General features: G+C 53.2%; 48 protein-coding genes and 2 pseudogenes (1 of these 50 running past the window's edge). 27 read left to right on the forward strand and 23 right to left on the reverse strand.

The genetic code is table 11. The features are described 5' to 3' along the window. On the reverse strand, nucleotides 1–289 hold the start of the coding sequence (locus ACMGEE_RS04020) for a YchO/YchP family invasin (RefSeq protein WP_253454485.1). 1,145 nt of this gene lie to the left of the window's left edge; the window shows 289 of its 1,434 coding nt (coding positions 1–289); its start codon is at nucleotides 287–289; the stop codon falls past the left edge of the window. Nucleotides 290–457: 168 nt separating this feature from the next. Between ACMGEE_RS04020 and ACMGEE_RS04025 the strand changes: the two genes are divergently transcribed. The 9 genes from ACMGEE_RS04025 (at nucleotide 458) to ACMGEE_RS04065 (ending at nucleotide 10,498) form a co-directional block, all read left to right on the forward strand. Further along, the gene (locus ACMGEE_RS04025; RefSeq protein ID WP_301251773.1) at nucleotides 458–1,003 is read left to right on the forward strand and encodes a YbhB/YbcL family Raf kinase inhibitor-like protein; all 546 of its coding nucleotides are present in this window, start codon (nucleotides 458–460) and stop codon (nucleotides 1,001–1,003) included. Nucleotides 1,004–1,488: 485 nt separating this feature from the next. Continuing rightward, nucleotides 1,489–1,977: an SH3 domain-containing protein gene (locus tag ACMGEE_RS04030; RefSeq protein WP_125289727.1), complete on the forward strand. Its 489-nt coding sequence runs from the start codon at nucleotides 1,489–1,491 to the stop codon at nucleotides 1,975–1,977. Between the two features lie 78 nt (nucleotides 1,978–2,055). Continuing rightward, complete coding sequence (icmH, locus tag ACMGEE_RS04035; protein ID WP_253454487.1) at nucleotides 2,056–3,273, forward strand: type IVB secretion system protein IcmH/DotU; 1,218 nt, start codon at nucleotides 2,056–2,058, stop codon at nucleotides 3,271–3,273. Further along, on the forward strand, nucleotides 3,273–5,378 hold the full coding sequence (gene tssM / locus ACMGEE_RS04040) for a type VI secretion system membrane subunit TssM (protein ID WP_301251771.1): 2,106 nt from the start codon (nucleotides 3,273–3,275) through the stop codon (nucleotides 5,376–5,378). The genes icmH and tssM overlap by 1 nt, the downstream gene beginning before the upstream one ends. A 17-nt stretch (nucleotides 5,379–5,395) precedes the next feature. Beyond that, nucleotides 5,396–6,094, forward strand: coding sequence for a type VI secretion system-associated protein TagF (gene tagF / locus ACMGEE_RS04045; protein ID WP_253454489.1), 699 nt, complete (start codon nucleotides 5,396–5,398; stop codon nucleotides 6,092–6,094). A gap of 34 nt (nucleotides 6,095–6,128) precedes the next feature. After that, nucleotides 6,129–7,286 carry a type VI secretion system-associated FHA domain protein TagH gene (gene tagH / locus ACMGEE_RS04050; RefSeq protein ID WP_253454490.1) on the forward strand — a complete coding sequence of 386 codons (1,158 nt, stop codon included), beginning with the start codon at nucleotides 6,129–6,131 and terminating at the stop codon, nucleotides 7,284–7,286. Beyond that, on the forward strand, nucleotides 7,283–8,056 hold the full coding sequence (locus ACMGEE_RS04055; RefSeq protein ID WP_253454491.1) for a PP2C family protein-serine/threonine phosphatase: 774 nt from the start codon (nucleotides 7,283–7,285) through the stop codon (nucleotides 8,054–8,056). Before tagH ends, ACMGEE_RS04055 begins: the two co-directional genes overlap by 4 nt. Before the next feature lie 12 nt (nucleotides 8,057–8,068). Further along, nucleotides 8,069–9,016, forward strand: a complete 948-nt coding sequence (locus tag ACMGEE_RS04060) for a hypothetical protein (protein WP_253454492.1) — start codon at nucleotides 8,069–8,071, stop codon at nucleotides 9,014–9,016. A gap of 51 nt (nucleotides 9,017–9,067) precedes the next feature. Further along, entirely contained in the window at nucleotides 9,068–10,498 is a 1,431-nt protein-coding gene (locus tag ACMGEE_RS04065) for a serine/threonine protein kinase (protein WP_253454493.1), read from the forward strand. 9 nt (nucleotides 10,499–10,507) lie between these two features. Here the strand turns inward: ACMGEE_RS04065 and ACMGEE_RS04070 are convergent, their stop codons facing one another. Together ACMGEE_RS04070 and chaB are read right to left on the reverse strand one after the other, a co-directional pair. Continuing rightward, nucleotides 10,508–11,185 carry a gamma-glutamylcyclotransferase gene (locus ACMGEE_RS04070; RefSeq protein WP_253454494.1) on the reverse strand — a complete coding sequence of 226 codons (678 nt, stop codon included), beginning with the start codon at nucleotides 11,183–11,185 and terminating at the stop codon, nucleotides 10,508–10,510. Nucleotides 11,186–11,429: 244 nt separating this feature from the next. Beyond that, nucleotides 11,430–11,660, reverse strand: a complete 231-nt coding sequence (chaB, locus tag ACMGEE_RS04075; RefSeq protein ID WP_253454495.1) for a putative cation transport regulator ChaB — start codon at nucleotides 11,658–11,660, stop codon at nucleotides 11,430–11,432. A 380-nt stretch (nucleotides 11,661–12,040) separates the two neighbouring features. On the opposite strand from chaB, the gene chaA reads away from it, so the two are divergent. After that, the gene (gene chaA, locus ACMGEE_RS04080) at nucleotides 12,041–13,132 is read left to right on the forward strand and encodes a sodium-potassium/proton antiporter ChaA (RefSeq protein WP_253454496.1); all 1,092 of its coding nucleotides are present in this window, start codon (nucleotides 12,041–12,043) and stop codon (nucleotides 13,130–13,132) included. A 170-nt stretch (nucleotides 13,133–13,302) separates the two neighbouring features. On the opposite strand, the gene kdsA is transcribed toward chaA, so the two are convergent. From kdsA to hemA, 6 genes are read right to left on the reverse strand one after another with little or no spacing between them, the layout of a single operon-like run. Then, the gene (gene kdsA, locus ACMGEE_RS04085) at nucleotides 13,303–14,157 is read right to left on the reverse strand and encodes a 3-deoxy-8-phosphooctulonate synthase (RefSeq protein WP_125289716.1); all 855 of its coding nucleotides are present in this window, start codon (nucleotides 14,155–14,157) and stop codon (nucleotides 13,303–13,305) included. A gap of 28 nt (nucleotides 14,158–14,185) precedes the next feature. Then, entirely contained in the window at nucleotides 14,186–14,995 is an 810-nt protein-coding gene (gene sirB1, locus ACMGEE_RS04090; protein WP_253454497.1) for an invasion regulator SirB1, read from the reverse strand. Continuing rightward, on the reverse strand, nucleotides 14,992–15,390 hold the full coding sequence (locus tag ACMGEE_RS04095; RefSeq protein ID WP_125289714.1) for a SirB2 family protein: 399 nt from the start codon (nucleotides 15,388–15,390) through the stop codon (nucleotides 14,992–14,994). The genes sirB1 and ACMGEE_RS04095 overlap by 4 nt, the downstream gene beginning before the upstream one ends. A gap of 14 nt (nucleotides 15,391–15,404) precedes the next feature. Next, nucleotides 15,405–16,235 carry a peptide chain release factor N(5)-glutamine methyltransferase gene (prmC, locus tag ACMGEE_RS04100; RefSeq protein ID WP_436829709.1) on the reverse strand — a complete coding sequence of 277 codons (831 nt, stop codon included), beginning with the start codon at nucleotides 16,233–16,235 and terminating at the stop codon, nucleotides 15,405–15,407. Continuing rightward, nucleotides 16,235–17,317, reverse strand: a complete 1,083-nt coding sequence (gene prfA, locus ACMGEE_RS04105; RefSeq protein WP_253454499.1) for a peptide chain release factor 1 — start codon at nucleotides 17,315–17,317, stop codon at nucleotides 16,235–16,237. Before prfA ends, prmC begins: the two co-directional genes overlap by 1 nt. A 32-nt stretch (nucleotides 17,318–17,349) precedes the next feature. Beyond that, nucleotides 17,350–18,603, reverse strand: a complete 1,254-nt coding sequence (gene hemA / locus ACMGEE_RS04110; protein WP_253454500.1) for a glutamyl-tRNA reductase — start codon at nucleotides 18,601–18,603, stop codon at nucleotides 17,350–17,352. Nucleotides 18,604–18,820: 217 nt separating this feature from the next. Between hemA and lolB the strand changes: the two genes are divergently transcribed. From lolB to prs, 3 genes are all read left to right on the forward strand, one after another. Continuing rightward, on the forward strand, nucleotides 18,821–19,444 hold the full coding sequence (gene lolB / locus ACMGEE_RS04115; protein ID WP_253454501.1) for a lipoprotein insertase outer membrane protein LolB: 624 nt from the start codon (nucleotides 18,821–18,823) through the stop codon (nucleotides 19,442–19,444). Beyond that, nucleotides 19,441–20,319 (forward strand): 4-(cytidine 5'-diphospho)-2-C-methyl-D-erythritol kinase, encoded by an 879-nt coding sequence (gene ispE, locus ACMGEE_RS04120; protein WP_436829710.1) that lies wholly within the window; start codon nucleotides 19,441–19,443, stop codon nucleotides 20,317–20,319. Before lolB ends, ispE begins: the two co-directional genes overlap by 4 nt. 139 nt (nucleotides 20,320–20,458) lie before the next feature. Next, on the forward strand, nucleotides 20,459–21,406 hold the full coding sequence (gene prs / locus ACMGEE_RS04125; protein ID WP_124232585.1) for a ribose-phosphate diphosphokinase: 948 nt from the start codon (nucleotides 20,459–20,461) through the stop codon (nucleotides 21,404–21,406). A gap of 71 nt (nucleotides 21,407–21,477) precedes the next feature. Here the strand turns inward: prs and ychH are convergent, their stop codons facing one another. Next, complete coding sequence (gene ychH, locus ACMGEE_RS04130; RefSeq protein WP_125289708.1) at nucleotides 21,478–21,759, reverse strand: stress-induced protein YchH; 282 nt, start codon at nucleotides 21,757–21,759, stop codon at nucleotides 21,478–21,480. A 260-nt stretch (nucleotides 21,760–22,019) separates the two neighbouring features. On the opposite strand from ychH, the gene pth reads away from it, so the two are divergent. From pth to ACMGEE_RS04150, 4 genes are all read left to right on the forward strand, one after another. Then, a complete protein-coding gene (gene pth / locus ACMGEE_RS04135) occupies nucleotides 22,020–22,604 on the forward strand; it encodes an aminoacyl-tRNA hydrolase (RefSeq protein ID WP_125289707.1) in 585 nt (194 codons plus the stop codon). Between the two features lie 369 nt (nucleotides 22,605–22,973). Then, nucleotides 22,974–23,339, forward strand: a complete 366-nt coding sequence (locus tag ACMGEE_RS04140) for a hypothetical protein (protein WP_370733941.1) — start codon at nucleotides 22,974–22,976, stop codon at nucleotides 23,337–23,339. A 188-nt stretch (nucleotides 23,340–23,527) separates the two neighbouring features. Continuing rightward, a complete protein-coding gene (locus tag ACMGEE_RS04145; protein ID WP_436829711.1) occupies nucleotides 23,528–25,849 on the forward strand; it encodes a colicin-like bacteriocin tRNase domain-containing protein in 2,322 nt (773 codons plus the stop codon). Between the two features lie 20 nt (nucleotides 25,850–25,869). Beyond that, nucleotides 25,870–26,127, forward strand: coding sequence for a colicin E3-like toxin immunity protein (locus ACMGEE_RS04150; RefSeq protein WP_436829712.1), 258 nt, complete (start codon nucleotides 25,870–25,872; stop codon nucleotides 26,125–26,127). A 297-nt stretch (nucleotides 26,128–26,424) separates the two neighbouring features. On the opposite strand, the gene ACMGEE_RS04155 is transcribed toward ACMGEE_RS04150, so the two are convergent. Together ACMGEE_RS04155 and ACMGEE_RS04160 are read right to left on the reverse strand one after the other, a co-directional pair. Beyond that, on the reverse strand, nucleotides 26,425–27,066 hold the full coding sequence (locus ACMGEE_RS04155) for an EAL domain-containing protein (protein WP_253454504.1): 642 nt from the start codon (nucleotides 27,064–27,066) through the stop codon (nucleotides 26,425–26,427). Nucleotides 27,067–27,202: 136 nt separating this feature from the next. Further along, complete coding sequence (locus ACMGEE_RS04160) at nucleotides 27,203–28,684, reverse strand: SulP family inorganic anion transporter (RefSeq protein WP_301729684.1); 1,482 nt, start codon at nucleotides 28,682–28,684, stop codon at nucleotides 27,203–27,205. 335 nt (nucleotides 28,685–29,019) lie between these two features. Between ACMGEE_RS04160 and ychF the strand changes: the two genes are divergently transcribed. Both ychF and ACMGEE_RS04170 read left to right on the forward strand, forming a co-directional pair. Continuing rightward, on the forward strand, nucleotides 29,020–30,111 hold the full coding sequence (gene ychF, locus ACMGEE_RS04165; RefSeq protein WP_253454506.1) for a redox-regulated ATPase YchF: 1,092 nt from the start codon (nucleotides 29,020–29,022) through the stop codon (nucleotides 30,109–30,111). A gap of 214 nt (nucleotides 30,112–30,325) precedes the next feature. Next, nucleotides 30,326–31,117, forward strand: a pseudogene (locus ACMGEE_RS04170) (tyrosine-type recombinase/integrase); the annotation flags it as partial. A 218-nt stretch (nucleotides 31,118–31,335) separates the two neighbouring features. Here ACMGEE_RS04170 and ACMGEE_RS04175 read toward each other — a convergent pair. Continuing rightward, nucleotides 31,336–31,965: a hypothetical protein gene (locus tag ACMGEE_RS04175; RefSeq protein WP_261423226.1), complete on the reverse strand. Its 630-nt coding sequence runs from the start codon at nucleotides 31,963–31,965 to the stop codon at nucleotides 31,336–31,338. 432 nt (nucleotides 31,966–32,397) lie between these two features. Here ACMGEE_RS04175 and ACMGEE_RS04180 point away from each other — a divergent pair, with 432 nt between their 5' ends. From ACMGEE_RS04180 to ACMGEE_RS04190, 3 genes are all read left to right on the forward strand, one after another. Continuing rightward, nucleotides 32,398–36,027: a DEAD/DEAH box helicase gene (locus ACMGEE_RS04180; protein ID WP_436829713.1), complete on the forward strand. Its 3,630-nt coding sequence runs from the start codon at nucleotides 32,398–32,400 to the stop codon at nucleotides 36,025–36,027. Nucleotides 36,028–36,570: 543 nt separating this feature from the next. Continuing rightward, on the forward strand, nucleotides 36,571–37,485 hold the full coding sequence (locus tag ACMGEE_RS04185) for a hypothetical protein (RefSeq protein WP_436829714.1): 915 nt from the start codon (nucleotides 36,571–36,573) through the stop codon (nucleotides 37,483–37,485). A 463-nt stretch (nucleotides 37,486–37,948) separates the two neighbouring features. Further along, complete coding sequence (locus ACMGEE_RS04190) at nucleotides 37,949–38,902, forward strand: DUF4365 domain-containing protein (RefSeq protein WP_436829715.1); 954 nt, start codon at nucleotides 37,949–37,951, stop codon at nucleotides 38,900–38,902. Between the two features lie 296 nt (nucleotides 38,903–39,198). On the opposite strand, the gene ACMGEE_RS04195 is transcribed toward ACMGEE_RS04190, so the two are convergent. The 8 genes and pseudogenes from ACMGEE_RS04195 to ACMGEE_RS04230 form a co-directional block, all read right to left on the reverse strand. Next, on the reverse strand, nucleotides 39,199–41,397 hold the full coding sequence (locus ACMGEE_RS04195; RefSeq protein WP_436829716.1) for a DEAD/DEAH box helicase: 2,199 nt from the start codon (nucleotides 41,395–41,397) through the stop codon (nucleotides 39,199–39,201). After that, nucleotides 41,394–42,710: an ATP-binding protein gene (locus ACMGEE_RS04200; RefSeq protein ID WP_436829717.1), complete on the reverse strand. Its 1,317-nt coding sequence runs from the start codon at nucleotides 42,708–42,710 to the stop codon at nucleotides 41,394–41,396. The genes ACMGEE_RS04195 and ACMGEE_RS04200 overlap by 4 nt, the downstream gene beginning before the upstream one ends. 3 nt (nucleotides 42,711–42,713) lie before the next feature. Next, a complete protein-coding gene (locus ACMGEE_RS04205; RefSeq protein ID WP_436829718.1) occupies nucleotides 42,714–45,023 on the reverse strand; it encodes a TerB N-terminal domain-containing protein in 2,310 nt (769 codons plus the stop codon). A 522-nt stretch (nucleotides 45,024–45,545) separates the two neighbouring features. After that, nucleotides 45,546–45,821: pseudogene (locus ACMGEE_RS04210) on the reverse strand (Arm DNA-binding domain-containing protein); the annotation flags it as partial. 738 nt (nucleotides 45,822–46,559) lie between these two features. Beyond that, nucleotides 46,560–47,870, reverse strand: a complete 1,311-nt coding sequence (locus ACMGEE_RS04215) for an MFS transporter (protein ID WP_253454507.1) — start codon at nucleotides 47,868–47,870, stop codon at nucleotides 46,560–46,562. Beyond that, nucleotides 47,863–48,498, reverse strand: coding sequence for a hypothetical protein (locus tag ACMGEE_RS04220; RefSeq protein WP_436829719.1), 636 nt, complete (start codon nucleotides 48,496–48,498; stop codon nucleotides 47,863–47,865). The genes ACMGEE_RS04215 and ACMGEE_RS04220 overlap by 8 nt, the downstream gene beginning before the upstream one ends. Nucleotides 48,499–48,500: 2 nt before the next feature. Beyond that, nucleotides 48,501–49,844, reverse strand: a complete 1,344-nt coding sequence (locus ACMGEE_RS04225; RefSeq protein WP_436829720.1) for an amidase — start codon at nucleotides 49,842–49,844, stop codon at nucleotides 48,501–48,503. A gap of 11 nt (nucleotides 49,845–49,855) precedes the next feature. Further along, a complete protein-coding gene (locus tag ACMGEE_RS04230; RefSeq protein WP_301251759.1) occupies nucleotides 49,856–50,536 on the reverse strand; it encodes a DUF2848 domain-containing protein in 681 nt (226 codons plus the stop codon). Between the two features lie 112 nt (nucleotides 50,537–50,648). Between ACMGEE_RS04230 and ACMGEE_RS04235 the strand changes: the two genes are divergently transcribed. Continuing rightward, a complete protein-coding gene (locus ACMGEE_RS04235) occupies nucleotides 50,649–51,323 on the forward strand; it encodes a GntR family transcriptional regulator (RefSeq protein ID WP_253454511.1) in 675 nt (224 codons plus the stop codon). A 213-nt stretch (nucleotides 51,324–51,536) separates the two neighbouring features. On the opposite strand, the gene ACMGEE_RS04240 is transcribed toward ACMGEE_RS04235, so the two are convergent. Beyond that, on the reverse strand, nucleotides 51,537–51,938 hold the full coding sequence (locus ACMGEE_RS04240) for an H-NS family histone-like protein (RefSeq protein WP_253454512.1): 402 nt from the start codon (nucleotides 51,936–51,938) through the stop codon (nucleotides 51,537–51,539). 544 nt (nucleotides 51,939–52,482) lie between these two features. Between ACMGEE_RS04240 and ACMGEE_RS04245 the strand changes: the two genes are divergently transcribed. Together ACMGEE_RS04245 and ACMGEE_RS04250 are read left to right on the forward strand one after the other, a co-directional pair. Next, nucleotides 52,483–53,079, forward strand: coding sequence for a hypothetical protein (locus ACMGEE_RS04245; RefSeq protein ID WP_436829721.1), 597 nt, complete (start codon nucleotides 52,483–52,485; stop codon nucleotides 53,077–53,079). A gap of 132 nt (nucleotides 53,080–53,211) precedes the next feature. Continuing rightward, nucleotides 53,212–53,577, forward strand: a complete 366-nt coding sequence (locus tag ACMGEE_RS04250) for a DUF6404 family protein (protein WP_436829722.1) — start codon at nucleotides 53,212–53,214, stop codon at nucleotides 53,575–53,577. Nucleotides 53,578–53,816: 239 nt separating this feature from the next. On the opposite strand, the gene ACMGEE_RS04255 is transcribed toward ACMGEE_RS04250, so the two are convergent. After that, complete coding sequence (locus ACMGEE_RS04255) at nucleotides 53,817–54,839, reverse strand: isopenicillin N synthase family dioxygenase (RefSeq protein WP_370733931.1); 1,023 nt, start codon at nucleotides 54,837–54,839, stop codon at nucleotides 53,817–53,819. 478 nt (nucleotides 54,840–55,317) lie between these two features. On the opposite strand from ACMGEE_RS04255, the gene ACMGEE_RS04260 reads away from it, so the two are divergent. Beyond that, nucleotides 55,318–56,412, forward strand: a complete 1,095-nt coding sequence (locus ACMGEE_RS04260) for a mechanosensitive ion channel family protein (protein WP_253454516.1) — start codon at nucleotides 55,318–55,320, stop codon at nucleotides 56,410–56,412. Between the two features lie 225 nt (nucleotides 56,413–56,637). Beyond that, complete coding sequence (locus tag ACMGEE_RS04265) at nucleotides 56,638–57,603, forward strand: LysR family transcriptional regulator (protein ID WP_253454518.1); 966 nt, start codon at nucleotides 56,638–56,640, stop codon at nucleotides 57,601–57,603. Nucleotides 57,604–57,671: the final 68 nt, after the last annotated feature.

Here is a 57,671-nt window from a genome sequence, read left to right on the forward strand (position 1 = left end):
AGGCCCAGGCGCCCGCCTCGCTGCTCAGCGATTTATCTTCATCGCTGTTCATACTGGCTTCGCCGATGCTTTTCATCGCCTGCGCGATACGCTTTTCTAGCGCCTGATCCGAACCGCTGCTGCTGCTACCGAGATCGGGCAGCTCACGGGCGAAGCGGGCAGGATCGGCAAAAGGCGCGTCGGCGACGCGGGTCTCCGTCATCAGCGCCTGAGCAAGCGGCGACAGGGCCAGCAGCCCGGCTGAAACCAGCGCTCTGGCGGGAATGGGAAAGGCAGTTATTTTTTTCATCACGTTATCAGCGGTCGTTAAGCCTTTTTCTGAATAAGAAACCTGGATGTAGATCACAAAAAACTAGCTTAACACTTTTATTTTGTCAGCGGCACCCGCCGTGCCTGCTGGCAGAGCGGCGAATTATCAACCAGACTTTGCGCTAACCTCTTAACCCGGAAACCTCTGATGAAAAAAAGTCTGCTCGCAGCGCTGCTGCTGACGGCCGCGTCCGCGTCTGCCGCCCCGGTTTTTACGCTCAGCTCCCCCGACTTTAACGATAACGCGCTGATGGCGAAAAAATTCGCCGGCGCCGCCAAAGGCAACGCCAGCTGTACGGGAGAAAACATTTCGCCGGCGCTGAGCTGGAATAACCCGCCTGAAGGCACCAAAAGCTTTGCGCTGGTGGTGACCGATCCTGTAGGCGCTAAGGGGCTGGGCGTCGATCATCTGGTGGCCTACAACATTCCTTTTCAGCGCACCAGCTTTGCCCAGGGCGAGCTGACCAGCGGCAAAGGCTATACGGGCGGGAAAAATTCGCCGGGCACTCTGCGCTATCACGGCCCGTGCCCGCCGGTCGGCAGCGGCGAGCATCATTATAACTTCACGCTGATCGCCACCGATTTACCGGCAAATGGACTGGAGCAGGGCTTAACGCGCGAGGCGCTGTTTGGCCGACTGAAGGGCCATACGCTGGGCGCCGCTGGCCTGATTGGACGTTTCGGCAACGGTTAACCGGGAGCGTTGAGCGCATACGCTCCGGTATGCTTTATCCCGTAAGGATTGCCATTACGAGCCAGGCACCCCGGCGCGGTTAGTATGATGCGCCAGGCGTGCCGGCATGGTCAGCCACCGTTGTGCCATGGCGACCAAAAGTGACAGCGTCACTTATAGCCTGCGGATCGGTAACCAGGCAGGAAGGATTTAGCCCGATGAGAGAGGAATAAAGGCACCGCTAATGCGCATTCGATTCGCCTGTTTGAAAAAGAGGAACAGGCAATATCCGGGCACTTTATTCCGCTAAACGGGCCAATATCGCCGGGCGGCTGTCAATAACATGTTACGCCCCCGTTCGCAATTGTTCCCATTCTCAAAAGCGTCATGTAGACTAAATACAAATTTATCTTTCTGTAAAACAGAATGATTTTCACGTGGCGGCCCTGCCGTCCGTGAAGAGTGGATTGTAGCCGTAACCACTGACGATATTCACGAGGATCAATGTGAAAATAAGCATCGCGTTAACTCTGCTGGCAGCGCTCGCCCTGTCGGCCTGTAAGGCTCCTGCTCCTGCCGTCACGGACGATACGCTGGTCACTTCCAGCGTCGACGGCGTGACCCTGACGCATCGTCATGCGATCCAGGCTCCTCAATCCTTTACGCCAGTCAATGAAACCTATCGGGCGCTGTACAACGCTTCCGTTATGAACCGTCCTGATTTCGGCGGCAGCCTGGTTCGCTACCTGGAAAACGGCAAGCCTTTCACCGTGCTGGGCGAGGTGGAAAACCACTGGCTGGCTATCGCCGAACCGGACCAACAGGAGCTGATCGGCTACGTACCTTTCAAAGCCGGCGTGAAAAGCGAACTTTATGACGCCACGCTGCGTAGCGATCGGCCACGCCCGCGCAAAACCAAAAAAGTGTGCGTTGACGTCGGCGGACAAAGCAAAGCCTGTCGCAATAACGACACGGCCACCTGGATCCTGGAATAGGCGCGGTCCGCAGGGATCGCCCACTCAGAGAAAGCAAAAGGCGCCTTGCCCGCCACCTGGATGAGAAAGTAAAGCCTGATGACCCCGGAACACCATGCTGACGCGCCTGCCACCGTCAGCCAGGAAAACCCGCTACTCGCCGCCGCCGCGCCTTTGCTGAACGCAATTGTGCAGATCCGCCTGGCGGCAACCCATGACGATCCCGCTGGCCTGCGCCAACAGCTGGTGGATGAGATCCGCCAGTTTGAGACGCGCTGTAAACAGGCTGGCCTGCCGTTCGATATGATTATCGGCGCCCGTTACTGCCTGTGCAGCGCGCTGGACGAGGCCGCGGCCCAGACGCCCTGGGGCACGCGCGGCGTCTGGTCGGGCAACGGCCTGCTGGTGACGTTTCATAATGAAAGCTGGGGCGGCGAAAAAGTGTTTCAGCTGCTGTCCCGCATCTCGCAGACGCCGGCGCAGCACCTGTGGCTGCTTGAAACCATCCACTATTGCCTGCTGCTGGGCTATGAAGGCCGCTACCGCGCGGTAGAGCAAGGCCGGTTGCAGCGCGACGCTATCCGCACCCGTCTGGCCCAGCTGATTACCGACACGCGCGGCGCGCTGCCGCCGCCGATGCAGCCGCAGCCGCAGCAACCCGTCGGGCAAAATACGCTGTGGCGTCCGCCGGTTCCGCTTTGGGCCAGCGTGGCGCTGGCCGCTTTTCTCGCCGGTCTGATCTACTCGGGGCTTAACTGGCGGCTGGGCAATGCCGCTGAACCGCTGCTGCGTGCCATTTGGGAAACGCCGCTGCCCAGTAACGAAATTGCCCGTAGCAGTTCGGCTCAGGCGCTGCTGGATCTGCGGCAACGGCTGGACGACCTGATTGCGGCACGGCAGCTCGACGTGGCCGACGGCACTAACGGCAGCAAGGTCATTATCGCCTCTGATAAGCTTTTCCGCCCAGCGGGCAGCGATCTGCTGCCTGAAGGCCGCGCGCTGATCACTCGCGTTTCGGCCGCCATGGACAATATCAAAGGCACCGTGCTGGTCAGCGTCTATACCGATAATCAGCCCGTGCGCTCTGCCCATTTCGCCTCTAACTATGAATATTCGCTTGCGCAGGCCCATACCGTCAGCGCGCTGATGCGTCAGCAGATGCTGGAGCCGAATCATCTTATCCGCAGCGAAGGCCGTGGCGACAGCAATCCGCTGCTGCCCAACGACAGCAGCGAAAACCGGGCGCGCAATCGTCGGGTAGAAATCGTGCTGTTACCGGCACCTGAAGTCCAATCCAGTCAGGCGGAGAAATACTGATGCCTTCCCTTCTCTTTTCTCTTTTTTCCAGCCGCTTGCTGTGGGGCTTTTTCGGCATTACGGCGCTTTGCGCGCTGATCTGGATGACCGGGCCGCTGCTGTCGCTGAACGATATTCACTGGCTGGAAAGCAGCATTAACCGCCAGATAGCCATTGGCCTGTGCTATTTTTTGTGGATCCTTTTCCAGCTGATCCCCCAGCTTTATCGCGCCTGGTTTAACAGCAAGCTGCTGAACAATCTGCAAAAATATAACCTTGACCACGCCGAGCAGGCGGCGGCGGAAGAGCTGCTCAGCGCGCTGTTCAGCGAGGCGGCGACTCTGCTGAAGAAAAAGCATTTTCCCGGCCGCAATCGTCATCGCGGCTGGCTGCAACGGTTTAGCGCGCAGTATCTCTATCAGCTGCCCTGGTACATCATCGTCGGCGCGCCGGGCGCGGGTAAGACCACGGCGCTGCTGAATTCCGGGCTGGAGTTCCCGCTGGGCGACACGCTGGGCAGAAGCGCGCTGCGCGGCGTAGGCGGCACCCGCCACTGCGACTGGTGGTTTACCGAAGAAGCCGTGCTGCTGGATACCGCCGGACGCTATACGCTACAGGAGAGTCAGCGCGCCAGAGACGCCAGCGAATGGCAAACCTTTATCTCGCTGCTGAAGCGCTACCGCGCCCGCCAGCCTATTAACGGCGTGATCATGACCATCAGCGTGGCCGATCTGCTTAGCGATTCGGCAGACGCGCGCTACGTGCAGGCAACCGCGCTGCGCAGCCGCATGAAAGAGCTGCACCAGCAGACCGGCATTCACTTTCCGGTGTATGTCATGGTGACCAAAACCGATCTGCTGAAAGGATTTATGAGCTACAACGGCTCTCTGGATAAAAGCCAGCGCGACGGGATCTGGGGCTTTACCTTCCCGTGGGAGCCCGATCGCCTCAGCGAACCGACCATTGGCGCCCAGTTTGACCGGCAGTTCCGCGAGCTGACGGCACGCCTTCAGGCCGATTTGGCCGGAAAGATGGCAAAAGAGAGCGATTTGACCCAGCGCGCGGACTGCTTTTTGTTTCCGCAGGAGTTTGCCTCGCTGCGGCCCCTGCTGGCGGAGTATCTGGAGATCGTCTTTGCGCCGGAAAAAGAGGGCCTGCCCTGGGCGCCGCGCGGCCTGTTTTTCACCAGCGGCACGCAGGAGGGTCTGCCTTTCGACCGCATTATGGGCGAGCTGACGCGCAAGCTACAGCTGCCGCAGGCCACCAGCCACTCTATCGCCAGTTGGGATACGGTGCACCGCAACGCGCCGATCCCGGCTAATAAAGGGCAAAGCTATTTTATCCATTCCCTGCTCAGGGATCTGATTTTCCAGGAGAGCGGCCTTGCCGGCAGCGATCGCACCTGGGAACACCGTAATCGGCTGCTGCACTGGGCCAGCTACGCCTCGCTGGCGCTGGCGCTGCTGATCGCTACGCTGTTCTGGACCACCAGTTATTATAAAAATCAGCGCTATCTGCAGCAGGTGGAGGCCCGCCTTGAGCCGGTTGATAAGCAGGCGCAGCGGCTGGTGAACAATAACACCGGCGATATCCTGGATCTGCTACCCTTCTTAAATAGCCTGGTTGCCCTGCCGCAAAGCGACAGCTTCTCGCTGGACGATCCGCCGTTGAGTATGCGGGCGGGGCTTTACCGTGGTGACCAGATCGGCACGGCCGCGCTGGGCTTTTATCAAAATGCGCTAAAGACGCTGTTGCTGCCGCGAGTGGCGCAGAATATTACCGAGGCGCTGCGTAATGATAAGGGCGACGACAGCGATTTCAGCCGCAACGCCCTGCGCGCTTACCAGATGCTTTATCAGCCGCGCAGCTACGATGGCGAGTTCTTACGCGGCTGGGTGATGCAGAATTTGCAGCGAACGCTACCCGCCAGCGTAACGACCCGGCAGCTTCAGCAGCTGGACTGGCATTTAAGCCAGCTGTTGGATCGCCAGATCCAGACCTCGCCGTTTGTCAGAGACAACGCGCTGATTATGCGCAAGCTGGCCGTGAGTATTGACAGCGCGGGCAAGCAGGACGCCGGCACCGCGGCAACCTCTGGTTCGTCGGTTCAGGCCACGAACCCTTAGCGGGAAAGGGGATAACCATGACGGAAAAAAGCGAGCTGGGTTGGTACGGCAAGCTGCCGGGCACCGGCGATTTTTTACAGCGTCGTCTGCCTGAACCCATCGTGGCCAGCTGGTCAAACTGGTTCCAGCTCGGCTTATCGCACTGGTATCAGCATGGCGAAGCCGTAGGCGAACTCTTTAGCCGCGCGCCCGTCTGGAATTTCGCCCTGCCCGCCACGCTTGGCGTACAGCGGGTACAGATTGGCTGCCTGTTACCTTCGCGCGATCGCGTTGGCCGCAGCTGGCCCCTGCTGGCGCTACAGAGCGTGCCGGTCAGCCACTGGCATCCGGCGCAGCTTGCCGTTTCCGGCGACTGGTTTCGGGCGCTGGGCGAAGCGCTTCATCACGCGGTTTCGCAAACCTGTACGCCGGCCCAGCTTGAGCAGGCGCTGTTGAGCCTGCCGCCGCTGTCGCTGCCCGATACCAGCCGCTCCGATATTATGGACGTGATCGGCTATCAGGATCTGCCCTGCACGCTGGCCTGGCATGAGGTAGCCAACCGTTTTGACCCTATGCGCTATACCAGTTACTGGTGGACTAACCAAAGCGACGGCTATCCGTTAGCCAGCCATAAACACAGCGGTAATCTTACCGCCCGGCTCTTTACACAACTTTTTGACCCGGCCGCCGTAGCGCAGCCGGGTCGTCATGGACTCTATCCACCGATGTTTGAATAGGGTGACCGAATGACCCAGGTTTCAGGAAAAGCGCATGCGATTTACCCTTGTTGAGAGCAAAACCGAGGCGCCCGTTAACGTTTGTGATTTTGCTCCGCCCGGCGGCACAATAGGCCGAAGCGTAGATAACGATTTGGTTTTGCCAGACAGCGAACGCGCGATTTCACGTCTTCAGGCCGTGGTGCACGTTGCCGGGAACGGCGAGTGCAGGCTGACCAATCATGGCAGCGTGATTGCGATTTTACATAACCATGTCCCGCTGGCGCGCGGTAAGCAGATCCTGCTGCAGCACGGCGATCTGCTGGGGATCGGTGACTATCAGATTGCGGTGAGCGATCCTACCCGCATTGAAGAAAAGCCCTTCAGCGACGTTGACCCGCTGACGCTGTTTACCGAGGATCGGGCGCTGCCGGAAGATCCCCTGGGGATCCTGAACGAACAGGTGCCGATTGTCGTCCCGGTGGAGCGCGAACCTTCGCCCGTGCGGCAGCAGCACCGTCCCGGCGATGCCCGCCTGGGTATCGATCCTGTCGCTCACGAGCCTGCCCAGGCCGAACGCGCCGCCGGCGCAAGCAACGAGCAGCGCCTGCTGGCCGCGCTGATGGAAGGGATGGGGCTGGAAAGCGGGCCGGGAAAACCGCCTTTTACCGAAGAACAGATGCGTACTACGGGCAGAATGCTGAGCCTGTTTTCGCAAGGCACCGTCGCCCTGCTCTCTTCCCGCTCGATCCTTAAGCGCGGCGTGAAGGCGGAAATGACCATGATCCTGAACGAGGCCAATAACCCGTTCAAGATCCTGCCGTCGGGCAAAACGGTGCTGATGCAGATCTATCAGAGCCAGATGCCGGGTTTTATGCCACCTGAGCAGGCGGTACGCGATGCGCTGGTCGATTTGCAGGCGCACCAGCTGGGCATGATTGCCGGGATCCGGGCGATTATCGCCGCCATGCTGCAATCGTTTAATCCGCAGCGGCTGGAGGATCATGCCCGCCGCGACGGCAATCTGCCGCGCATTGGCCTCAGCGCCATAAAAAAAGCCGCCCTGTGGGACTATTTTTTGCGTCACTATCAAAATACCTCTGGCGAAATTGAGGATGATTTTCATACCCTTTTTGGCGACGCTTTCCTACAGGCCTATGATATGGAAGTGAATCAGTACAAAGATTCGCAAATCAGACCGGAACAAGAATGAAAATAAATCATGCCTCCACGTCGCAAACGGGCGCGCGTGAGAGTAATCAGGATGAAACCGGCGCGCGCGTAGGCGAGCACTCAGCGTGTTTTCTGGTCTGCGACGGCGTTGCCGGCACGGCTGGCGGCGAACAGGCTGCCCGCATCGCCCGCGACGTATTGCTGACGCACGCTGACGATCGTCCTTTTACCGCCTGCGACAGCAAAGCATGGGTGGAGGATGCGGAAGAAGCGATCCGCCTGGCGCAGAGGAAAAATCTGAATTTTGAGCGGATGAGCACCACGCTGGCGGCCCTGTTTATCGACCGCGATCGGCAGCTGGCCTGGTGGGCGCACGCGGGCGACAGCCGGGTTTACCACTTTCGCCGCGGGTTTATCCATTCTGTGACGCGCGACCATAGCCTGGCCCAGCAGCTAAAGGATGCTGGTGTAGATAATACCGGCATTAACAGTAACTTACTTTATAATGCTCTTGGCGCAGAAGGGACACAGCCCGTCAGCTACAGTGAAGTGATGCCGCTGGAGGATGGCGACGTCTTTCTGGTCTGCACCGACGGCTTCTGGTGCAATTTGCAGCCCGGCGAGATGGAGCAGGCTTTGCGCATGGTCAGCTCGCCCCATGAATGGCTGGCACTGATGCATAAAGCGATCAATCGCAGCGAGAAAAAAGATAATTTAAGCGCGGTAGCTGTCTGGGTTGGCTCGCCGCAGGATACCACCCTGTTACAATCGATGGCGGATTCCGCTCGCTTTCTTCCGTCGCGTGATTAACCAAGGAACGCTATGAAATTCTGGTTGCCGGCTGTCACACTGTTGTTTGCAACTACCGCTCAGGCGGAAGACTACCGCGTGGTCTATTCTCCCAGCCTGGCGCTGGAAGTCTTTATCGATAACGTGGAAAGTAATGCGCCGAAGGACTGGTGTCAGGAGAATATCCCTCTGCGCATCGTCTCGGGCAAAAGCAAAGAGTCGAACGTGCTCAACACTTTTTTGCCGCGCGTAGGCAAGCTGCTGAATAACCAATGCGGCAAGCTGAGCGAGCTGCCGTGGCAGATGACCAACGAGGCGGGCTCGGTGCTCGCTTCCGGCACCGCCGCAAAAGTGCAAAACTGGCGGCCGATCGTTATTGCCGACGGCACCGCTGCGGCCACCGCCAGCAACGCGGAACCGCTGGATTTGTCGCAGCCTGCCAACAGCGCGCCGCTGCAGCATTTCGATCTGCCGGGCGGCTGCCACTTCCGCACCTGGTGGGACGAACGAGGCCAGTCGCTGTTTATTCCGGATGCCCGCCATCTTAGCTGCTCCACGGAAGGCTGGCTGGAAGGCAAAAGCGAACTGACGCTGGCCAGCAACGGCAAGACCCAGGCGATCCCCGTACAGTTTTATCAGGGCTTCCCTTTACGTAACCTGCACCCGTCGCCGGGCGAGCTGACTATCGTCGCCGCGAATAACCAGCGCCTGGTCGTGGCCAAAAAGAGCGCGCCGGACAGCTGGCTGCTGCTGACGTTTAATCCGCAGCTGCACGTCTGGTCTTTTGAAGGCGCGCTGCTGGTGAAAATGAGCAAAAGCCAGGCGAACGATGCCGCGCTGCTGAAAAATCGCGTTGAGGCGCTGCGCAAAACGTGGGGCGCGTTGACCAATCCGCAAGTGAAAATAAATGTGCTGCTGGTGAACGACCTGCATGCAGATCTGGCCGATCCGGCTATTGGCGCCTGGCGCACCGTTAACTGACTGCATTTTCCCGCAGGGTGAAAAGTCGCTAACGCTTAGAGAGTGTTTACTATGTCGGCAAACGATAAGAAAAACGTGCCCAATGCCCTTCCGGCCGGGCACCGTTTTAACGAATTTGAAATCAAAGAGGTTATCGGCGGCGGCGGCTTCGGCATTGTTTATCGCGCCTGGGATCATCTGCTGGAACGCACCATCGCTATTAAAGAGTATCTGCCGGTATCGCTGGTTTCGCGCGATGAGAACCTGACTATCGCGCTGCGCGGCGAACGCTATCAGAAACTGTTTACCGCCGGGCTGAACAGCTTTATCCAGGAAGCCCGCCTGCTGGCCCGGTTTAACCATCCCGGCCTGCTGCACGTGCTGCGCTTCTGGGAAGAAAACGGCACCGCCTATATGGGCACGCTGTACTACAGCGGCATGACGCTAAAGGAGTGGCAGCTGGGCAGCCCTGAAACGCTGACCGATGCCTGGATCCGCCAGCTGCTGCCGCCGCTGTTCGGCGCTATCGACACCATCCATCAGGCGGGCTATCTGCATCGCGATATCTCGCTGGACAATATTCAGATCCAGGATAACCAGCTGCCTGTGCTGCTGGACTTCGGCTCCGCCCGCAAGACCATCGGCAACCTTTCCGACCAGACGGAAATCATGCTTAAGCCAGGCTATGCGCCTATCGAGCAGTACAGCGAAGAGAGCGACAGCGATCAGGGGCCGTGGACGGATATTTATGCGCTGGGCGCGGTGCTGCATACGCTGGTGACCGGCAGTCCGCCGCCGGTCAGCGTGGTTCGCTGTATCGAGGATCGCTACCAGCCGCTGACCCAGCTGCGCCCTGAAGGATTTTCGCTGCCTTTGCTGAATGCGATTGACCGCGCGCTGGCGATGAAACCGCAGGATCGTCCGCAGACTGTCGATGAGTTTGCCGCGCTGATTGCGCTGCCGGTGAGTACGGTAGAAGAGCTGGTGACCAGCGTGACCAGGGTGCCTGAAGAGATCGTGACGCCAATCGTGACGCCGGAAGTGCAGCCGGAACCGCCAGCTATTACCGTGGCGCCCGCCTCGGCCAGTGCGGAGTATGCCTCGCTACGCCACCACAAACTGGCGAAACCGCTGATGATTGCCGCTGGCGTCGCGCTACTGGCGCTGATCGGGCTGCTCGTCGCGCTTAACCATGGCGATGACGCTTCCGCGCCGGAACAGTCTGCTGCGGCCGATAATGCCGGAGGCGCGACGCCATCGACCGCCGTCACGCCTGCGGACAAGCCGACCATCGCCACGGTCTATCTCAAGCTGACCAGCGGCGAAACGGTAATGCTGAACGGCAAACCTGTCGAGGCGAAGCCGAATACCAGCGGTTACGCCGCGCTTAATCTGTCTGCGGGACATTATACTATTGAGGTCCACGCTGCCGATTCTGCCGTGCATACTCAGCAGCTGGATATTGATAAACCGGGCACCTGGCTGATCAATCCCGGCTCCTGAGGACGCGGCTCAGCCGGCCAGGTCGTTGTGGTAGACCTGAAGATCGCGGACGCGCTGAACCAGATCGGTCAGGCAGTCATCATAAAGCCCGCGCCTTTTCAGCTCCTGCTCCAGCGAGAAAAGATATTGCGCGTTGGTGCCCAGCGGCCCGCTGGCCTGAGCAATCAGCGGCGCGATAGTCTGCGGGCAGGAGTCGGCCTCATACAGCGCGTGACGCGGATCCATAACAAAGGCCAGTGCCGTCACGCTGCGACCGTCGGCCAGCTTCAGCTCGCACCAGGTCGGCAGGTAGCAGCCGGTAACCATCTCGCGTTTCCACAGCAGCTCCAGCTCCTCGGCCAGCTTCGCTTCCGGCAGGCGGAAGGCCAGCCCGGTGGTGCTGCCGCCCTCTTTCAACGCCAGCATCCGCCCCGGCTGCTGGGCGGTGCCGCGTCCGGCGGTAAGCCGCAGGCAAAACGCGCGGTGCCAGCCGTTTAGCGTGCCTTCCGCTACCTCATCGGACTCGAATACCGGATTCCACATCAGCGAACCGTAGCCAAAAATCCACACCGGACTGTGATCGGGACGGCAGGCCAGGGTAGCCGCCAGCGAGGCCGCTCGCTGCTCGCAGCTCCACAGCAGCGATTCCTCAATGGCGCCAAAGGCCGTTTTACAATCTGCTTTGGCCAGGAAGTCTCTTGTTAACATTCGCCCTCTCCGCTACTGCCCGTTCCCTGCTGCATTTGTTGTGACATAAATGTGTCGTTACGCTTACCTGACCTTAAGTCATTTCAGGCGTGCCGATCAAGTTTGAAGCGCGTCACAAAAGAATAAATTTACCTTAGGTTTATCATCGGCGGCATAACGGGGAACTTCAGGGTGACGGCGGAGAAAAATCAGGGGTGACGGCGAGGACAGACGAGGCTGCCCGCGACGAGCAGCCCCACGGCATTCAATGCTTCTTATGCCACTTATCATCGTCGCCCTTTTCATACTGGTTTTTAACGGCTGCCCACGCCACCTTGTGCGCCACTTCTTCGCGCGACTCATCGCCCCGACGATCTTTCTTCTCTTTGTATTCATCCCAGGCGCTGTTAAACGCCTCCTGATAAATGTCCTGCGCGTGAGCGGGCAGCACGTTTTTGACGCTGTCAGGCAGGGATTCTCTTGAACGGTATGGCATTATCGATCTCCTTGTTATCAGACGTTTTAAGCCTGGAACAAAATCGCTGCGGATGCCACTTATCTCTTTTTAGTGAGGTCACATACTAACTATTCCGTAACAGTCGTTTATCTCGGTAAAATTGATAAATCTCCGCTTTAATCGTCATGATAAAAAGCAGAGAGAGATAAAAAACACTTTGTGAATCAAGATAATTACAGGTAGATGCAGATTTAGGCCCAGCCCGGATAATTATCAGGTTATTCAGGTAAAATCATGTAAAGTTTACCATCAGTTAACCTTACTGCCGTTACACTGCGGGCGGTTGTTATATAATCAATGCACACAGCAATGGTTGCGTCTGTTTCGCAGTTGGACGGTCAGAAAAGGAAATATTGCCTATGAGCGCGCAAGAAAGCGTCAGAACACGTCATAAAGAATCATCCCTGGTCCTGCCGCTCGCGGCCCTGGTTATCCTGTGGTTTTGGGGCGCCTCAGAATCTTTACCGGCCATCATCGGCATTAATTTGCTGGCGCTGGTGGCTATCCTTAGCAGCGCGTTCAGCGTGGTGCGACACGCGGACGTGCTTGCGCACCGCCTCGGCGAGCCTTACGGTTCGCTGATCCTCAGCCTCTCCGTAGTGATCCTGGAAGTCAGTCTGATTTCCGCGCTGATGGCGACGGGCGATGCGGCGCCGATGCTGATGCGCGATACGCTTTACTCTATCGTGATGATCGTAACCGGCGGGCTGGTGGGCTTCGCGCTGCTGCTGGGCGGGCGCAAGTTTGCCACCCAGTACGTTAATCTGGCGGGCGTAAAGCAGTATCTGATCGCTATTTTCCCGCTGGCCGTGCTGGTGCTGGTTTTCCCCAACGCGCTGCCGGAAGGCAATTTCAGCGCTGGCCAGGCGCTGCTGATTTCCGCCATTTCTGCCGCGATGTACGGCGTGTTTCTGCTGATCCAGACCAAAACGCACCAAAACCTGTTCGTTTATGAGCATGAGGACGAGGGCGACGACCCGCATCACGGCAAGCCGTCCGCCCATTCCAGCGTCTGGCATACCTGCTGGCTGCTGGTGCACCTGGTAGCCGTGATTGCCGTCACCAAAATGGATTCCAATACGCTGGGCGCTCTGCTGACCGAACTGAACGCGCCTGAGCAGTTCACCGGTTTCCTGGTGGCGCTGCTGATCCTCTCGCCGGAAGGCCTGGGCGCTATTAAAGCCGTGCTGGCGAATCAGGTGCAGCGTGCGATGAACCTCTTTTTCGGCTCGGTGCTGGCCACCATCTCGCTGACCGTGCCTACGGTAACCATTATCGCCACGCTCACCGGCCAGGAACTGATTTTCGGCCTGGAGCCGCCGCACATGGTGATTATGCTGGCCTCGCTGCTGCTGTGTCAGATCTCTTTTTCGACCGGCAGAACCAACGTGCTGAACGGCGCGGCGCATCTGGCGCTGTTTATCGGCTATCTGATGACGGTGATGCTGTAGGCGTTACGGCGCAAGATATCGCGGCCTGAGGGAAAGGCGGATAACGACTCTGCGGTTAAGGTATGAGATACGGCGTGACTCGCAGATCTGCGGTGACAGGATGTGAGGCGAATTGATTAACAGGTTAGCTGTTCAGGCCGGCGCCCTCGGGGCAGCCGGCCTGATTTTTATCAGCTGCTGGTATCCAGCGCCGGGAAGTTTTTCACCAGATCGTCAATCGCTTTAATCTGCATCAGGAAAGGCTCCAGCTTGTCCAGCGGCAGCGCGGACGGGCCGTCGCATTTCGCATTGGCCGGATCCGGATGCGCTTCGATAAACAGCCCCGCCAGGCCGACAGCCATACCGGCACGCGCCAGCTCGGTAACCTGACCACGGCGACCGCTGGAAGCGGCACCAAACGGGTCGCGGCACTGCAGCGCGTGCGTCACGTCGAAAATGACCGGGCTACCGTTGGAAACCTGCTTCATAACGTTAAAGCCCAGCATGTCCACCACCAGGTTATCGTAGCCGAAGTTCGCGCCGCGATCGCACAGGATAACCTTCTCGTTGCCGCCTTCCGCGAACTTCTCAACGATGTTGCCCATCTGACCAGGGCTGACGAACTGCGGCTTCTTGACGTTGATGACCGCGCCGGTTTTCGCCATCGCTTCCACCAGATCGGTCTGACGCGCCAGGAAAGCAGGCAGCTGGATCACGTCAACCACGTCGGCCACCGGCTGCGCCTGGCTGGCTTCGTGCACGTCGGTGATAATTTTCACGCCGAAGGTCTGCTTCAGCTCCTGAAAAATCTTCATGCCCTCTTCCAGACCCGGCCCGCGATAGGAGCGAATCGAAGAACGGTTAGCCTTGTCGAACGAGGCCTTAAACACGTAAGGGATGCCCAGCTTCTGGGTCACGGTGACGTAGTGCTCACAGATACGCATAGCGAGATCGCGCGATTCCAGTACGTTCATACCGCCAAACAGCACGAACGGCAGATCGTTTGCAACCTTAACATCACCAATGCTAACGACTTTTTGTTTCATCTCTTCGCCTTATTCTTTGTTTAACAGATTAGTGCAGCGTGATCTGTTTCTGTTCAATCGAATGGATCTGTAATTTAATCATTTCGCTGACCGGATCTTCCGGGCACTGTTCAACAAAATAGGTCAGATCGCTTACCGCCACATGCTCGCAGTCCAGCTGCGCGAAAATCAGCCCGCGATCGCGGATTTCATAAGGATCGTCCGGGTCCATATTGACCAGCACCTGGCTGACCTGCAGCGCCAGCTCCATCTGCTTTTCTTCCATCAGCGCGGCTTTCAGCGTATCCAGCATCTTGTTCAGCACCAGCTGCGGCTCGGCCTCCTGTAGATCGTCGTCGTACAGTTCAGCGACCGGGCCGATATTGCCCTTCAGCCACACTTCCAGCGTATGCTCATCCAGCGTTTCGCCGTTAAAGGGATTGATCAGCCACATCTCTTCGTCAATCCAGTCGGCCCGCAGAATCAGCTGCGTGGGAAAAATCACCGGCATCAGCGGCAGCGAGAGTTCGTGAGCGATATGCAAAAAGATCACGCCCAGCGAGACGGCGGTGCCCTGACGGGTTTTCAGCACGTTATCCAGCCACAGCGTGTCGGACAGGCGGTAAACGCCGCTCGCGCCGCCGAAGCCCCAACGCTGCCAGAACAGCTCAATCAGTTTCTCCAGCTGCAAATCCTGCTCCAGCTGTAATGGAATGGTGGCGCGCGCCTCTTTAACCAGCTCCGCCAGCTGCTTCTTCACGTCTTCAGCAGGAAACTCAGGACGGATGGCCAGCGTGGCCGCAATTACCGCCTCGCACAGCGGGGTCGCTGTGTCTTCTTCAGTTGCTATCGACGTCATACATTCCCCAACAATGGCATTTTTGTGGTGGCCAGATGGTAAATCATTACCAGCATCGCGGCCGCCACGATAAAAGCTATCCAGCGCGTTTTTTGCGCGCGTGGTTTGCGCCCAAGGGCAATAAAGCCAAGCGCGATATAGATAATAACGCCAAACAGCTTTTCAGTCAGCCATGCGCCCTGAGGCGTAAAGGGATAAAAGTGCGTTATCGCCACCAGCATCGCGCCCGAAAGCAGCAGCAGCGTGTCGTTAAGATGGGGCACGATGCGTACCCAGCGCTTTTGCAGCATCCCTGAGCCGGTCTGAAGCCAAAAGAAACGCAGCAGAAACAGCGTGGCGGTAAGGATTACCGTCAGCAGATGCAAATTTTTTACAGCACTGTACCAGTCAGCCATTTATTTTCCCTCGTTCAGGGTTTTTGCGCATAAGTCACGCGGTCATTGCCACCATAATCCCGGGCGGTGGCGACGTTAACAAAACCGGCCGCCCGCAGGATCGCCTGCACGGCCTGCGCCTGTTGCCAGCCATGCTCTAACAGCAGCCAGCCGCCGGGCAGCAGCGCCTCTCCCGCCTGAGCGGCGATAATCCGGATATCAGCCAGGCCGCCATCCGCCGCCACCAGCGCGCTTTGCGGCTCAAAACGCACGTCGCCCTGCCGCAGATGTTCGTCGGCTTCATCAATATAGGGAGGATTGCTGACGATAACGGCAAAACGTTGGCCCGCCAGCGCGCTGAACCAGTTGCTGAGGCGAAAAGCGGCGTTATGGATGCCAAGACGTTGCGCGTTGCGCTGCGCCAGCTCAACGGCGCCCTGGATGCGATCGACGCCGGTGACGCGACAGTCGGGCCGTTCACTGGCGATAGCCAGCGCGACCGCGCCGGTACCGGTGCCCAGATCCAGTACCGCCGCCGGTTCGGCAGGAAGATGTGCCAGCGCCTGCTCCACCAGCAGCTCGGTGTCCGGCCGGGGGATAAGCGTATCGGGGGAAACGCTGAGCGGCAGCGACCAGAATTCACGCTCGCCGATCAGGTAAGCAATTGGCTCGCCGTTAACGCGGCGAGCCAGCAGCGCAGCCAGACGATCCTGCTCGCTTTGGGTCAGCGCCGTCTCGTCAAAGGCGATTAGCCAGCTGCGGGAGCGGCCGGTGACAAAGCCCAGCAGGATCTCCGCATCTCTTTTCGAGCTTTCACTGCCCGCCAGTTCGGTAATGGCTCCTTTCAGCCACTGGCGAATCTCCATTACTCCTGCTCGGACAGGGCGGCCAGCTGGTCTGCCTGATACTCCTGCACTACAGGCTCAATCAGCATATCCAACTTGCCCTGCATCGCTTCGTCCAGACGGTAGATGGTCAGGTTAATGCGGTGATCGGTAATACGACCCTGCGGATAGTTATAGGTGCGGTTGCGGTCGGAGCGATCGCCGCTGCCCAGCAGGTTGCGGCGCGTTGAGGCTTCTTCCTGCTGACGACGGGCGCTTTCGGCCGCGCGGATGCGGGAACCCAGCACCGCCAGCGCCTTGGCTTTGTTTTTGTGCTGCGAACGCTCGTCCTGACACTCCACCACGATGCCGGTCGGCAAGTGGGTAATACGGATAGCGGAGTCGGTGGTGTTAACGTGCTGGCCACCCGCGCCCGATGAGCGAAAGGTATCGATTTTCAGATCGCTCGGGTTGATATCCGGCAGCTCGGCTTCCGGCACTTCTGGCAGCACCGCAACGGTACAGGCGGAAGTGTGGATACGGCCCTGCGATTCCGTTTCCGGCACGCGCTGCACGCGATGGCCGCCGGACTCGAACTTCAGGCGGCCGTAGGCGCCTTCGCCGACGATTTTGGCGATCACTTCTTTATAACCGCCGTGCTCGCCCTCGTTGGCGCTCATCACTTCCACTTTCCAGCGGCGCGATTCCGCATAGCGGCTGTACATGCGGAAGAGATCGCCAGCGAAAATGGCCGCTTCGTCGCCGCCGGTGCCGGCACGCACTTCCAGATAGCAGTTGCGCTCGTCGTCCGGATCTTTCGGCAGCAGCAGCACCTGTAGCTCCTGCTCCAGCTGCTCGCTGGCCTCACGCGCCTCTTTCAGCTCTTCCTGCGCCATATCGCGCATTTCCGCATCGTTAAGCATCTCTTCGGCGGCGGCGATATCTTCCTGATTCTGCTGCCAACGACGGAAACACTGGCTGACATCGGTCAACTGCGCATACTCGCGCGACAGCGCGCGAAATCGCTCCTGATCGGCAATCACGCCAGCATCGCCCAGCATCGCCTCGACTTCCTCGTGGCGTTCCTGCAAGGCTTCCAGTTTGGCAACAATAGAAGGCTTCATGAATATTCCCTGTATATAAAGAGGTAAAAACGCTACAGCCCCAGGCCGTCGCGTAAAATCTGCAGGCGTTCGTCATCGCCGTCGCGGGCGGCCTGCTGAAGGGATTTGGTTGGGGCGTGGATCAATTTGTTGGTGAGCTTATGGGCCAGCTCACGCAGCACGGCCTGCGCATCCGCGCCCTGAGCCAGCGCCGCCAGGGCGCGCTCTTCCAGCTCGGCGCGCACCTGCTCGGCCTGCGAACGATACTCGCGGATGGTCTGGCTGGCGCTCTGCGCGCGCAGCCACGACATAAACTCGTCGCTTTCCTGCACGACGATAGTTTCCGCCTGCACGGCGGCCGCTTTACGCTGCGCCATGTTGCTTTCGATAATCGCCTGGAGATCGTCCACGCTGTAGAGATAGGCGTTAGGCAGCTTGCCCACTTCCGGCTCGACGTCGCGCGGCACGGCGATATCCACCAGCAGCATCGGCTGATTGCGGCGCTGTTTCAGCGCGCGCTCCACCATTCCTTTACCGATAATCGGCAGCGGGCTGGCGGTAGAACTGATGATAATGTCGGCTTCTGCCAGACGCGAGTCGATCTCCGCCAGGCTGATGACTTCGGCATCAACCTCGTCGGCCAGCTTCTGGGCGCGTTCACGGGTGCGGTTAGCGATAATCAGCTTCTGCACTTTATGCTCGCGCAGATGGCGCGCGGCCAGCTCGATGGTTTCGCCCGCGCCGACCAGCAGCACGTTGACGGTGGACAGCGACTCAAAGATCTGCCGCGCCAGCGTACAGGCGGCAAAGGCCACGGAAACGGCGCTGGCGCCGATATCGGTTTCCGTGCGCACGCGCTTGGCGACAGAGAAGGATTTCTGGAACATTCTCTCCAGCTCGCTGGAGATAGTGTGGCCGCGATGCGAATCGGCGTAGGCTTTTTTCACCTGGCCCAGGATCTGCGGCTCGCCGAGCACCAGCGAATCCAGCCCGCTGGCGACGCGCATCAGGTGGCTGACGGCCTCGTTATCGTGGTGCCAGTACAGGCTTTTACGCACTTCATCAGCGCTGAGCTGATGATAGTCGCACAGCCATTTCACCAGCTGTTCCTGCAGGTTTTCCTGTTGTTCAACGCTAAGGTATAACTCGGTCCTGTTACAGGTAGACAGCACGACGCCGCCCTGTACCAGCGGCTGAGCAAGCAGGCTGTCGAGAGCCTGATCCAGCGTATCCGGCGAGAACGTCACGCGTTCGCGCAGAGCCACAGGAGCCGTTTTATGATTTATTCCGAGTGCCAGCAACGTCATGAGTCAGGTCTGGGAGATCCCACTGTTGATAGGGTTTTGTGAGGCGCATTCTACAAGATGCGCGAGATCAAGAAAAGCCACATTCGCCGTTCGCTGCGATTGATATAGCTATTCAGCACGAAACAGGACAAATTGAGTATTGACGCGGCCCCTGGCGGTCGATAGTTTGAACGGTTACTTTGCGCGTCAGCGCCTGAACGGAGTCTGAGGAGTCCCCATGTTTATGTCGAATCGCCGCCTGCTGCGGCTTCTTCCGCTTGCCAGCGTGCTGCTGGCTGCCTGTAGCGTTAATAAACCCCAGGGGCCAGGACAAAGCGTCACCTCGCCACAGTGGCAGCAGCATCAGCAGGCTGTCGAAAAAATCACCCAGTATCAGACGCGCGGCGCTTTTGCCTATCTGTCCGACAAGCAAAAGGTCTACGCCCGTTTCAACTGGCAGCAAACCGCGCCGGATCGCTATCGTCTGCTGCTGACCAACCCGCTGGGCAGCACCGAACTCCAGCTGGACGCACAGGGCAGCGTGGTACAGCTGGTCGACAATAAAGGCAAGCGCTATACCAGCAACGACGCCGAGAAGATGATTTCGCAGCTGACCGGTATGGATATTCCGCTCAACAGCCTGCGTCAGTGGATGATGGGCCTGCCGGGCGACTCAACCGACTATACGCTGGACGATAAATATCGCCTGCGTGAAGTCAACTACAGCCGTAACGGCCAGCAGTGGACGGTGACCTATCAGGCCTATGACAACAAGCAGCAGCCTGCCCTGCCGGCCAATATGGAGCTGCGCGAAGGCGATCAGCGCATCAAGCTGAAAATGGATGGCTGGACGGTAAAATGACGGCAGTCGCTAAGTCGGCGGTCGCTAAGTGGCCCGCGCCCGCTAAACTTAATTTATTCCTCTACATTACCGGCCGTCGTCCTGACGGCTATCATGAGCTGCAAACGCTGTTCCAGTTTCTGGATTATGGCGATACGTTAAGCATCCAGCCGGACAGCAGCGGCCAGATTACGCTGCTGACGCCGGTCGACGGCGTGCCGGACGAAGAGAACCTGATCGTTCGCGCGGCCAGGCTGTTGCAGACGCGCGCCAGGCAGCAGGGCGTCCTGCCGGAAAACGCAGGCGCATCGATCGCTATAGAAAAACGGCTGCCGATGGGCGGCGGACTGGGCGGCGGCTCTTCGGACGCCGCTACCGTGCTGGTGGCGCTGAATCACTACTGGCGAACCGGCTTCAGTTTTGCCGAGCTGGCGGCGCTGGGCCTGCGGCTGGGCGCGGACGTGCCGGTCTTTGTGCATGGCTTTGCCGCCTTTGCTGAAGGCGTTGGCGAAACGCTGACGCCGGTTAACCCGGCAGAAAAATGGTATCTGGTGATCCACCCTGGCGTTCACATCTCGACGCCGGTGGTGTTTAACGATCCTGAACTGATCCGCAACACGCCGGTAAGGGAAATCAGCCAGTTATTAGCGGATAATTACCGCAATGATTGTGAGCCAGTAGTAAGAAAACGTTTTCGCGAGGTTGAACAGCTTGTTTCCTGGCTGCTAGAATACGCGCCGTCGCGCCTGACCGGAACCGGCGCTTGCGTGTTCGCTGAATTTGACACCGAGCCCGCTGCCCGTCAGGTGGCTGAGCTTGCTTTGAAAAAGTGGCAGGGCTTTGTTGCGCGAGGCGTTAACGTCTCGCCGCTGCACCGCTACCTTTCCGAGCAATAAGAGCCGCGGCGACCGCTTCACCCTGTTCCTGAAGCGGCGCGGCGCTCGATTACACCCGTATGGACCCGTCAGCGGTATACCGCCCAGTGCCGCTGACGCAGATGTTCATTCTCTGGACGCAAAGCCTGAGGTTCTTCTCGTGCCTGATATGAAGCTTTTTGCTGGTAACGCCACCCCGGAACTAGCACAACGTATTGCCAACCGCCTTTACACTAGCCTGGGCGACGCCGCCGTCGGTCGTTTCAGTGATGGTGAAGTGAGCGTACAAATCAATGAAAATGTACGCGGTGGTGATATTTTCATCATCCAGTCCACCTGTGCACCTACCAACGATAACCTGATGGAACTGGTTGTTATGGTGGATGCCCTGCGCCGCGCTTCCGCTGGTCGTATTACCGCTGTTATCCCCTATTTTGGCTATGCCCGTCAGGACCGTCGCGTGCGTTCTGCTCGTGTGCCTATCACGGCTAAAGTAGTCGCGGATTTCCTTTCCAGCGTCGGCGTTGACCGCGTTCTGACTGTGGATCTGCATGCTGAACAGATTCAGGGCTTCTTTGACGTCCCGGTTGATAACGTTTTCGGCAGCCCAATCCTGCTGGAAGACATGCTGCAAATCGGTCTGGAAAACCCTATTGTGGTTTCGCCGGACATCGGCGGCGTGGTGCGCGCCCGCGCAATCGCCAAGCTGCTGAACGATACCGATATGGCTATCATCGATAAGCGTCGTCCGCGCGCCAACGTTTCGCAGGTGATGCACATCATCGGTGACGTGGCAGGCCGCGACTGCGTGCTGGTTGATGACATGATTGATACCGGCGGCACGCTGTGTAAAGCCGCCGAGGCGCTGAAGGAGCGTGGCGCGAAGCGTGTCTTCGCTTACGCCACTCACCCTATTTTCTCCGGCAATGCCGTTGAAAACCTGCGTCATTCCGTAATTGACGAAGTGGTGGTTTGCGACACCATTCCGCTGCCGGAAGAGATCAAAGCCCTGCCGAACGTGCGTACGCTAACGCTCTCCGGCATGCTGGCGGAGGCTATTCGCCGTATCAGCAACGAAGAGTCTATCTCTGCGATGTTTGAGCACTAATCGGATAGCTGCGGCTAAACGAAAAGCGGGACAGATTATCTGTCCCGCTTTTTTTATGGCGTAGCCGGCTATCAGTGATGGCCGTGTCCCGAAGCGCGACGGCAGCGCTTGTCGCCATAGTGGCGCACCCAGTAGTAATGATCGGTGATTTTTTCGCGGCCGCTAAGGCGGGCGCCGACTAACCACATCAGCGCGCCGATAAAGATGGCGAAAATAGAGCCGTTAACCAGCATTTGCGGCAGCTGTAGCTGCGGCAGTTGATTCAGTACGGCATAGCCTATGCCGGTTACCATGACGGCCAGGCCGATCACCATCAGGGCGTTGCCGGTTAAATTAGCGTGTCTGCGTTTCATTTGTCACCTCCAGATGCCAGTGCATTCCTGTGCGGTTAGTGCCATAAGTTTATGCAATGGCTGGCGGATGCGTTGCGGGCCAGATCACATTTGTTGCTAAAAGTTTGACAAAACTTTACGCGCACTTCGCTGATTTTTCTATAGAAAACGCATTATCACCCTGATCAACTATTGTGATATAGCGCGCACTTTTGAGTTCTGTCGCCGCTCTTAGTACACTAGCGCCCTTCCCTGATGCAGCCTTTTAGGAAAACAGACAAGTGAGCAGCATTAAACTGATTGTCGGCCTTGCCAATCCCGGTGCGGAATATGCCGCCACGCGCCATAACGCGGGCGCCTGGTATGTGGATTTACTGGCTCAACGACACAATCAGTCGTTAAAAGAAGAGAGTAAGTTTTACGGCTACACGGCCCGGCTCAATATCGGTGGCGAAGACGTCAGGCTGCTGGTGCCGACGACCTTTATGAACCTGAGCGGCAAGGCCGTTGCGGCAATGGCCACCTTCTACCGTATCGCGCCGGAAGAGATCCTGGTAGCGCATGACGAGCTGGATTTGCCGCCGGGCGTGGCAAAATTCAAACAGGGCGGCGGCCACGGCGGCCATAACGGCCTGAAAGATATTATCAGCAGGCTGGGCAATAACCTGAACTTCCACCGTCTGCGCATCGGTATCGGCCATCCGGGCGATCGCAACAAGGTCGTGGGTTTTGTCTTGGGCAAGCCGCAGGCGGCGGAACAGACGCTGATCGACAACGCCATTGACGAAGCGGCGCGCTGCACCGAGGTGTGGCTGAAGGAAGACAGGCTAAAGGCGATGAACCGGCTGCACAGTTTTAAAGGTTAAGCCAATGAAGGCTGGCTGAGATAGCTATTATACTACTCAGCCAGGCTAATCCTAAGCAGTGATATGCTTTGTTTGATAACAATAAATACCTCACCGAAAATGACGACTCCTCCGTTAAGCAACATGACTAATAACAATCCTCAATGTTAAAAAACGACGATTAAGTTAACACCCCCCATTATCAAAAAAAAACAATAACAATATTTATCCATATAATTAAATATTTAAACCTTAAAATTAAATCCATTCAAAATTTACCTCAAAATAAAAAACCATTGATTCATGTCAATTATTAAAAAACCATTAAGTATAATTTGAACTGTGATTCTTATGTACATAGCCGCAGATAAATAATTTAAGGATTAAATTATGGCAAAAGACTTAGGTGGATACGGAGATACCGCTGGTCAATCCGTTGGAGGAACTGGCGCAAATCTTAATGAACGGCCTGACCATTCTACTCCAGGCGGCGGATTTCAAGGCCATGCTGGCGATCGTGATGGCAGGCACAGTAACACAGGTGCGATAAATCCGAATATGAAATATCTTCAGCCTGGAGAAAACTATGCGACTCCCTGGGGGAATGTCACCATCAACCAGGATGGGCATCCTGAGATGAATGCAGATTTGACCAGCAACCTCAAACTCCTGACCCGCTGGAAATTAAAATTAGAACATATACGCAAGAAAAGATATTTAATATTGACATGGCCATTTTTTTGTTGGATTTTTTAAAAGGCAAGATCATTGCGGTTCCCAATACTGTAAGAATTGGATAATGGGAAATTTATTGATACTGGTATATGTAATAAAACTTGCGTAAATCATTGGTACTAAGTTAACAGGAAAGGAACCACCTCTTAGTGTTATATATTTTGTATTTATATCAATGATTTATATGGAATATATTATAAGGATATATCATGAAAGAATTAGAATACAATAACGGCACCCCACCATCGCCGGGCTTGATATGGTCTGGCAGTTCCTGGGCTTATCCGACAACTGGATATATCACCGGGAATGGTTCTGATACAACTATGGTGGTTTGGCCGCAGAAAAAAGACGACCATGTAAATTGGGAGTCATTTTCCCCTCAAGGGGTTAATGGTTTTCAAGGATTGGATACTATCTGGCAACAAGTTGCAGATCCAGTTAGGCCAGCAATAATTACAGCAATTAATAAAGCTTCCCAATGCTTTAATGTTCCACAGCCTCAGAACTATATGCTTTCCAGTTTTAAAAAAATAACTCCTCCTCGGGATTACCCATCAACAGATAATACAATTGACCCAATCATCACTATAATTCCTGCAAAATTTTTGAGTGATACACCTTTAACATTTCAGTCCGGGGTTCCTGACTCTGTGACACTTCATTCCCGTGTAACCGATGATGTTTATAATGGTTCCCAACATTTAGCAATTGTAACCGATAAACAGAGGTCATTTAAAGTACCGGTGCGTCAGGCCATACCTCGCGGTGCTGATAAAATTTATAAAATGGGTCTTCTACCTGGCCCATGTGGGTTTGTTGATATGAATCTTAATTTAGATGGTAATGAAGAGGCTGTGCAGAAAGCGCGTAATGCGTCAGGTGATGAATCAGGTGAGTTACGTCCTGTAGGAGCAACTGTCGGTGCCGCTACTCATGACTACGTTGCAGTTTTTCCTGACGGTCATGAGCCACTCTATATAGCTTTTACTATTGCCATGCCCTCTGCCCCTTTGCAGGATCGTCTGGAACAGCAAGCAGCGGCTGATGCTGCAAATAGAGCCAGAGCAGAAGCTGAAGCAAGGGCCAGGGCGGAAGCTGAGGCAAGAGCCAGGGCGGAAGCTGAGGCAAGGGCCAGGGCGGAAGCTGAGGCAAGGGCCAGGGCGGAAGCTGAAGCGAGAGCCAGAGCAGAAGCTGAAGCTGAAGCTGAAGCAAGAGAAAGATCGGAAGCTGAGGAAAAATACAGGCCGCACGCTGACCCACGCGATTCAGTAGAAGCCTCATTCAGAGTCATACAGCGTAGTTCGGATATAATGAAAGCTCAACAGGATGCATTAAATGCCTATTTTATAGAGCTTTATAAAAGCCAGGCCAATGAACAAGTCCGTAATAAATCATTAAAGTCAGTTGGGCTTGAACCTCAATATGACAGGCCATATCGTGCTCAGTATTATATTGATAAAGTCCTGAGCGCTGCCAACACGCTGGCTATTAGCCGTGCGGCCTATGGCGGTATGCAGCTGGCCGGAGAAGGTCTGGGCACTTTAATTACCGATGCGGCAACTACAGCTGCCGTAAAAAAATCCATTCAGGCGGGCGTCAGCCTGCTTACAACAGGCAGCGTCCCGGGCGTGTTGGTTGCTGGTTTCTGGCCGAAAGAAGCAGGCAAAGGCAGCGACAGAGTTGGACTTGATGTCGCCGCGCTTTTTTCTGTGCAGGCGCAATTGCTGACGGAACAAGGTGCTATCCAGCCAGGAATGGAAACGGCGGATATGTCGGTACGCGGCGTATTGTCAGAAGAAGACGGTCATCTGACGTTAAAACTTATCAAAACCGGCATAAACGGTATTTCTCCTGCCGTACCAATACTAAAAGCGGAACGCGACCCGGATTCCAGCCTGGATTACATTACGGTTCCGCCAACAGCAAGCCGCCCGTCTCGTACTGTTGTGGTAAACCCGTACCTTAAAGAATCTGTAGAAGCGTCACAGTTGGTGCACGAACCCATATTAATGCCGGGCGGCGATCCGATTAATCCCGCTGATTATGCCGTACCGCCTTATTATATGCCCATCCCGGCTACGCCGCCGCATACCGGGACAGAGATAAAAGCAGTCACACCAGTCACGACAACCACTACGCCTGCCGAGGAAGAGCTAAATGATTTCATCTACTGGCAGCTGGATGAAAAGGCTACTGGCGTTGAGCCTGTTTATGTCATGCTGGCTGAACCTAAGCCTCGTAAAGGCGTAAAGGATTACGGGCATGATTACATTGACCCGCCTAAGACCGAGGAAATTAAAGGATTAGGTCCACTTATAGAGGGAAAACCTAGAACACCAAAAAAAGGAGGCTCTGGAAGACGCGCCAGATGGTATGGTGATAAAGGAAGAACGATTTATGAATGGGATTACCAGCATGGCGAGCTGGAGGGATATCGTGCCAGCGATGGTAAGCATCTCGGTGCTTTTAGCCCAGAGACGGGCGAAAAATTAAAAAAAGCCGATCCAAAAAGAAACATCAAAAACTAGCTTTAAGCGAGGATTCTATTATGGGTTTACAGTTAAAACTGAACTGGTTTGATAAAAAAACAGATGTTTTTGTAGGGAAGGAATACTCAAAAGACCTGGGCGATGATGTATCAGTCATTGAACGGCTGGGTTTATCTGTCGAAGAAGATATAAATAACGGTGAGTTCGACGTATTGAAAGATTTTTCACCTATATTGCAACCTTACTTTGAAAATAAAATAATGACTGATGAGTTTGATTATTTTATAGCCTTTAACTACAAAAAGGGTTCGCGCTGATTACTTTCAAAAAGAACAGGTGAGATAAAGGATGTATCTTCCTGTTTTAAATATAAAATCGACCCTTTTTTTTAACGCTATCTGGATTGAGCGCCCGATCATTTTAGAGTACGGGCGCTTTTCTGCGCCCCTAAGCTAACTTTAATGCTTAGGTTAAGACTCCATAATAATTAATCTCCGGATATAAACCGGCCCTGACGAGCAAGCCACATTTCATCAAAAAATATGGCATCAGATAGCTTTATTGACCAACCGTAAAACAGACGCCCCTATCCTTACCGGCCACGGGCGTGCTATTTAACCCCCATCCGTGCCATCAAGCGCGTCCAGCGCCATCGTCTGCGCATAGTAGCCCTGCACGCCCCAGACTTTGTTGGCTGCCAGCTTCTCCAACTGCCCTTCGTTCTCTACGCCCTCCACCAGCACGCGGTTGGTGTAGCGGCGAATATGGGCGATCAGCACGTTAAAGAACGGCTTGCTGATATTATCGAGATAAAACTGCCGATCCAGCTTAACCACTTCAAACATCTTCGACTGTAACGCGTTCAGATTGGCATCGCCTGCCCCTAAATCATCCAGCCATAAGATGTTCAGCCGATCGGTCAGCGCCCGCAGCAGAGGATTGTTTGGCCCGTCGTGCAGGTTGGGGAAATTTTCAGAAAGCTTCAGCCGCAAAAAAGGCAGCTGGCTGAGGATTTGCTGGATAAAAGGCGATTCGGTTACCGCGCAAGCCAGCGGAAAATCGATGGTCAGGCAGCACAGCAGCCCGTGCAGCTGAAAATAGTCCGCGTAGCGTTCTACCGTCAGCAGCTGATCCAACAATCGGCTCTCGGCGTCCCCGGTTTGCGGCGCGGTCTGGTGTGGTAAAACGGTGAGCTCAAGCGCAATCAGCTCGCCGCTAAGAGAGTGAATCGGAACGTAACAGTAATTATTAGTCATGCTTTATAGCCAGCTCAGGACGCCCTGCCAGTGATTATATTCGTCATATCGTCAAAAACCAGTGATTTAATCTAAACCACTGGGCAATATAACGATTTTTATATATATCGGCAGGGCCAGCCTTAGCTTTACGCTTTTAGTCGCTATCGGCCGCAACTTTATAATCAGGCGCATCCAGCTCGTGGCTACAGAAAGGCCCTGCCTGTTTTAACAGACTGATGCAATCTTCACTAAGATGCCGCAGCCTGACGCTTTTTCCTTCCGCTATATAGCGGGCGGTCAATTTATCGATGGCCTCGACGCCGCTGGAATCCATTACCCGCGTACGGGCGAAGTCGATCACCACTTCCTGCGGATCCCTGGCTGGCGTAAACAGTTCCTGGAAGCTGGCGGCAGAGGCGAAAAACAGCGGCCCTTCCAGCCGATAGGTCTTTTGCTCGTCGCGCTCTTCCTGTGCCACGATGCTGATGCGGGCATGTTGCCAGGCAAAAACCAGCGCGGAGATGATCACGCCAAAAATCACCGCCATGGCCAGATCGGTATAGATGGTGACTACCGTGACCGCAATCATGATAACCGCATCGGGCTTTGGCATACGTTTCAGACGGCGCAGCGAGCTCCACTCAAAGGTATTAATACAGACCACAAACATAATACCGGCCAGCGCCGCCACCGGCAGCAGGGCGATATATTTCGACAGGCTGACCACAAACAGGATCAGCAATACTGCGCCGACCAGGTTAGAGATGCGTCCACGCCCGCCTGAGGTAAAGTTGATGATCGACTGTCCAATCATTGCACAGCCCGCAAAGCTGCCAAAGAAGCCGCACAGCGTGTTGCCGATGCCCTGCGCCACGCACTCTTTGTTGCCGTTGCCTTTTTTACTGCCCATTTCATCCAGTACTGCCAGCGTTAACAGCGATTCTATCAGCCCAACCAGCGCGATAATCACCGAATAAGGCAGCACAATTTTCATCGTGGCCCAGCTTAATGGCGCTTCCGGCAGATGGAAGAACGGCAGCGTGCCGGAGATATCGGCCAAATCCCCTACCCGTTTGGTATCCAGTCCAAAGCCGATGGCAATGGCGCTGATGGCGATTAGCGCCGCCAGCGAGCCGGGAATGACTTTGGTAAATTTAGGAAACAGCCAGACGATCAGCATCGCCAGCGCCACCAGGCCATACATGACCGGCCCCTGGTTTTTAATCATCGGGATCTGCGCCAGTGCGATAACGATAGCCAGTCCGTTTACAAAACCGTAGATAGCCGGCTGCGGCACAAGGCGGATAAATTTCCCCAGGCGGAACAGGCCAATAGCCAGCTGGATCAGCCCGGCGAAAATCGTCGCCAGCAGCACGTATTCATAGCCGTGAGTCTGAATAAGACTGACCAGCACCACCACAATCGAGCCGGCCGCGCCGGAGATCATCCCCGGTTTGCCGCCGAACAGCGCGGTGATCAGGCCCAGGATAAAGGCGGTGTGCAGACCGATAGTCGGCGACAGGCCGGCTAGCAGAGAAAAGGCCGTGGCTTCCGGAATAAGGGCCACAGAGACGACAGCGCCGGCCAGAACGTCATTTTTGACGTCGGCAGCCCTGAGGTTGCTCAGTTTGAACATGCTGATTTCCGTTTTTTATCAAATGCAGGTGATTACCGCGCCGCCAGTTTGGGACACAGTTTGAACTCGCCAGAAAGACGAGAAGCGCAACAGGCTTGGAAGGGAGATTTCAGGGTGGCGTAAGCAGGAAGCAGTGCATCCGCGGCATTCTCCGTCTGTTGTCAAAGATTGTCAGTATGTGAAAACGTGAGCAAGATCTCAACCCCCTTCTCCCACGCGCGGGTAGAAATCCCCGCCATCCAGGCGATAATTACGTGTATAATGCGCAAAAACTTGTGCTAACCAGCTTACCGGGGAAGATTTCTTCTCCTGCAATTAATTAAGGTGATTCAAACATGGGATTCAAATGCGGTATTGTGGGCCTGCCTAACGTCGGGAAATCCACACTGTTCAATGCGTTAACCAAAGCGGGTATCGAAGCGGCAAACTTCCCGTTCTGTACCATTGAGCCGAATACCGGCGTGGTGCCAATGCCCGATTCCCGTCTCGACAAACTGGCGGAGATCGTCAAGCCACAGCGCATTTTGCCAACCACCATGGAATTTGTGGATATCGCGGGCCTGGTAAAAGGCGCGTCGAAAGGCGAAGGCCTGGGCAACCAGTTCCTGACCAACATTCGCGAAACCGAAGCTATCGGCCACGTTGTCCGCTGCTTTGAAAACGACAACATCATCCACGTTAACAATAAAGTTGACCCGGCTGACGATATTGAAGTGATCAACACCGAGCTGGCGCTTTCTGACCTGGATACCTGCGAACGCGCGCTGCAACGCGTACAGAAGCGTGCGAAAGGCGGCGATAAAGACGCTAAAGCTGAACAGGCCGCGCTGGAGAAATGCCTGCCGCACCTGTCTAACGCCGGCATGCTGCGCTCGCTGGATCTGAGCGAAGAAGACAAAGCGGCCATCCGCTATCTGAGCTTCCTGACGCTGAAGCCAACGATGTATATCGCCAACGTTAACGAAGACGGTTTTGAAAACAACCCGTATCTGGATCAGGTGCGTGAAATCGCGGCTAAAGAAGGTTCCATCGTAGTGCCGGTTTGTGCTGCCGTTGAATCCGACATCGCCGAGCTGGAAGATGCCGATCGCGAAGAGTTTATGGCCGAGCTGGGTATCGAAGAGCCGGGCCTGAACCGCGTTATTCGCGCCGGGTATTCTCTGCTGAACCTGCAAACTTACTTCACCGCTGGCGTGAAAGAAGTGCGCGCCTGGACTATTCCGGTTGGCGCCACCGCTCCGCAGGCCGCCGGTAAAATTCATACCGACTTTGAGAAAGGCTTTATCCGTGCCCAGACCATCGCCTATGAAGATTTTATTACCTATAAAGGTGAACAGGGCGCGAAAGAAGCCGGTAAAATGCGTTCAGAAGGCAAAGAGTACATCGTGAAAGATGGCGACGTGATGAACTTCTTGTTTAACGTCTAAATAAAATTTGCTGTCTCATGAGGTTTCGTTGAACCTCACAAGAGTCGTAAAAAGCTATAAAATCCACGCAATTGCGTGGATTTTTATTTTCATGACGTCTCACACAATCTCGCTACAGCGCAGCTAAAAATGAGTACAGACAAGAGTACAATCAGTTTTCATCTCTATTTTAGGTAAATACAGTAGCGGTATAAGAAATAGACAAGAACTCGCTATATTCACTGATATTCAATGCCGCACTGCCAGGCCGAAAGAAAAACTCTATCGGCTCAATGATTTCAATGGTCTCTACCTCGAAGTGAAACCCAATGGCAAAAAGGCATGGCGCTATCGGTTTAAACTCAACGGTAAATCCAGCATGTTTACGCTGGGTGAATACCCGACGATCAAACTTGCCGTAGCTCGCGAGAAATGCGAGCAAGCTCGTAAGCAAGTCGCGGATGGAGTTAGCCCGACACAGGCCCGTCAGTTAGATAAGATCCGCAAGATTAACGACGCATCGAATACTTTTGAGCCGATCGCCAAAGAGTGGGTGCAGATAAAAGACTGGGCAGAAATCACCAAAACGCGCCGACTTGATATGCTTGAGCGTGTAGCTTTCCCCAATATTGGCAAACTCCCTGTCAGAGAGATCACTCCACACCATATCCTTAAAATTCATCAGTAAACCGCTAAACGTGGTGCACCGACCGCTGCAGCTGAAGCTCGCCGGACTATTTCATCGGTTTTCGAGCTGGCGGTCGCGACGCTTAGAGCTGACAGCGATCCTGTCTGGCCTGTTCGCAAGGCGCTTCCGGCGAATAAGACACAGCACAAACAGGTATTGAATCCACAGCAAATCGGGAAGCTTTTGAGCTGTTTTGACAACAGTCGCGGCTCATACCAGGTTAACTATTGCATGTGGCTAATGTGGTGGACGCTGGCACGCCCAGCCGAAGTCACTGAAGCAAAATGGGCCGAATTTGATCTTGATAACGCACTATGGACTATTCCAGCAGCGCGGATGTACCCCCATATGTCAGTATGCCGCACAGTTCTTTTTTTAGTTGCATTCAAAAGTATCAGGTATCAGCCTTGATATCTGGAATCATTCCTGTGGCATCCGGGGCTACTACTGGGTCGAATTCACGTTCACACGTTCATGCGGCCGCCATAGATTTCATCGGGTACATTCCAGCGTTTATTGCTGAGTTGCTATACAAAGAGTTTGCTTCATCATCTTGTTTACTTAGGGACCAAGGGCATATCCCCAGCCAAAAATGAGCGGATCGCACTGTCGATTATCTCGCGAGTGAGCACCGACTCTTCCACGATGACTTGCAAACCAATGCCGCTACGATAGCCAGATTGAATGCGATAGCCAGGAGTAACTACAGGCGGATTGTCGCGCATGACTTCGGCCAAGCGTTTATCAATGTAGTCGAAATAGGTTAATCCACCGAATTGAGGATAAGAAACGCGGGTACGTTCTACCACCGTATGGCTAACCACCTTCCCTTTCGCATTGTAGTTTGGTGTTGTATCCATGCGGGCTTCATCTTCCTGCTGGTTTTGGCTCAACATGGCATGAGCTTCTTCAAACACCAGATTTTCCACAATATCCGCACGCGCTACGTCAATGGTAATGATCTCCGCGTTCCAGTACACATCTGGCGAATTACCCAAGAATAAAACATCGCTCCAGGTCCACACCCAACCCGCAGCAATGGCCTCTGCATTTTCAGAATCGCAATCATCATAATGCAGTCCTCCGCAGCGGTGACGCTCGCAGTGGATCAGATTCTTGACGTGTTGTGTCCGGGAACGACGCCGACGGCGGGAAAGAGTATTAAATGGTTTGTTTCTGTAGATCATGGTTCGCTCTGCGCGTGGTCGCTGGGAGGAATCCAGCCGCACAGTTTAGCTAATGGGAAAAAGGAAATCTACTTACTAACAAGAGGCCAAAGAGTATAGAGGGCCAGGGCAATATGTCGCATATCATTAATGTGCAGGGACGAAGTCAATGTGCTCATAGACACGAGAATAAAAATCTATTTAGATGTCGAAAACTTATTACTGTACCTCAAGTTCACAGGTAATAGCCTTTGGCTATCCCTCAACCATCAAGTCATACCAACGAACCTGCATTATATTGGTTTGCACAGAGTGCGTCTTCTCACGTAAGCAGCCAGTTGAGCATGCCACCGAAATCTGGATCTACGTCATGAGCGCAAGTTAATAGTTTTAGAAATCAAGCTAATTAGCATAATATCTCTTAACTAAAGGGATATGGAGCCGCAGAAATAAATGAATACACGGCAGTATGCGCAAAAATCTATCTTCGATCTGGAAGCAATCTTCGAACAGTCCCGCAACAATGTTAGTGAACTTGAACAGCTGTTGAGCGAGCTGACCTTTCGCAACACTGCCAGGGCGCGGACGCTGACGTCTAAAATCGAGCAATCTCTAACTGCACTTAGCGACCGCAGCGAGGTCGCCATGTCGGCTTCCAGCCCATCAACATGTAATCCCGGTTCGGCGTCCATACAATTTTCTCAAGCTGTGCCCCACAATGCACCTGCAGCTGTAGAGCAACTGCAACCGAAGGCTATCCCAGACACTGCCAAGCGACAGCAATTCGACAAAGGCCAAATCGATCTAGTTCCACTCTCGTCTTTCTCTCCGTCGGATAAGGCGAATGATGCGCGAGCAATACTGGCAGCATGGACAGCCCTCGAAGCACTGTCGCCTCAAGGTTATAAACGCCCAGAGGATATGGCAACCGGCGACCGCTCCAGGGTTGCTCTATTGGAGCGAGGTGTTCCATGGGGACCAAATGCCCGCAGCAAGCCCAGTTATAAGCTTTATTTCGAGGTCGTCCTCGGCTCCATCGCTCTCGACAAGGCGACGGACGAGCTGGTCAAAGTTTTTGGCGAGGATGAGGAGCGTTCACGCCCGGACGGTAAGAAAGCGGCCATCGGCTCGATCCTGATCGACAAAGAAGGCTATGTGCTTGAGGACAAAGGCGTTGCCGTTTCCAGTTTTGCCTGGGCACTCAAGCCGGCTCTCGATCTGAAGCTTGGAAGCTTAGGGAATTGGCCGAATGTTGAGCCGCGCATTATCGAGCATCTGGATCGAATAGTTCGCCGCCACAACGAGGATGGAGAACCCATACCGATCGATTTGGATGTCGTTCTTAACGCTTATAAATGGCTTGTATCTCAGTTCGGTGTACCCGAACATTTGGTTGAGCCACCCACATTCGCGATTAAGGTGTTTCATCATTTCAAGGCCAAGGCGCTGCCTGAACCTTCGTTACTGAATTCCTTCTATCTTGAAGATCTCGGTGAAGCAACCAAATTGCTCGAGACGGGCAAAGCCGGAGCCGGTTTGCGCCGCTACATGGGAATTGGCAGGCCTGAACAGAAAATCGACGTGCTATCGCCCATTTCCGCAGTTGAGCCATTCGTCGCACCGTCGCTCATGCCGCAGGCTCGTTGGCCTTCGAAAGGCGGCCATCCACTGGTGCTGCTTCAACAGGCTGCCGTGAATGCGGCGCGTGCTGAGCTGAATGATGCTCCAGGTATCATCGGCGTCAATGGGCCTCCGGGAACCGGAAAAACCACTCTTCTGCGGGATATCGTCGTTGGGTGCATTCTTGATCGGGCCACGGCGATGTGCGGCTTCAATAAACCGCAGGATGCCTTTTCCACAACAGGCGAGAAGCTGGCATTCGGCTCCAATGCATTCCTGCACTTCTACAAGTTACATGCATCCTTAAAGGGCCATGAGATCGTTGTAGCGTCCTCCAATAACAAAGCGGTCGAGAACGTCAGTAAAGAGCTTCCTCTCAAGGAAGCCAATGGTCGCCATGAACAGATCGCCTACTTCCGGTCCATCAGCGACCTGATTGCGAATCCCAAACGCGCCGGCTATTTCGAAGCCGAGGCCGAGGGGGACATCCCCTCCGACCCTGTCGAAACCTGGGGATTGATCGCCGCGGCTCTCGGCAAGAGCAGCAACCGAGGCGCGTTCCAGCAAAGTTTCTGGTGGAATGAAGACGGTGGTTTCCTTACCTACCTGAAAGCAGCTCGCGGCTTAAACGTCTTGCGTGAGATCAAGGACGAACAAACTGGCGCAATCATTGATCGCGTGATGCCCAGCGTAGTCGTCAATGAGCAGCCCAGCACCAACGAAGCGGATGCTGCTGCGGCTTGGCTGAAAGCGCGAACCGCATTTCTTAAACTCAAGGAGAAGGTAGACGCTGAAATCGCAAGCATCGAAGTGATGCGCCGGGATATCCGGGCGCTAAAGGGGGCGACCAACGAACTTCAGAGCGTTAAACAGCGTCGTCCGAGCCTGAATGAAGCCGTCCAAGAGGCACACCAGATTACTGAATCCTGCCAACGGGAGCATGAGAAGGCAAAATCGCAGATCGAGCAGGACAAGATCATGCTCAATAGCCATCTAGCTTGCCGTCCAGGTTTCTTCTCCCGTTTGTTCGCGACTGCGGCCTGGAAGTCGTGGAGATCGACACTGCAGAAACTCTCGGTGACCTTGCAGCAATCAGTCTTACGGGCGCAGGAGACAGACCGGGCCCTGGAGCTTGCAAGGACTAAGTGGAGCAATACTGAGTCCCAGTTACAGCAACTCGACCAGGAAATTTCCAGCAAATATCAGGCTGTCTCGAAATTGAAGGCAACCGAGGCAGAGGCACGAAACCGCATGGGAGACAGGGTCGTTGATGAGAGATTCTTCGAGCGCGAGCACGAGGCTATCCACCTGACTGCGCCATGGCTTCCCGATGAGGTTCATCGCCTGCGGGAGGATCTTTTCGCCGCTGCCCTGACTGTGCATAAAACGTTCATCGATGCTTCGGCCAGCCGCTTGCAACACAATCTTGGGCTATTGATGTCGGGCATGGTGGCTGGTGCCTTCCAGTCTTCCGCTCACCGTGAACTTCTCCCCGACCTTTGGTCGAGCCTTTTCATGGTTGTGCCGACCGTGTCCACGACATTCGCCTCTGTTCGGACGATGTTCGGGGATCTACCACCAGAGAGCCTTGGCTGGCTTCTGGTAGATGAAGCAGGCCAGGCCGTTCCTCAGGCAGCAGTTGGAGCTATCATGCGGGCAAAGCGCTCCATCGTGGTAGGTGACCCGTTGCAAATCCCACCTGTAGTTTCACTTCCTGAAAAGCTGAACGCCGAAATCTGCAAGTTCTTTGACATTGACCAAGTCGAATGGTCTGCCCCCGCAGCATCTACGCAGACCCTTGCTGATCAAGCATCGCGCTTTAAATCCACCTTCGTCATGGACATAGGTGATCGAGAAGTCGGGCTGCCACTCCTCGTTCACAGGCGTTGCCAGAACCCAATGTTCGACGTTTCTAACTCCATCGCGTATGCCAAGCAAATGGTCCATGCTGTCGGGCCTAAAAGACCTGGATCTATCGGCTCGGCATTGGGGAGATCTCGCTGGGTGGATATCAATGGCGATGCTGAGACGAAGTGGTGTCCCGATGAGGGAGAAGCGGTTGTACGAATGCTAAAAGAGCTGGCAGCATCGGGCATTACAAATCCAGACGTATTTATCATTACACCATTCAAGATCGTAGAGCAGAACATGCGTCGGCGTCTCGAAAGAGAAACCGACCTGCTGCGAACGTTCGGCGTAAAACTGGATGAATGGTGCCGTGATCGTGTAGGCACAATCCACACGTTCCAGGGCCGAGAGGCAGACACGGTAATCCTGTTGCTAGGTGCGCCGAAAGCGAGTCAGCAAAGGGCGCGTCAGTGGGCGGCAAGCCCGCCAAACATAATCAATGTAGCCGTCTCACGCGCCAAGCAAAACCTGTATGTGGTCGGCTCGGCTGCTGCATGGGCAGGGGCGGGAACTAGTCTTCAGGTCCTGCATCGGCAATTGGCGAAATCAGCCTGACAATCTCCGCGGTGGCCCTCATTGTTGAGGGCTCATCGCGAACAATCTGCAACCTACGTCAGTATCGGACCGGTCGCTACATGTCAAACACTGACATTGCTCACATAATATTCTAGTAGTCATTATCCAACGCCCATCCGAGCTTGATAATTCTTATAGCTCCACTTATATCCACACTGAGGAATAACCTCTAACAACGCTAAGGAGCACGATTATGGTGCTTAAACCTGGTCCAAAACCAATTGCAAAATCAACAGGAAAACCCGATCAACGCAGACGTGATAATAAGGATACACCCGGCAATACCCCAGGACTGAAACCAAGCAAATCAACTGGGAAGTAATCGTTCAAGGGTACGGATAGTTCATCTATACTCTTATCTCGTCAAATCTGTCGAATTTAGCCCGCTTAGTGCCAAAAGCAGATATTGATAACATTGAGATATGTTAATTTAAGGGGAACAGGTCAGTTTGATTTTGTCAGACAGGCACGCTTTGAGCAAACTAACAGCCACATTTATTTGTTAATGAGAAAGGAAAAAATATGCTTCATATGTACATATCAACATTAGAAAGGCCGAGAGATTCGTCTTCGGCATGGTATAGAAATTTTCACAACTCCTTTTATGTATCCCAGTTAGTAAACAATGTCCTACTGTCATATATGGATAGTTTTATAGAAATAGTGAAACTAGAAGAGGTTATCCAGAATCATAAACAAGAGTTACTACAAACTGGCGTTCTTTCGTATGATGAACGATACGATGTAACTTATTTGGATAGATCCAAAGCCTATAGCTATGACGTTGAACAAGGACTGAAAGAATTAATCGAAAAGTTCAAAGCAACAGCTAAAGAGCATCATCACATGCTATATTGCATGGGTGTAAATATTGGTGGCTATATGGACAGAGAGATAGATATTTCTCTATCTGAACTTAAAGATTCAATTGATGCCGATGATTGGCATAAAGTTGTTAAGGGTTTTTTGAATGTTTGGGAGTTTCTATTCTTATTTAGCATCACTGAAAGTACTTTAAAAACGATGATTGGAGATTACGAATACAACACTAGCGACTTGATCGGTAAAATACTAAAAATAAACAAGAGCTTAGAGGTTTTCATGTATGAAAAGCACAACATAAATAAAAAGTTTATGCTGAAGCTTTGGGAATTATACACATCATTAAGAAATATTTACTCTCATACTCACGGTGTTATTTCAATAAAAAACAAGGAGTCATTAATGCTGAAAGGAAATGAACTTAAAAAAGAATTCGAGAAGGCGTTTCATCAAGACATATTGCTTAGCTCATTAACTGTTGACACTGAGGAGGTTTTTAATTTCGAGAGCTTATCTATTGATAAGTTCTACTTAATACCAGATCATGAGCTCAATATTTTTAGGAATTTCGTATCTGAATTAATGACGGAGTTAGACCAGCAAGAGATGAAGTGATTTTCACATCTCATCTCGATTTAAATTAAATGTAATTCACTATGCAATGGTTATATTTGTGCGGTGCAACTAAACCTTACATTAATAATGAACATAAGAGAATGCTCCTGAAATCAGGATTTGTATTTGTTGTAGACCATGATAACTTGGAAGAATATAAAAACCACAGAAGCTTGAGCAATTAACATTGTCGAAAAATTACACAAAAATATCTGATCATAAATTTTTCATTCGTAGAATGCCAAATTACGATCAGACCGAAGGTTATTTCAATTTTATGTTTTTTCCTTTGCAGAAAAACTGAAAAAGTAATAATCCAAAAAGGCGCAGATGCCGAGCTTGATGTCCCGTCCGCTTATCGCTCATAGCTGACCTTCGATGCTGGAACCTTAGTGCCAGAAGCGGACATTTTAAGCATTCGAGTGTAAGATCTGTTTTTTAATTTGTAATTTTAGGAGGTAACATGCCAAAGAAAAGACGGTCTATTAGCCAAGTAAAAGAAGACATTTCAATCAGGGTTCTGCGGGAAAAACTACCTCGCGAATGGGTCGTACATAGCTATGGCGCTGACTATGGTATTGATTGCGTTGTTGAATTATTTGATTTTATTGATGACAGTGAAAGTATTGCAGAAACCCTTGGTGAAAACTTCTTTGTACAACTAAAATCTTCAGATTGTATTGAATATTGTACACGTAAAGCCTATGCTCGTGGAAATGTAACCAAAGGAAATTTAACAGAAGATAAAAGCGATTTTGTCGAAATTCCTGTCGCAAGATTTAAGTTAGACATATCAGACATTTTGACTGTTCAGTCTATAGGTATTGCAATTCCAGTATTATTGATACTAGTTGACACTAATACAGAAAAGGCATTTTTCATTTGCCTTAATGATTACATAGATAAAGTTCTTATACCAGAAGACCCGAATTATTCTAAAAAAGACTCAAAGACTATATATATACCTCTTGAAAATGAGATTCTGGATGATGAAGATGCGCTTGTTCCATTACGTGCATATGGTAAAAGATCAAAAATGTATGGCGCATTCTCACTTTTTAACTATCAATTAAAAGAAATCAACCGATTACAAGGTAAAGCGGCCGTACAATTCCCTGTCTTTTTCGATGACGCTATAGAGATGGTAAATAACTTTATTGTAATTGCTCTTAGACAAGATATATGGTCTGGACATGAATTTTGGAAGCCGATGGTATGGAGCCAAAAGGAGTTAATCCAACTTCAAATAGATATTGATAAAGAGGTAAAACCTGAACATTATGAACATTTTTTGAGTTACTGTTCCGAAGTGGTTTGGCATAAGTTAACAAATCTTTCAAATATGTATGAGGAGCTTGTTAGAGAGTGGTTCATGCCAACCTTGCTAGCGACATTAACATCAGCCCGCCCTAAATAATAATAGTAGCAATGCTATGCAAAAGCATCCTGGCCCTAAATTCTTAAATAAGGGCTTCATATCAAATTGAAGCCTTTGTGAACAGTAGAAACAACACTAAAGGACATCCCTATCACATTTAGTTGAATAGAAAAATAATAATGCGCCCACGACGATACAATTACTAACGTCCCCTCCTCGCTCAAAGCAGACCTTATGACCTCGATTTCTTGCAGATCCGAGCCAAGAGTGAACATTGATATCATCAATTGGCCTCAATCTAGAGAGGGAGCGGATCCCCTTTATGCGTAGCCAGTTTACTGAAGGTGCTGCTTCAACCAAATACGAGTGCCTTCAATGTCATACGCTTTTTCCCCATATCCTTTCGCAAGCAGAGACTCTGGTAAGTATTCGTCATATTTATCTAAGTACTTTTCTGGAACATTCGCAGCAAGATCAAACGCTGAAGGCAAGCCTGACAGCAGCATACCTTTAAGTGCCTGTTGAATAGAAGCGACACTTGAGCCGTCAATTTCTATAATTCCAGCCAATGAATTAGCTTTAAAACCACAACGTATGAGCAAGGCTGTAATCGTATTCACAACTTTATCCCCCATCCAGGGAATTACGTAACAGTGTTGCCCACTCGTAATAAAATACTCATTTTGCAGGTTATAACGCTGAAAGTTACTACAGCCTTCCGCAAATAGGTTTCTGGCAGCAGTATCGGCATAATCTACTTTCTTGCTACCTATTGCTATGCGGTAATCACCTTCCCTATAGATAGCGAGCATTTCCTGACGAACGGCATCATGAACAGACATACCTCCCCCACTAAATTGTGGTGGCTGACCGCCTTTGGTCGCCTCTACATAGATAACTTTTTTCTCCGTCTCGATCTCTGTCACTTTCCAGCGCCGCCCACCGAAGATGATGTGTTGGTCTGGTAGCAGTGGGGAGTCCACAGGCACTGTTCCAAGGGTTCTGTTTCCGGTGACAATGCGGAACTCTTCTGGTGTATTGAACACGGCATAAAACGTGTAATGGTTAGTCAGTTTCTCCCCCTCTGCCCCAACAACCATTTCGCCGCTAGCAAGTTGAGTGAGTAGGCCACATGCTCCCATATGTTTAAGCAGGCTTTTGAAATCGCCTATATCCACATTACGGAACGGGCCTGTTTGACATAGCTGTGACCAGAGTTGATCGGCACGAACTCCACCCCATTGCGCGGTAATTGCAAGAATCTGGTGTAGCAGCGTGGAGTAATGCATCTGCTGGGAATCGGCAGGCTCAAACCATTGTTTAGAGATCATCAATCTGATCATTGCCATCGACTGGACCAAATGCAGCTGTAGGTGGTCAACGATACTGCTAGTCACAGTGAGCTCATTTTCTGTAATTAGCATTCTTAGAACTGATGGGGAGTCGCGTCGCCCAGAACGTCCCATACGCTGACGCAGACTGGAAACAGTATGCGGAGGCGTAACTTGGATAACCGACTTAACCTTACCGATATCAATTCCCAACTCAAGCGTCATTGTACAAACAGCTGTTGTGGGCAAATTTCCTTTCTGAAGACGAGTTTCAAGCGCTTCCCGCAATTCCTTGGCAAGGGAACCATGATGGGGAAAGAATTCATTGGGAACAATATGTTCCTCACACATGTCGCTCAGCGTGGCAGCAATGCTTTCAGTCCGCTTTCGACTGTTTGCAAAGACCAAATGAGAATCGCCACGGCACAGCCTAAAAATGTCAGCGCAAACGTCATGTTCAGCTGAACTCCGAAGTTCTTCCTCTTTTTGGATCACTCGCTCCAGGTACCCTTTGACCTGTACCTGAAGAGTGGCCGTGCTATTACTATCTGTAACAGTTACGCAGGGGAGTCGTTTGTCCGGGCGCAATAGTTCTGGCACTTTCTCCAGTTCCCCCAGCGTGGCACTCAACGCAACGCGGGGAATTGGATTTACCTGGCGTCCTAGCACATGGTCAATTCTATTGAGCAGAGAAAGCAGCTGTACACCACGCTCTGAGCCAATAAAAGCATGAAACTCATCAATAACGATGTATGCGACTGAAGAAAACGCCTGTTTGAGCCAGCCCATTGAATTTATGAGCAAAGACTCAAGTGACTCAGGTGTAATCAGTAAAATACCAGCAGGGTTCGTCCGAGCCTTCTTCTTTTTGCTTTGTGGTACATCCCCGTGCCAGGGAGTCACTGGCATTTCCAATGCATCTCCAAGGCTCTCAAGACGACGGTACTGATCGTTAATCAATGCCTTCAACGGACTGATATAGACGATGCCAAATCCATTAGTGAGATCTGCAACTGCCGAACAGGCAGGAAGAAAGAAAGCCTCTGTTTTACCCGCTGCTGTACCTGCACTGATTAGCACGTCTCGATCACGGGCTAAAATTGCCGGGATAGAACTCTCCTGCAAGGGCCTTAATGTAGACCACCCCTGCTTGTAAACCCACTTACGGACGCGGGGATCGAGACTATCATAGGCACTGCTCATAGTTTGAAGTTCGCCAGTCCGTCGTCGTCATCGCTTTCCTCCATAGTGGCGTCATCCATATCGCTGGGCCTGTCCTCTTCAATCGCCACACCCCCGATTAGTGTTTGCCAGTTCATCGTTCTGTTTTGTTCCAGCACGGCCAGCATGTCCAGGAAACCTTTTATGGTATTACGGGGGGTACGGAAGTAAGCGTCTCCAATGGTTTTACTACAGTGATGCAGGAATCCTGTCAGTGCCTCATCTGGCACCAGATAATTCTCTGGATCTCCACCCGCATAAACATGACGAAGATTTCTCAGCAAAATATACAGTTCCTCAGGGGTGAGGCTGGCAAGATGCAAAGTGGGGGATGAGTAGTCAATCACTCCTGCTTTTTGCGCGAACCGGTTTTCCGCCAGACGCGACTGGAGCGCCTCATAGCTGTAAAGACCTTTACGCGGATCGAAAAGGAACTCTGGCGTCCCCCCGAGGATAAAACCAATGTTCTCGGCTGAGCCTTGCAGGCAGTCATTTAGGATCCGCAAAATCTGTTCGTAGTTCGCTGTTCTTGCTTGCGTATTATTCAGCTTAAAGAGGTTCACCATTTCGTCGAGGCTGACCAAAAGACCGGCATAGCCTGCCTGGCGGACAAAAAGGCTCATCAGCTTCAAAGAATCATAGAAGGAAGCGTCTGAGATAATAGTCCGAACGTCGAGATCGTTACGGGCATCAGTTTTGGTGGTGTACTCTCCCCGCAACCAGCGAATAGCATTGGATTTTAGCGTTTCGTTATCCTGCTCATGCCCGCGCCAGAATGCATCAATGACCTTCGCAAAGTCATATCCACCCACCATATCTGACAGAGTTGCCAGGCGTTTATGAATTACTGATGAAACCTCGGAGCCGTCCGTGTCCGCTTCCTTTCTTGCCTCCGTAACGAATCTTTCAACAACGCTAAGTAACGCATTACCATCCGGCTTGTTTCTGGTGGACATGTTTTTCATAAGCTCAGAATAGAGATTACGAGCCTGACCTCCCGATGAGTGAATGCGTCTGTCAGGAGAAAGGTCTGCACTGACTGACACCAGCTTCTTCTCTAGCGCAATAGAGCGTACAACACTCAGAAAGAACGTTTTACCAGAACCATATTCACCGATGATAAGTCTGAAGCTTGCACCACCGTCAGCAATCCTCTCAATATCCTGGTGGAGAGCGGTGATCTCATTCACGCGGCCAACCTGGATATGCTGAATGCCTATCCTTGGCGTTACACCTGACTTAAGTGACTGAATAATAGCGTCACGTTCTTTCACTCTTATACGTGTTACAGACATTCACTATCCCTCTAATTCTTTGGCAATTTCCAGGTCAACCCAGATATCATCATCGGCATCGTCCAGTACTGGAGCATCAACCACCGCATAGGACCAGTCATTGATCACCTCAAGCGCACCGCCGAGCATCAAATTCAAATTTCCGCACAATTCTGTCGCCTCTTTTCGGGACCACTGTTCTTTCTCCAGCAAACTGCGATAAAGCTGGCTATGTGCGGAGTCAAGCCCCCCTGCCTCCGTTAATGAGGCGGGAGCGCTTTCTGGCTCTTCCGGTTCTTCTTCGGTGAAAATTGTGTTCAGCAATTTACGAACATCATCCGTGGCAGATTCGTGGCGGGCAAGTACATTAGCATCCAGTGTGAACCCTGCTGCTGGCTGATCAGTTGGTACAGACGAGACGAGATCATGTTCAGTTGCGGAATGCTGATGGATATTGCTCGAGACAGATGAGGGATCCAATCCCAAACTTGAATAAATCTTCTCAAGCTGTTTGATTTCGGCAGGCGCTATTGTCCCATCCGAACAGGCAACACTAACGATAACTTTACCCACAGCAGCTTTTTCCGCGGCCCCCATCAACTCAATCCTGCTTTTCATTCCTGTCATATTGGCTGGGGTATGAAGTTGCCACTTTAAATACGCATGTAGAGAGCGTTTTTCATCATCGGTGAAGCCAGTATTGTTGTTGATGGCATTCTCAAGCACTTTCTGTTCAGCTTGATCAAGAGAATCGTCAATCAAGGCGACCATCGCCCCTAATCTAAGCGTCATTACAGCTGAGATAAATTCAGGAGAAGGTGAGAAGCGTCCACCTTCGGCGGCAGGGAATAGCACAAGTGTCCCATCTACATCCGCCTTAACATGGTGATAATACGGGTCAGGTGCCAGACTGTAGCCCATCTTCTGTGCAAAGGCCTGCATCAAGTCGGCCTCTTTTTTATTGATCTTCGCCGGACAGTTGGAATTCATATGTGACCAATAGTCAGCAACCGAGGCGAAGCCACCCTTATTGAGGATCGCTTCATCAGCCCAATGTTTGAATGAGCTTAATATTTTTTCTGCGCTTTCATTAACGATCTCTGAAGGCAGCAACATAATTGCAGCAGTATCATTTACTGACGTACCTCTCCTACCAAGGTAGCGACTGTAAGCATCAAGTTCATCCGTACATATGTCGGCAATAGTAATAATTTTCTGGACAGGTCCCTTCAATGCAATTGGATCAGGCAGGTCGGGAACTGGAAGTCGGACGCCTCGTAAACTAGGACTTGCAGGTGTGTAATCTAAACGTAAGCGCGTTTTATTCGCCTTAACGACCATCCCTTCACCATATTTGAGGGTGTAACGCCGTTTGAAAAGCGCAGCAAACTCTTTAGCACAGCGGCGAGCCGGGGTACGCAGCGAATACTCGGTATGGTTTATTACCCAGTTCAACGCCAGTTCAGCTGATACAGGAACCCCTTCATGTACAGTTTTGGCCAGAGCCAGCTTAAATTGCATGCTGTTGCTGAAACCTGAATCGCTATCGAGCTCAGTGGCTAAGCCCATGTTCGGGCGCAGAATAGACATGGCTTCGAGTAATTGGGCCGAATATCCACGGAATGAGCGGTTTTCAATGAAAACCGATCTTAACCGAGCGACTTCATTGAACAGATTACGGAACTCAGCATCAGGGAATTTTGGGTCAGTGGAATCTACGAGCGCTTTTCTTTCCAGGCCGTAGAGGTAGATAAAAACATAGCCAATAGGACACGATGGATCAGACCTATCGCTGGCGAGCCAACTGACATACGCACCGCGTGCTTCTGGGGAAAGAGAGGAAAAACTGGGCCAGTACCCTAATGAACCGTCCTCGTAAAGATAAGAAGTGGGTTTTATCTTACATGTGTCATCAATTAATGATGCCTCACTTCCATCGTCATAATAGCCGCCGGATTCCTGACCGGAGGGCTTCATACGTTGCCCCACGTAAATGTGGCCACCGCTAATTGCTACACCAGCTACAGTTATCATCTCACCCGGAAGTACCCATCGAGCTAGTGCACCTGCTGACTTTGAGGTATTCCGGTAATGATTGGTTGTCACCCGAAGTTCAACACCCCGGCCACCGCTCAATGTAAAAGTTGCAAGGTTATCGTCTTCACTATCATCGTTTCGCACAACCGCCTCTTTTTTCTTGATGTCAGCGAGCCATTCTTTTGGCGGTGCTTTCACGGGGCTTGAAGCATAAGACTTTGGAGATTTACGTTTTTTCTTTCTAAAAAACAACAAGTAAATGACTAAAATCGCCGCCAGAATCTTCAATAACTCCATGATATATAACCTTAAAACTATTCCTCACGCACACTTACAAGCAGCAGTGAAGGTTGGGCAAGTGGATTAATCTCAAAATAATACGTCTAAATCACAAGGGTTCAAACCAAAATGCAATCAAAATTAATTTATTGATTAAGCATGCTTTTCAAGCAGAAATTTTGAAGGCATGCGAATGCTTGTGGGTCATTCGCATCAGAATGAAGTTGAATTGGTTCTGCATAAACATACGTGTAGCTGTTACATGGATGCAGAACTGGCGGCAATTACCCTTATCTATTTGCTGTCAGAACTGACTCTGCTAACGGGAAATGAGCTCACCGATGGCGAACCGTGCAGAATGCATTTCATGCTCTAGTGACACGAACAAACCACACAGCGCGTTTCTGTATAAAATTCCTACGCTGGTGACGTTCAACTTCTTGAGCACGGATTACCTCCTGTTCCTTTTGTCTCTGATTGGTTAGCAGCGTCGGATCTCTCTGCAAAAATTCTCGGTAGGCTGATTCGGCAATGAGGGCATCGGGCTAGTTTCTCTTCTCTCTTCGCTACATTGGGGGCAATCCCAACAACAATGCCCCTTTTAGTCTCTTCACGTTTACTACGAGCTTCAGCCAAAGTCACGTCGGGATAAACCCCAAGAGCAAGCAACTTCTCCTTGCCAGCAACACGGTACTTAAACCGCCAATAGCGTTTTCCATTAGGGTTAATCAAAAGGTAAAGTCCCCCACCATCAGAGAGTTTGTAAGGTTCATCTTTTGGCTTTGCGGTATCAACCTGACGGGCGTTAAGTTTCACTGGGGGTATCTCCATAAGACCGAACAGCACATACCCTAAATGTACCCCCATATGCATGTAGATTTTGGGGTGTGTCAGTAGACGTCAGAATACAAGCGAGAGCTGGAGGATGCTGATTATAAGGGGTTTCAGTGAACTGGAGTAGACTTTGAGAGATGCTTGATTGGTGCGATAATAGGAGTCGAACCTACGACCTTCGCATTACGAAAGCAAGCCAACTCCAAAATGAGTACAATAATGAGTACGCTAAATATATATTTTTAAATAAATCATGAATATCAATAAGATACAATTAAAATCACGGTTCAACGTCTAATCTACCGCTGATACCTGTCAGCCGCAGAGAAAAGTAAATTTTATATAAAAAGCCATCGGCATAGTAGATGGCTTTTTATTTATGAAGCAGGAACTTTCTCCCGCTGGCCTTAACTGAGGATAACAGTGAGCTTTTCTTCATTGTTTTTATCGCTTCCTGACAGGCATTATTATTTTTAATAATATATTACAGATAGATGTATCCTTGGTCCTCGCTCTTACAATCACTACCGATAAATTACGTCCGTTCAGGTTTAACAGCCGGTATAAGCTATAACTGCCTGCCAGAAGTAAAGAAGCCGCCGCCCGGCTGATTTTTTTCCAGCGCGGTTCGTCGGTCGAAGAGATATCGGGTGCAGTACAGGCAGGACGCAACCCTAACAGGGAAAATAATATGTTGTGGCATTCCTTCGCCACCTGTTGTTAGCGATGGTGCGCCGTTTCTTTCGCCTTCCACACGGCAAACAGCGTAATTGCCAGCGCCAGACAAACATACAGCGACACCCACAGCGTGCTGCCCATCTCTTTATACAGCGTAGTGATAATTAAAGGTGCGAAACCGCCGCCAACAATTCCGGCAAGCGTATAGGCAAGCGAGGAGCCAGCGTAACGCACGTGACCGGGAAACTGCTCGGTGACAAACGCCGCCTGCGGGCCGTACATCATGGCATGGATCAGCAAGCCGCCAATTACCGCCAGCACGATTAATACCGGCTGAGTACTGTCGAGCAGCACAAAAAACACGAACGACCAGACAACGGCCAGCAGCGCGCCGGTAATGTAAACCGGGCGCCTTCCCCACTTATCCGACAAGGCGCCAAACATCGGCACAGTAACGGCATTGCCAATGGCGCCCAGCATCGTCGCCAGCAGCGCCAGCGGGCGCGGCATATGCAGGACGGTAGTCACATAGGTCAGCGTGAACACCACCACCAGCGCGTACAGCACATCCGATCCGATACGTGCGCCACCGGCAATCAGCAGCTGTTTAGGGTAGTTAAGAAAAACCTCTTTCAGCGGCGTATGCGTGGTTTTCTCCGCCGCCTGCATCGCCACAAAGGTTGGCGTCTCCTCCACGCCACGGCGCAGCCACAGGCCAAACATCACCAGCAGCAGGCTCAGCAGAAAAGGAATGCGCCAGCCCCATGCCTGAAACTGTCCGGCGCTCATGGCTACCGTCACCAGGGTGATAAAACCAGTACCGATCAGCGTTCCGCAGGAAGGCCCCACCTGAGCAAACGAAGCGTTGCGGCCGCGCTTGTCGGCATCGCCATGTTCCATCGACAGCAGTACCGCGCCGGCCCATTCGCCGCCCAGTGCGATGCCCTGCACAAAGCGCAGCGCCACCAGCAGGATCGGGCTCCAGATCCCCCAAACGGCATAGCCCGGCAGCAGGCCCATCAGGGCGGTCGTGACGCCCATAATCACCAGCGTAATAATCAGCACCGCCTTACGACCGGCGACGTCGCCAAGGTGGCCGAAGACAAAGCCGCCCAGCGGCCGGGAAATATAGCCGACCGCATAGGTAGAGAACGCCAGGATCGTTCCGACCAGCGGATCGAAGCTGGGGAAGAACACGTGGTTAAACACCAGCGCGGCCATGATGTTGTAAACGGTAAAGTCATACCATTCCAGAGCCGTGCCAATCGAGCTGGCCGCCGCCAGGCGACCCGTTTTTGATTTGCTTCGCTTCGGGCGTACCGCCTGATGCAGCGTGGAGTGCGTATCAGCCATGAGTCATCTCCTGTCGGGTTAGTGTCCAGCTAAGGGCATAGCGCTGCACCTCGCCCGTCAGCAGTTCTGCCGCAACGGAAGCCAGCCGATCGCAGCATGGCGCATCGCTACAGCTGATAAGTAGCATCGGCAGCATCTGGCGGTTCTCTTTCCCTTCCATCGGCAGCGGCGTGCTCAGATCCGCATCGGGCGTCAGCAGGCTGGAAGAGATATAGCCCGGCGTCTGGCCGATTTGCTGCTGCCAGGCGCTCAGCGCCGCGCTGTCGACCACTTGCGCAAGCGTGACCACCGCCAGCTGGCTGCCGGTGCCTTTACCGTGGGTATGGGTAACGGTACTGACCCGGCGCATCGGGTTGACCATTTTTTGCAGATTTTTCACCGACCACTCGGTCTGACGCGTAAACGCCGCGTGATAGTCAACGCTGGTAAAAGCCTCCAGCGATTCGGTTTCGTACAGGCCCAGGTATTTACGTTCGGCGTTAATCGCCTGGTAGCGCGTGCCGCTTAAAAAGCCGCTGATGGCCACGCGCTCCTCAACGTGTTCATGGTCATACCACTGATTAAAATCCGCTTCGTCATCCGCGCCAATATTGGTGGCGACAAACAGCATGCCGTGAGGTTGCTTCATCTTCAGGATCTCCGGGTAAGGGCAGTTTCCACGGCAACAGCCCAGCTGATTAAGCGGGCATCGTCGCCATGAACGGCAGCAAGACTGAGGCCAACCGGCGCATGACCGGCCGGGTGACAGGGTAAGGAAATGGCGCAGCCATCCAGCATGTTGATAACGCTGGTGTTACGCAGCATCAGGGCGTTGATCTCCATATAACGCTGCGGCTCGTCCAGCGAAGCGATAGTCGGCGCAATCTTCGGCACGGTGGGCATCAGCAGCGCGTCGAAGCCTTCCAGCGCCGTGTTGATACGCCGCTGCCAGGCTGCGCGCTGCTGATAAAGTTCAGCGGCATCCTGTTCAGTCAGCTGGCTGCCGCGCTGCAGGCGCATCAGCACCTGCAGATCGTAAGCTTCGGGCCGGGCCAAAGCCGTACGCTGATGCCACTGCCAGGCTTCATAAGCCGTAATACCGCCGCGCGCGTTCAGGGTATTCAGCTCATCCAGCTCGGTAAGTGGCAAGGCCACCAGCGTGGCCCCGGCTTCCCGGAGAAGATCAAGCGCGTACTGCCACGCCTGCGCTACATCCCGATCCAGATCGTCCAGGACGCGAGTTTGCGGTACGGCAAAGCGGGCGTGGCGCAGATCCGACTCCCGCATCTCAAGAGGCTTTTCGGCAATGATGCTGTCAAGCAGCCAGCAGCTGCGAACGTCATGCGCAATAACGCCAATGCTGTCCAGCGAAGGCGCAAGCGGCAACGTGCCCGCCTGATCGATTCGGCTGGCGCCAGGTTTAAAGCCGGTCAGGCCGCAGAGCGCGGCCGGAATACGTACGGAACCGCCGGTATCGGTACCGATAGCGCCCAGACACAGCCCATCCGCTACGGCCACCGCCGCGCCGGAAGAGGAGCCGCCGGGAATACGTTTCTCCTCGCGCCGCCACGGGTTGGCAGGCGTGCCGTAGTGCGGATTGATGCCCAGCCCGGAGAAGGCGAACTCGGTCATATTGGTCTTACCGACTATCGCGGCGCCAGCCCGATTGAGCTTCTCTACCACGCTCGCGTTCGCCGTGGCGACCGGCGCATCGCTTAACAGGCGTGAACCCGCCGTCGTCGCCTCGCCTTTTACATCGAACAGATCCTTAATGCTGATGGGAAGCCCATCGATCGGGCTACGTGATTGCCGGGCTTGCCAGCGTTCTCCCGCCTCAATAGCCTGCTGCGTGGCCTGCGCCTCATAACGAGTGATGAAAACGCGCGCGCCTTCTTTTTCAGGATCGCGTGCGGCAGCCAATGCCGCCTGCGTGAAAGTTTCAGGCTGAACGTTCCCCGCCTGTAGCTGCTGACTTGCCTGCCAGAGTGTCGTCATAGCCGCGCTCCTTATGCGACGACCGGCAGTGCGCCGGTGCGGTAAGCGTGCTCCAGCGTGCGGCCCAGCACCGGATCGTGCAGTGCCATCCGAAACTCGCTGGCCGGACGGATGCCGCCGATAGTGCTCAGCGTGCCGCAGGACATGGCCAGGCCGTCAGCGGCCGTTTCGCCCTCCAGATAGCGCGTAAGCAGCGCCTGTGGAGTCAGCAGCGACGACAGCGAACCTTGTTGATAAACCACCCATTCGCCCTGCTCTTTTATCCAGGAAGTCAGCTCCAGCGCATCCCAGTGCTCCGCCACTTCGCGCATACGCCACGCGCCGCTTGCCACCGGTTTGATGCAGGCCTGCTTGGAAAGCGCCACGCTGAAGGTTTCCAGATAGCGATCGGTGTGATCGGAGGTAAGAGAAACCCAGCACTCTCCGCGATGAAAAAAGACGAAAGGTTCGGCTTCGCCGGATGTTTCGTTGCCCACGACTTCCAGCAAGGCGTTCTGGCTGAGCTGATTAGTGGCAACGCGGTAAAAAAGCGGCACTGCACCAGGAGCAGGCACGCCCAGCGCCTCAAGCTCCCGAATATGGTGCAGGACGGCATCCCGATCGCGCCCTGCCCAGCCCGCAATAACAAAGCGGGTTACGTCGACATCGAGTCTGGCAGCGGCTTCGTCGCCGGTAATGAACTGTAGGTGCATGGCAAAACCCTCATTTGAAATTAGAGTGAAATTTCACTCGCATTTCAAACTAGCGATTTTCATGCCAGCTTTTTGTGTAATATGTCGCAAAGGCTTAAACAGGAACGGCATCATGAATGAGTCAGCTGGTGAAAATGTGAACCCGATCGAGCGGAAAAAATATCTGTCGCTGAACGAACAGGCCTACCTGGCGTTCAGGCACAGGCTGATCACGCTGCGTTACAAGCCCGGCGATTATCTTAATACCGCCCAGGTAATGGACGATCTGGAAATGGGGCGCACGCCGATCAATCAGGCGATCCACCGCCTGGCTACCGAAGGGCTGCTACAAATCATTCCCCGCAAGGGCGTTATGGTCGCCCCGTTGTCGATCGATGATGCGCTGGAATTGATTGAGGTGCGGCTGGTTAACGAAACGCTGTGCGCGCAGCTTGCCAGCCAGAAAGTAAATAAGGCGCACCTTAACCAGCTGCGCGAGCTGAATCAGCAGATCGGGCTTGCCGGCGGCTCGCGCAACAGAGAGAAAATGATGTTACTGGATCGCGAGTTTCACCAGGTGCTGGCGGATATTGCGGGCAACCGACGGCTTGCGGATATCCTGAGCGTTATTCACGCGCAGGCGCAGCGCTTCTGGGCGACAACGCTGTCGAGCGTCAGCCATATGGATGAGGTTATCGCTGAGCATAATGAAATTATTGCGGCGCTGGCCTCCGGGGATATTCAGCGCGTGACGGCAGCAACCCGCGCGCATATTGACTCTTTTAGACGCGCGCTGCTCTCTACCTGAAAAGCTGACCGCAGCCTGCAACCGGGGCTGTCGGGCCTGAGTGGTTTAGCGCAGCGATCGGTTTGCGGGGCCGGGATTTATAATCAAAGGAAGATACGCTTCAGCGCCAGAAGACCACTCTGCACGGCGTAATTGATATATTGCTCTTAAAGAGCCGTAAGGCAAAATAAGGCAGCCTTGACGTTCTGCCTTATTGGCCTGATATCCGATCGATTAGATCAGGAAATCGTGCAGCGACTGACCGTTTGCAATGGCATTCTTAACAGGTGTCGGCGTGCGGCCCTGCCCGGTCCAGTATCTGACTTCATTATTGCCGTCGAGGTACTTATATTTTGCGGGACGAGGCGCGCGCTTCTTTTTTGCACGGGCGACGGGCGGCAAATTATTGACCAGTTCTGTCGGTAAAATGCCGTCTTCAAGCATCAGTTCACGGTACATTGCCAGCTTTTCCGCTTTTTCGCGGGCTTCGGCTGCCTGCGCGCTGGCGGCTTCACGACGTTCATTCACGATAATTTTCAGCTTTGATAGTATCTCTTCAAGATCCTCTGTAGCCATATTGCGCGCCTGTGCACGTAGCGAACGGATATTTTTCAGGCTGCTCAGGGTAAAACTCATACATCATTTCCTTAAATCTACTGATTAATAAAACGGCGATCGTTCGCCGTCAGCGGCAAGGGTACCATTTATTGCGTTGTGATTTAAGTTGATGGGCGATAATCAGACGAGTCTGCGGGAATTATATGCAATTAATGTCCTGAAAAAAGGATATAACTTATGGATCCTGCCGGAATCGACATTTATCCGAAAAATGTATTCACTTTCAAAACTACTTGCCTGATTTATACTGATTGTGGAAGTAATTTCCGGCGTCCCGAATATCGTTACCTTTTTAAAAAAACCAAAATCGGGTCTGGTAGTATAAAAATCCCTACCGGTAATATCAAAGACAGTTGATATGTTTTATGCTACCAGCAGCAAGGTGGTTATTAGCCACCTGTCTAAAAACCATATTGGAAATTTATAAAATAACTGTAAAAAGATAGCTGAATCGCCTGTACGACAGATTCTCCGCCAGACCATTATTTCACTGAGCAGTCCTGTCGCATAACCTCTGGTAACTATATTAACAATTTCAACCTTTAAAAGGAGGTTTCGGAAAATGCAGCCTCAGAACGTTTGCCGGAAAGGCAAGCGGTATCAGGCGCGTCATCAGCTAACTGCTACGCTGAAAGCGCAAATAGCGGAGCAGCGGCTACACAGCAGCCTGTGGCGGAGGTTACTTAACCTGTTTATCAGCACTGACGAGCAACAAGCATACTCACAGTTGATAAGCAGTCAGGCCGGAATGAATGAGGAAAAAGTCGACCAGCTTAAGGAACCTGAGAACCAAAGGATGCTTTGCGACGTGCGCACTAAAGAATGGCTTCAGTTGCAAATTGTGCAGAACGCACGGCTGACGGAACTTAACGCGCGGGCAGATGGCGAGATTATCGGCACTGTCGTTTCCGATTTCACTCTGGACACCGTGCTCTACCCTTTTGAAGCGAATCGGCAACAGTTTGCGCCTTGCCTTCCCGCTGTCATCTGCGCCGGGATCATGCATCGACAAAGCTGGCTGGAGGTAAGCGCCAGGCAAATACTTAGTGCCCTAATAAAGATCATCCAATTAATTAATAACAACTTCCAGGTCAACTTACTGGCTAATAATTTATTTTTACCGACGCATAAAGCGCAGACACCCTCTTTGGTGAGATAAATTAACCTGCTGGATTATAACTACTTTTTTCCCGTTCCGATGATGTTTCCAGAATTTTCTAAAAAATCTTAAAAAAAGTATATTTTTTGACCCTTCCGTTATAATTAGACAAAAGAAAAACAAGAGGGGGGTATGCAAATGACCGGGGACTCAGTTTTCGAAAAAAGAAAAAATCGTGCCATGGCGATTATGGAAGGCAGGGGGATGTGGCCCAGCATCTACGCCCCTCCGTGCCATATATTTCTGTGGCGGTTGGGGATCCATGTGCCTCCACCGCCCTTCTCAACATTCTGGACGAACTTTTTCAGCTTTGCCGTCGTCTATACGCCGTTCTGGGGGGTAGTAATGTGGGTTATTTTCTGGAAATCTCAGGGAGCCACGCTGCTTTATGCCGCCACCTCGACGCTGATAGCCGGTCTGTTTTTCGGGGTGATTATGGCGGCGTTCCAGGAATGGCGAAAACGAGCTAATCACCTGCCAGCGTGGGAAAAGCTATAAAAACGCGGCTGCCGGGCCTGAATCCGGCAGCCGATTTCTCGTGGCCTTTTATACTGCCGCATCATCAGGCTATTAACAGGCGGCCGTCTTTACGCATGCCGTTTCCGGCATGCGGACATCTTCCGCTGAGGTTCCCTATAGCTTTCTTTCCCCCCTGTTATGTTGTTCCATCATGCCGAACCGCAGCAGCAGCGCTTATCAAAGGCAGCTGGCCAATGCGCCTGTGGAGCGCATCTTTCTTAACAGTGCTCAGTGAAGTCTGCATAGAAGCGCTGCGCCACGTCGGGATGCGAGCGCAGCCGCCCTTTTAAATAGTTCCAGCCGACCTCCCGCAGCAGCGGATTTTGCGGATCGCTGTCTGGCCCCTGCGCCAGGTTCGCCAGCGCTTCCGGCAGCTGATATACCGGCACCACGGCGTCAAGCTGTGCGCCAAGAAAAAAGGCGACAGATAAACGCTCCTGTTCCGTCTGCGGCGATACTACTCGGTGCACGGTGGCACGCAGATAGCCGTTGGTCGCCAGCTCAAGCAGCTCCCCAATATTGACTACAAACGAACCGGGTAAAGGCGTCGCCGCTGTCCATTCGCCAGGACGAACCTCAACCTCCAGACCTGGCTTATCATCCTGCAGCAGCAGCGTCAAAAAACCGGAATCCTTATGCGCGCCCACGCCCTGACGCGATTCGCTGTCGGTGCGCCCCGGATAGCGGATCAGTTTGATATGTTCATTGGGGAAAGCGCCGTAAAGGCCGTCGAAAGCGTCCTGCGGCAGTTGCAGCGCCTCGGCGAAAGCGCGCAGCAGTTTCAATGCAACCTCAGTCATTTCCTGCTGCCAGCGCGTTAGCACAAGTTGCAGTTCCGGCAGCGCCTGCGGCCACTGGTTAGGCCCCTGCATTCTTTGCCATGCCGGAATATTTGGCGAGACGGGTAGCGCCTCTCGTTCCGCGCCGATATCGAACTGTTCGCGATAGTCAGGCTGATTACGGGTTATCTCTACGCCAGCAAGGTTATAGCCGCGAAAATGCGGCGAATTCGCCATTTTGACCCTGAGCTTTTCTTCCGACGGTAAAGCAAAGAACGCGCGAGCAACCTGCTGCACTCTGTCGATCAACGGCTGGTTGATCCCATGATTGATCAGATAGAAAAACCCGACTTCACGTGCCGCCCGGGCAAGCGAGTCGAGCAAGGCTGAACGCTGCTGCGCCGATGCGGTTAATTGAGCGAAATCGATAACCGGAAGCGTTAACGGACTTTGTTGGCTCATGACTTTTATCCTGGCTGAAAGAGGCTTAGTTCCACATTGCCACTCCGCCTGTACTATCTCTACGAACTATTCATGCTATCTATATGCAAATATCAGAAGTCATTTTGCCTCGTTTATTACCTGCTCTTTGCGTTAAAACCCGACCAACTCCATCAGCAGAAACGGCTAAAACTTCCTGATAAGAATATAACTATCAGCCAGAAAATAAATACTCAGCCTGGCCCACCAGATTAATTATTAATTTTTATAGCAACTCAATGGAAAAGCTTATTATTACCCAGCCACCTGAAGCTGAAATAATAACCACAAAAACATGATACAGCCTTTTATAACAGCAAGTTAGATTAAAAAATCCCCACAAATATTTAAGTACAGCTTCATTTTAACAGTAAAATTTAATTAGCAATCAAAAAACAGCTATCCCTTTGAATTTTCTACTACACTTACTCTCTTACCCATTCAGAATAAAGGAGGCCGTGTGAAAGAAATCTTTCATACAAACTATTTGAAGTTGATTACGTCAGTGACCTTCTGGGGTAACATTCTGCTGGTAGTGGTGATCACCGCTGTGACTTTCTTCCTGATCCGCAAAGTTATCTCTCTGCTGGAAAAACGGATAGGCTCGTGGGCGGAAGATCATGAAAATCGCGTGGCGCACCGCGTCTTTCTGGACGTGCTGAAAAGAACCCGGGTCACGCTGATCTTTATCGCTTCTTTTCTGTTCAGCCTGCAGTTTATCGTGTTGCCTGGCCAGGTCAGCGGCACCATCCCGCACGCCTGGTTCCTGGTGCTGGCGCTGCAAATCGCGCTGTGGCTGGATCAGGCCGTGCAGTCCTGGCTGCGCTATTCGCTGACGAACTTCGGCCCGGACTCGCACCGCAATCCTGTCACTACCATCATTCTTGGGCTGCTGTTCCGGGCGCTGGTCTGGTCGGTGATGATCCTGTCGATACTCGCCAATGCGGGCGTCAATATTACCGCGCTGGTGGCAAGCCTGGGCGTCGGCGGTATCGCCATCGCGCTCGCGGTACAGACGGTGCTGAGCGACCTTTTCGCCTCTCTTTCAATCGGTATTGATAAGCCTTTTGAGATCGGCGACTTTGTGGTGTTTAACGACGTGGCGGGCACTATCGAACATATCGGGCTGAAAACCACGCGCATCCGCAGCCTGAGCGGCGAGCAGATTGTCTGCGCCAACGCCATCCTGTTGCAGCAAACCATCCACAACTATAAAAGGATGCAGACGCGCCGTATCGTCTTCAGCTTTGGCGTGCCGCTGGCGACATCGGCCGAGCAGCTGCGCAAGATTGGCCCCATGATTGAAGAGGTGATCGGCCGCATTGATAAAACCCGCTTTGACCGCGCGCACCTGGCCTCTTTCGAGTCCGATCGCATTATGTTTGAGGTGGTGCATATCCTGAAGTTTTCCGACTATAACCAGTACATGGATATTCAGCAGGAGATCAATCTGCGGATCAAAGAGTATCTGGAAGAGACAGGTATTGGCCTGGCCGGGCCGCACCGTTTTGTGACCTTTGAAAATTCGCTGCCGCAGGAGGAACAGCCTGCCTGAGGAAGATAGCCAGTACTGCCGGCTATTTTTGCCAGCAGGCGCGGCAAAAACCGTGCTCGCTGGCCGCGCGGCATCCTGACACCAGCCTGGCGATGGGTAACGCCGCTTTCAGTTAAAGAAGCGGCGTTGCCGGTTGCGTCTGATTAGCGAATATCATTAAACTTGGTTTCCTTTAGCACCGCCAGCGTTGCAGCATTGAATCTGGCTCATCCCCTGGACGATCCCATGCCCGTTAAACCCACAGCCGCGCTGTCACGCAGCGATCTCGCCGATCTGAACGCTTTTCGCATGGTAGAACGCCTGCGCAGCTTTACCAAAGCCGCCGTAGAGCTGGGCATTACTACCTCCGCGCTCAGCCACGCTATTCGCAATCTGGAAACGCGGCTGGGCGTGCGGCTGCTGAACCGCACCAGCCGCACCGTTGCCCCTACCGAAGCGGGCGCCAGCCTGGCGCGGCGGCTGAACGTCGGTTTTCAGGAGATCGGCGACGCGCTGGATGAGGTAAATCGCCTGCGCGATCGTCCGGCAGGCCGTCTGCGCCTGAATGTGCTGAGCGACGGCGCGCGACTGATTGTGGGCCGCTATCTGCCAAAGTTCCTCAGCAAGTATCCGGAGGTTGAGGTGGAAGTCTGCGTGGACGATCGCATGGTGGATATCGTGGCGGAAGGCTTCGACGCCGGTATCCGTTTTGGCGGCACCGTGCCGGAAGACTTAGTCGCCGTAAAGCTGGGCGCGGATCTGAAATGGGTTGCCGTCGCTGCGCCGCGCTATCTTTATCACCGCCCGCCGCTGCTGGAGCCTGAAGATCTTCGCGCGCATTCCTGTATCCGTATGCGCACCGGCCAGGGCGTGATCTATAAGTGGGAGTTTCGTCAGGGCAACGACTACCGCGTGATCGACGTGCCGGGACAAATTTGCGTCAGCGAAACCACGCTGGCGCTGGAGCTGGCGCTTGCCGGAACGGGTATCGCTTACTGTCTGGAAGACCGCGTAAAAGAGCCGTTGCTGAACGGCGCTCTGCACGTGGTATTGCCCGACTGGTCGCCCGTCGAACCTGCGCTATGCCTCTACTATCCGGGCCATCGGCGCGTGCCGCAGGGCCTGCGCGAACTGATTGCCCTGCTGCGCGAAGAAATAGCGGCAGAAGCACGGCGGGCGCCGCGCCAGATGACCTCAGGCGCTGTCGCCTGATGGCGCTCCGGCGACGGGCCGTCCGCTTTTTCCTGCCGGCGTCGTCCGCTATAGTAATCCTTCGCCAG

The organism is Erwinia artemisiae, from assembly GCF_051400835.1.
GTDB lineage: Bacteria > Pseudomonadota > Gammaproteobacteria > Enterobacterales > Enterobacteriaceae > Erwinia > Erwinia aeris.

Excerpts from the sequence above, each read along its gene's own strand:
- ACMGEE_RS04265 (WP_253454518.1), top strand. The coding sequence starts at position 56,638 with ATGCCCGTTAAACCCACAGCCGCGCTGTCACGCAGCGATCTCGCCGAT.
- ACMGEE_RS04095 (WP_125289714.1), bottom strand. The coding sequence starts at position 15,390 with ATGGCTGACTGGTACAGTGCTGTAAAAAATTTGCATCTGCTGACGGTA.
- ispE (WP_436829710.1), top strand. The coding sequence starts at position 19,441 with ATGACGGCAGTCGCTAAGTCGGCGGTCGCTAAGTGGCCCGCGCCCGCT.
- ACMGEE_RS04215 (WP_253454507.1), bottom strand. The coding sequence starts at position 47,870 with ATGGCTGATACGCACTCCACGCTGCATCAGGCGGTACGCCCGAAGCGA.
- ACMGEE_RS04070 (WP_253454494.1), bottom strand. The coding sequence starts at position 11,185 with ATGTTAACAAGAGACTTCCTGGCCAAAGCAGATTGTAAAACGGCCTTT.
- ACMGEE_RS04200 (WP_436829717.1), bottom strand. The coding sequence starts at position 42,710 with ATGTCTGTAACACGTATAAGAGTGAAAGAACGTGACGCTATTATTCAG.
- ACMGEE_RS04195 (WP_436829716.1), bottom strand. The coding sequence starts at position 41,397 with ATGAGCAGTGCCTATGATAGTCTCGATCCCCGCGTCCGTAAGTGGGTT.
- ACMGEE_RS04140 (WP_370733941.1), top strand. The coding sequence starts at position 22,974 with ATGGCAAAAGACTTAGGTGGATACGGAGATACCGCTGGTCAATCCGTT.
- ACMGEE_RS04160 (WP_301729684.1), bottom strand. The coding sequence starts at position 28,684 with ATGTTCAAACTGAGCAACCTCAGGGCTGCCGACGTCAAAAATGACGTT.
- ACMGEE_RS04060 (WP_253454492.1), top strand. The coding sequence starts at position 8,069 with ATGAAATTCTGGTTGCCGGCTGTCACACTGTTGTTTGCAACTACCGCT.
- ychF (WP_253454506.1), top strand. The coding sequence starts at position 29,020 with ATGGGATTCAAATGCGGTATTGTGGGCCTGCCTAACGTCGGGAAATCC.
- ACMGEE_RS04190 (WP_436829715.1), top strand. The coding sequence starts at position 37,949 with ATGCCAAAGAAAAGACGGTCTATTAGCCAAGTAAAAGAAGACATTTCA.
- icmH (WP_253454487.1), top strand. The coding sequence starts at position 2,056 with ATGACCCCGGAACACCATGCTGACGCGCCTGCCACCGTCAGCCAGGAA.
- prfA (WP_253454499.1), bottom strand. The coding sequence starts at position 17,317 with ATGAAGCCTTCTATTGTTGCCAAACTGGAAGCCTTGCAGGAACGCCAC.
- ACMGEE_RS04240 (WP_253454512.1), bottom strand. The coding sequence starts at position 51,938 with ATGAGTTTTACCCTGAGCAGCCTGAAAAATATCCGTTCGCTACGTGCA.
- tssM (WP_301251771.1), top strand. The coding sequence starts at position 3,273 with ATGCCTTCCCTTCTCTTTTCTCTTTTTTCCAGCCGCTTGCTGTGGGGC.
- ACMGEE_RS04235 (WP_253454511.1), top strand. The coding sequence starts at position 50,649 with ATGAATGAGTCAGCTGGTGAAAATGTGAACCCGATCGAGCGGAAAAAA.
- chaA (WP_253454496.1), top strand. The coding sequence starts at position 12,041 with ATGAGCGCGCAAGAAAGCGTCAGAACACGTCATAAAGAATCATCCCTG.
- ACMGEE_RS04175 (WP_261423226.1), bottom strand. The coding sequence starts at position 31,965 with ATGATCTACAGAAACAAACCATTTAATACTCTTTCCCGCCGTCGGCGT.
- ACMGEE_RS04185 (WP_436829714.1), top strand. The coding sequence starts at position 36,571 with ATGCTTCATATGTACATATCAACATTAGAAAGGCCGAGAGATTCGTCT.
- hemA (WP_253454500.1), bottom strand. The coding sequence starts at position 18,603 with ATGACGTTGCTGGCACTCGGAATAAATCATAAAACGGCTCCTGTGGCT.
- ACMGEE_RS04055 (WP_253454491.1), top strand. The coding sequence starts at position 7,283 with ATGAAAATAAATCATGCCTCCACGTCGCAAACGGGCGCGCGTGAGAGT.
- ACMGEE_RS04025 (WP_301251773.1), top strand. The coding sequence starts at position 458 with ATGAAAAAAAGTCTGCTCGCAGCGCTGCTGCTGACGGCCGCGTCCGCG.
- ACMGEE_RS04205 (WP_436829718.1), bottom strand. The coding sequence starts at position 45,023 with ATGGAGTTATTGAAGATTCTGGCGGCGATTTTAGTCATTTACTTGTTG.
- ACMGEE_RS04155 (WP_253454504.1), bottom strand. The coding sequence starts at position 27,066 with ATGACTAATAATTACTGTTACGTTCCGATTCACTCTCTTAGCGGCGAG.
- ACMGEE_RS04225 (WP_436829720.1), bottom strand. The coding sequence starts at position 49,844 with ATGACGACACTCTGGCAGGCAAGTCAGCAGCTACAGGCGGGGAACGTT.
- tagH (WP_253454490.1), top strand. The coding sequence starts at position 6,129 with ATGCGATTTACCCTTGTTGAGAGCAAAACCGAGGCGCCCGTTAACGTT.
- tagF (WP_253454489.1), top strand. The coding sequence starts at position 5,396 with ATGACGGAAAAAAGCGAGCTGGGTTGGTACGGCAAGCTGCCGGGCACC.
- ACMGEE_RS04180 (WP_436829713.1), top strand. The coding sequence starts at position 32,398 with ATGAATACACGGCAGTATGCGCAAAAATCTATCTTCGATCTGGAAGCA.
- ACMGEE_RS04145 (WP_436829711.1), top strand. The coding sequence starts at position 23,528 with ATGAAAGAATTAGAATACAATAACGGCACCCCACCATCGCCGGGCTTG.
- ACMGEE_RS04220 (WP_436829719.1), bottom strand. The coding sequence starts at position 48,498 with ATGAAGCAACCTCACGGCATGCTGTTTGTCGCCACCAATATTGGCGCG.
- prmC (WP_436829709.1), bottom strand. The coding sequence starts at position 16,235 with ATGGAGATTCGCCAGTGGCTGAAAGGAGCCATTACCGAACTGGCGGGC.
- ACMGEE_RS04245 (WP_436829721.1), top strand. The coding sequence starts at position 52,483 with ATGCAGCCTCAGAACGTTTGCCGGAAAGGCAAGCGGTATCAGGCGCGT.
- kdsA (WP_125289716.1), bottom strand. The coding sequence starts at position 14,157 with ATGAAACAAAAAGTCGTTAGCATTGGTGATGTTAAGGTTGCAAACGAT.
- ACMGEE_RS04230 (WP_301251759.1), bottom strand. The coding sequence starts at position 50,536 with ATGCACCTACAGTTCATTACCGGCGACGAAGCCGCTGCCAGACTCGAT.
- chaB (WP_253454495.1), bottom strand. The coding sequence starts at position 11,660 with ATGCCATACCGTTCAAGAGAATCCCTGCCTGACAGCGTCAAAAACGTG.
- ACMGEE_RS04065 (WP_253454493.1), top strand. The coding sequence starts at position 9,068 with ATGTCGGCAAACGATAAGAAAAACGTGCCCAATGCCCTTCCGGCCGGG.
- lolB (WP_253454501.1), top strand. The coding sequence starts at position 18,821 with ATGTTTATGTCGAATCGCCGCCTGCTGCGGCTTCTTCCGCTTGCCAGC.
- ychH (WP_125289708.1), bottom strand. The coding sequence starts at position 21,759 with ATGAAACGCAGACACGCTAATTTAACCGGCAACGCCCTGATGGTGATC.
- ACMGEE_RS04150 (WP_436829712.1), top strand. The coding sequence starts at position 25,870 with ATGGGTTTACAGTTAAAACTGAACTGGTTTGATAAAAAAACAGATGTT.
- ACMGEE_RS04250 (WP_436829722.1), top strand. The coding sequence starts at position 53,212 with ATGCAAATGACCGGGGACTCAGTTTTCGAAAAAAGAAAAAATCGTGCC.
- ACMGEE_RS04255 (WP_370733931.1), bottom strand. The coding sequence starts at position 54,839 with ATGAGCCAACAAAGTCCGTTAACGCTTCCGGTTATCGATTTCGCTCAA.
- sirB1 (WP_253454497.1), bottom strand. The coding sequence starts at position 14,995 with ATGACGTCGATAGCAACTGAAGAAGACACAGCGACCCCGCTGTGCGAG.